Consider the following 53580-nt stretch of genomic DNA (forward strand, 5'->3'; position numbering starts at 1 on the left):
CCAGAGCAAGCTCCGTGCTGCCGTTCGACTTGCATGTGTAAGGCATGCCGCCAGCGTTCAATCTGAGCCAGGATCAAACTCTTCAGTTTAATCTCTGTTACTTTGCCATTTTATTGGCACCGTCATTGCTGACGGGTCGCTCACTCAAAAAACTGACAGGCTACTTCCGAAGAAGTATCCTATTTCATTATTTCTTGTGAACATTTGATATTTTAAGTTTTACGTCGATCCGAAGATCAACGCTGCACTTCATCAAATGCCCACACTTATCGACTGTTAATTGTTAAAGAACGGTATTCGGTACTGCGATTCGCGCTATCGACAAAGCGTTGTGTTTGTCAGCTGCGAAGAAGGAAGAGTATGAAGCTTTTTCAGCATTTCGTCAACCTTCTTTTCTGCCCTCGTTTCACTCTGCAACACCTTGTTTTGTGTGCGTCGTTTTGCGAGGAGGCGAACTATAGCAAAGCGGCATGCCCGGCGCAAGGCTTTGGGCGGGTATTTTTGCTCAACTGATACAATTTCGGCCCTTTCGCGCAACGCGCGCTTATCCATATAGAAAAATCACATGAATCAACAAGCGAAACGGGCGGGTTTCAGCTCCGGCTTCGGCGTGCTGGCCGCCACCCTCGGTTCCGCCGTCGGTCTCGGCAATATCTGGAAGTTCCCTTACATGACGGGCGCCAATGGCGGCGCCGGCTTCCTGCTGATCTATCTGCTGGCTACCTTGCTGGTCGGCCTGCCCGTGATGATTGCGGAAATTACCCTGGGCCGGCGCGCCAAGGTCAATCCCATCTCGACCATGGCGCAACTGGCGCCCAAGGGCCGGCCCTGGTGGCTGGTCGGCGTGATCGGCCTGGTCGCCGCCTTTCTGATCGTGGCGTTTTACTCGGAAGTGGTGGGCTGGGTGTTTGCCTATATCGTCAAGGCCATCGACGGCTCCATCCTCAGCAGTGACAAACGCGTGACGCAAGCCGCATTTGCCTCGCTGATCGGCAACCCGCTGCAGGCACTGCTGTGGCAATGGGGTGTGCTGCTGTTTATCGGCGGCATATTGATGCTGGGCGTGACCAAGGGCATCGAAGCGATCGCCAAGAAGCTGATGCCGCTGCTGTTCCTGCTGCTGTTGCTGCTGTGTGCGGTAAGCCTGTCGCTGGACAAGGCCAGCGAGGGCCTGGCCTTTTTGTTCCGCCCGGATTTCTCGAAACTGTCCGCCGCCGTGGTGCTGACGGCCATGGGCCTGGCCTTCTTCAAATTGTCGGTCGGCATGGGCACCATGATGACCTACGGCAGTTATTTTCGCGATGACCAGGATATTCCACTGACCACTTTGCGCGTGATGGCGGCGGACCTGGGCGTGTCCATGCTCGCTGGCATCGCCATCTTCCCGGCCGTATTTACCTTCGGCTTTGCACCGAGCGCAGGGCCGTCGCTGGTCTTTATCACCATCCCGGCCGTGTTCTCGCAAATTCCAATGGGCCAGGCGCTGATGGTGGTGTTCTTTATTCTGGCGGCCGTGGCCGCTACCGGGGCAATGCTGTCGCTGATGGAAGTGCCGGTGGTGATCTTTCATGAGCGGCTGGGCTGGAGCCGGCGCAAGGCGACCCTGGTCACCATGCTGTCGCTGGCCGCGCTCGGCTCCGTATGCGCGCTCAGCAACAGTACTCTGGCCGGCTTCAAGCTGTTCGACCTGAACATGTTCGAACTGTTCGACTTCGTGTCGTCGAATATTTTCCTGCCAGTAGGTGGTATTGCCATCGCCCTGTTTGCCGGCTGGGCCTGGGGCAAGGACAATTTCAGACAGGCGGTCAGCAACCAGGGCCGCTTGCAAAACGCCGCGCTGGCCAATGTGCTGCTGTTCCTGCTGCGCTATGTGACGCCGGCGCTCATTTTGCTGGTCATGCTGAAGGGCTTGAACGCCTTCTGATCACAGCACCCGGGTGTAGTGCTGGCGCACCAACACCCGGTCGCCGCAGTCGAAATGCCACCATTCGCTGTTGATGCCAAAGAAGCCCGCCTGGAACATGGCGCCGCGCAACAGGCGACGGTTCTCCACCTGCTGTTCGGTGATCTCTCCCCTTTCCAGCATGATCAATTCCAGCGCCGGGTGCGAGCGTTCGCTCAGGTCGTCAAACCCTGTGCCCATGTCAAGTTCCGCTCCCTCCGGCCCGACGATGGTGATATCGAGGGCCATGCCGAACGAGTGGATCGAGCCGCGCGACGGTTCGGCGATATAGCCCAGCAATTCCGTTCCCTGCAAGGCATCCCACAGTTGCTGCTGCACCCGCTGCGGACGCAGGGCGTCGAGCACCAGCAGATGATGATCGGGCTTGTGCCGTGCCAGCCAGGCCACGGCGCTTTCCAGGGCGGCCGCCGCATCGCGGTGCAGCCAGGCGCAATCGATGGGGCTGTAGAGATCACGTCCCACGAAATTGGCGGGCGTGGCATAGCGCAAGTCGACGGCAATGCCGGCGATGCTGCTCAAGTGGCGAAATTGCGGATCGCTGGCGACCGCTTCCAGTTGCAGGCTTGCACCAGCCATTACATTGCTCTTTCCAGGCAGTTGCGCGCCGCCACGCCGATGCTGTCGGCCAGGCGGCGCGCGCCATGCGACAACGGCGAATGGCTGGCCGTCAATAAATACAGTTGAATCGGCACCACCGGCGCCCATGGCCGGCGCTGCAGCAGCTCCGGCGAGCCGGACGCCGCCGTGAAAGGATCGACCACGGCCATGCCAGCGCCCGCTTCCACCAGCGAACGGGCGATCTGGTAGGTTTGCACAACGGTGGAAAACACGGGGTGGATATCCTGCGCTTCGCAGCCGGCGATCACCAGTTCACCCAGCGGATCATTGTCGGCATGGCCGATCAGCTCGCCCGTGAGTCCATGCGCGCTCAAGGGCGTGCCGCAATCGGCGGCGCGCCAGGTACCGGCGGGCGCGATCACCGTCATTACGCCCTGGGCGATCGGTTCGGCCACGATGCCGGGATGGCGCGGGTCCTGCAGCGACAGCGCCAGGTCCGCTTCACCGAGGCGCAGGGTGTTGACGATCTCGCTGGTATGGTGGGTTGCCAGCTGGCAGCGCGTATGGGGAAAGTCGCGGCGCCAGGCCGTCATGGCAAATGGCAGGACGCTGATGGCAATCGTCGGCGTCGACACCAGGCGGATGGTTTCCACCGCATGGCCTTTCAAGCTGGCCGCCAGGCGGCGGATACCGAGCAAATCGCGGTTGAGTTTTTCCGTTTCGACAAACAGGCGGTGCGCTTCGGGCTTGGGGTAGAGCTTGCCGCGCACGCGCTCGAACAGCGGCATGCCCAGTTGCAGCTCACAATGTTGCAGCACCTTGGTGACGGCCGGCTGCGAAATATGCAGCACTTGCGCCGCACCGCTGATGGTGCCAACCTGCATGATGGCGTGAAAGACTTCGATATGGCGCAGCCGCATGACTTGTTCCTAGGCTTTTTATATTTGACCGTTGAGGCCGCAAAGGTTCAGCTCAATGGAAAAAGTCATGGGCTGGAATGGCATGCTACCTGCTTGCAAGAGGAGCTGCGGCAGGGACGACCGGCAGCGGCGTCGTCAGCACTTGCAGCAAGGCCGCCGTTTCGGCATCCGCCGTGCCATCGAACAAGGTGTTGCGGTATTTCATCTGGAAGGCGATCAGCACGTTTCTGGTCTCTTCATCGAACACGCCGGTCTGCGGCGTGGCGTAGCCATGCTCGGCCAGTTTCTTCTGGAACCAGACGGCGTCCGGCAGCGATTGCTCGTACATCAGGCGCTGCGCGGCGACGCGCGTGGCGTCCGGCCAGACGATCAGGCCCGCATCGGCCAGCTGCTTCCATGGGAACAACGGACCCGGGTCCTGCTTGCGCTGCGGCGCGATTTCATTGTGGCCCAGGATGTTTTCCGGCGCAATATTGTAGCGGGCCTGAATGTCTTTCAAGAGCGGAATCAGCTGATCGATCTGTGCCTGCGGGAACGGATACCAGATGCGCCCTTGCGGCGATTCGGTAAAGCCCGGGTTGACGATCTCGATGCCGATCGAGCTGACGTTCAGCTGCGTATAGCTCTTCCAGTTGCTCACACCGGCATGATTGGCCTGGCGCGATTCATCGACCAGGGCATAGAACTTCGGCTGGGCCGTGTCGGTCAGCAGGTAATGGCTGCTGACGACCTGTTCCGTCAGGATCTTGATCGAGCGCGGCAGGTCGCTGACCGTGTAATGGATAACGATGAATTTCACGCGCGGACTCTGGCCGCGCGCCGTCAGGCTGCGGTCGATCTGGGGAACGGTGGTGGTACAGGCCGACAGCAGGGCAACCAGCAGGGCAAGAGCGATTTTTTTCATACGATATCCATAACAGGGTTAATCAATCTACGGCTTGGTGCCCGCCCTGGCGGCAAGCCGGGCGGCCGCCTCATGCGAACGTATCATCTTTTGTTCCATCAACAACGAGTCCGGCAAGGCGGCGCGCATGGCGGCCGCGATTGCCGGGTGCAACTGCGCCGCGCGGCCAGCCAGCACCACCGGGCGCGCACCATGGCGCGCTGTCAGCGCCAAGGCCAGGCGCGCCAGTTCCTGCCCGGCCCGCTGCAAGATGTCCAGCGCCAGCGGGTCAAGCTCGGCACTGGCGGCCACGGCCAGCGCCAGCCGGCCGATGGCGCCGCGGTCCTGGCCATACATGAACTGGCGCGAGCTGTCCCAGTCGCTGCCGCCGATCTGCTCAAACACGGCGTGCGCCATCGCTGATTGCTGCCAGCTGCCAGGCGCTTCATCTTCGCGGCGCCAGATCTGGCGCAAGGCTTCGCGCGCGATCCAGTAGCCGCCACCGCCATCATCTAACAGTACGCCACGTCCGCCGGCACGGTGAAACGCGCCGGCGGTATCGATCCAGGCGGCAATCGAGCCCGTTCCGGCATACACCAGGTAGCCCTCACCGGGCGCAAAACTGTCGAGATAGGCGATTTCAATATCATTGCACAAAGTCACGTCCGACGTGCTTAAAGTCAACGCCGTGGCCAAGGCTTGCGCCAGGTGTGCGCCATCGCCGCCAAAGCCGGTCAGCCCCGCATGCACATGCACGGGTAGGCCGACGGCCAGCACCGCCTGGCTCAGGCCGGCAAAAATCGCGTGCACGGCCGCCCGGCCCGCATCGCTGCCCATTTGCAAGGCCGACAAGCCGTCCACCACGCCGCTGGCCACGATGGCGCCATCGACAGTGGCCAGCGCCCAGCGCGTTTCGGTGCCACCGGCGTCGATGCCCAGGCCGAGCAAAGAAGTTGCTTGGAAAGAAGTCATGCCGTGAGTGTAAAGCCAGACTGGACCGGCAGGCATGAAAGCTTACGCACAATACATGCCTGCAGGTTATGGACTGCCGGGTCGACCAGGAAGGCTTACTTCGCCGCCACCACAGTCGGCTGGCGCAGGGTGATGCGCGGGCTTTCATTGCCCAGGCGGTCGACGGCGCTGACCACCACCGCATTGACCCTGCCGATGGCGTCATCGACCAGGTTCAGCTCGGCTTGGGTGCCCGATACCACCAGGAAACGCCATTCCTCGCCATAACGCGCCCACACTGCGTACTGCGCCACCGGCTTGCCGCCGCCGGCCGTCAGTTTCACGTTCACACCATCACCGGCGCGCCGCATCGCCACCAGCGGCGAACCGGGCGCTTCCGTGCCCAGCCAGGGCGTGGCCGGGATCAGCGCCGGGCTTTGATATACGCCCGCTTTGAGCTGCTCGCTGATGCCCTTGCGGTTCTGCATCAGCGGCACCATGCTGAAATGCACTTGTCCGTTGGCGCCCGTGCGCGTGCGCGTCACCTCGATCTGCTTGACGATTTCCTGCGGCGTGAACGACTTGGGCGTATTGTCGATGCGGCTGGTGTACAGGCCCGGCCAGACATGCCGGCCATACGGATTTTGCGCCAGCCAGTAGTCGAGCAGCACGCCAAACGCCTGCGGCGCCTGCGCCACCGGCCAGTACAGCTGCGGCGACAGGTAATCGAGCCAGCCCTTGGCCAGCCACAGTTCGGCATCGGCATACAATTTATCGTACTGGCTGAAGCCGACGATGCCGGGCGGACGCAGGTTGGGGCGGCCGATGCCGAACGGACTGATGCCGAAGCGCACCCAGCTTTTCTCGCGGTGGATGCCGGTATACAAACTCTCGATCAGCTGGTTGACGTTCTGGCGGCGCCAGCCGGCACGATCGAGCTGGCCGCCGCCGAGCAGGTATTTTTGCCACGATGGTTCGTCGGGAAACGGCAGTTCGCGCTTGGCGGCATTGCCCGCGTCCAGCGCGGCCGTTTCCGCACCGGCACCGGCGCCAGGCGCGTCGATCGGATACGGATAGAAATAATCGTCGATATGCACGCCGTCAATATCGTAGCGGCGCACCACGTCGAGCACCACGTCGGTCGTGTGTTTCGACGCGGCGGCGTCGCCCGGGTCCATCCACAGGTAGCGGCCATACTGTTTTACGGACGCGGGATTGGTGGCGGCGAAACTGTCGCGCGCCAGCGGTGACTTGGCGGTGGCGTGGCGGGCGCGGTAGGGATTGAACCAGGCGTGCAGTTCCAGCCCCCGTGCATGGGCCTGCGCCACCCAGAAGGCCAGCGGGTCATACATCGGCATTGGCGGCTGGCCCTGCTTGCCGGTCAAAAATTCCGACCATGGCTCCAGCTGTGAGGGGTAGATCGCATCGGCGCTGGGGCGCACCTGCAGCACGATGGCGTTCAGGTTGAGCGACTTGGCGCGGTCGAGAATGGCGATCGCTTCGGCCTGCTGCCTGGCCACCGGCAGGTTGCTGCGGCTGGGCCAGTCGATATTGGCGACCGTCGAGACCCAGGCGGCGCGGAACTCGCGCGGCGCCGGCGGCGGCACTTCGCCCTTGATATGTTGCACGGGAGGTACGGCCGGCAGGGTGGCCGGGCCGGGAGTCGCATCGACGGGCATGCGGGAACTGGTGCAGCTGCTGAGCAAGCTGGCGGCGGCCAGCGCGGCCACCATGCCGGCTGCCGTGGCCAGCCGTTTTTTGAAAGTAGACAACAAAACAATTCCTTGCAAGGGTAGGGCGAGGGTCTATCGGTGCGGGCATTCTACTGTGCGCGGCATTGCTTCGGCGCACACAGTAGAAAAGGTCAGGCGTCGGCTTTCTTGCCGAATTCGGGGTCGATCCTGACCAGCGCCGCCATCACAAAGGCAGGGATGGTGGCGATACAGACCCAGATAAAGAAGTGCTGGTAGCCCAGCATCTGCTGTATCCAGCCGCTGGCCATGCCGGGCAACATCATGCCCAGCGCCATGAAACCGGTGCAAATCGCATAGTGGGCCGTTTTGTGCGCGCCATCGGACACCATGATCATATACAGCAGATAACAAGCAAAGCCGAAGCCGTAGCCGAACTGTTCCAGCGCGATGCCGCCGGCGATCAGATAGATATTGCTGGGTAATGCCGTGGCCAGGTAGACAAAGACCAGGTCGGGCAGGTGTACCGACAGCACCATCACCCACAGGCAGCGCTTGAGGCCGAAGCGCGAAATGATGTAGCCGCCCAGCAAACCGCCGAGTGTCAGGGCGATCACGCCGATGGTGCCGTAAACCAGGCCCACCTGTTCCGTCGACAGGCCCAGGCCGCCCTTGGCGACCGGGTCGAGCAAAAAGGGCGCCGCCAGTTTCAGCAGTTGCGCTTCGCCGAGGCGAAACAGCAGCAGAAAGCCGAGGATGACAAAAATGTCTTTCTTTTTGAAAAACGCCGCGAAGGTGGCGACGAATTCCTGCAGTGGAGAAACACTGGCATCGGTGATGCCGGGCCGGTCCAGGACCGGCTTGGGCAACATAAAATAGTGATACAAAAACAGGCTGATGAACAGGCCTGCCAGGATGGCGAACACCACCGACCAGGCCAGCTGCACGCTGCCGGTCGAGTGCGTCAGGTAGCCGGCCAGGTATACCAGCAGGCCTTGGCCGGAAATCATCGCCAGGCGGTAAAACGTGCTGCGCACGCCGACAAAGGCCGCCTGCTGGTGTTCTTCCAGGCCCAGCATGTAAAAGCCGTCGGCCGCGATGTCATGCGTGGCGGAACTGAAGGCCATCAGCCAGAAGATCGCCAGGCTGATCTGGAAAAAGTGCGGCAGGGCGGTGGTCAGGGCCACCAGCGCCAGCGACGTGCCGATCACCAGCTGCAAGCCGACGATCCAGAAGCGCTTGGTGCGGTACATGTCGATGAACGGCGACCACAGCGGCTTGATCACCCACGGCAGGTACAGCCAGCTGGTATACAGGGCGATATCGGTATTGGTAAAACCGTAGTTCTTGTACATGATCACCGACAGTGTCATGACCACTACATACGGTATGCCCTGGCCGAAATACAGCGAGGGGATCCACAGCCACGGATTTTTCGCACCCACAGTGGCGGTGGCGGTTGGTTTCACAAGCTTCATACATCCTTCATCGGCAAACAAGCAGAAGAATGCAGCGCATCGGCTCAGGCGGCCAGTGCCGAGCGCACACTGCCGCCAGCGCCGGCCAACAATGCTTGTGCCTGGTCTGTGGTAATTTTTTTTAACAAGGCAACAATCGCCACCTTGACATGAAACTGGCATTGCTCCAGCACGCTTTTCGCCTGCGCTTCGTCGGCGCCGGTAGCATGCATGGTCAGTTTGACGGCCCGCAAGATCAGCTTGGCGTTGGTCGGCTTCAAGTCTACCATCAAGTTTCCATAGGTTTTGTGCAAACCGACCATCAGCGCACTGGAAATGGTGTTGAGGGCGATTTTCTGCGCCGTACCCGCTTTCAAGCGTGTGCTGCCCGAGATCACTTCCGTGCCCGTGTCGAGCACGATGCCGCATTGCGCTTGCGTAGCCACCGGCGCATCGACGTTATTGGCAATGCCGACCGTCAACGCACCGGCCCCACGCGCGGCGCGCAAGGCGCCCAGCACATACGGCGTGGCGCCGGACGCGGCCAGCAGGAACACCACGTCATGGCCCTGAGGCAGCAAGGCCAGCAGGTCGGCCGCCCCCTGCGCCACATCGTCTTCCGCGCCTTCGACGGCGGTGAACATGGCGCCGGCACCGCCGGCAAGAATGGCCAGCGCGCGTTCTGGCGGCCAGGAAAAGGTGGGGTTCAGTTCCACGCTGTCGAGCACGCCCAGCCGGCCAGAAGTACCGGCGCCCACATACAACAACCGGCCACCGGCGGCGATGCGGGGGAGGGCGGCGTTGATGGCCGCCGTGATCTGCGGCGACGCCAGCCTTACGGCATCGACGGCCCGGAACTGGTCATCGACCAGGGCGGCGACCAATTGGTCGGTCGGGTACAGATCGAGTTGCGCATGCTGCGTGCTCGGGGTTTCAGTTTTTAACATGACTCATGGACATGATTGACGATAAAACCAGTTTAATACCAACGAGCACAGCCAGCCATGAAAGGATGGCGAACAAGCATAACGGGAGCTTATGGGCTAAGGGGCGCGGCGCATCTCGGCGACGAAATCGTAATGGTCGCTGCGGCAATACGAATGCGTGAGTTCGACCGCCACACCCGATTCCAGGTAGGCCAGGCGGGTAATGAACAGCACGGCCTGGCCATCGGGCACGCCCAGCTGCCCGGCCAGCACGCCGGTGGCGTTCATGGCGCGGATATGCTGCAGCGCGCGCACGGGCGACTTCCTGATCTGGGCCAGGTAGGCGTACAGCGAATCGCCCACGGCGGCCGGATCCGGCACCACGCTGAAGGGCAACACGCTGACCTCGTAGGCCATCACCACGTCGTCGGCCAGGCGCAGGCGCTCCAGACGCGCCACCTTGGTATTTTGCGCCAGCCCCAGGCTCAGCTGTTCTTCGCTGCTGGCGATCACCACCTCGCGCTTGAGCCAGCGTGAACCGGCGCGATAGCCGCGTTGCTGCAATTGTTCCGAAAAGCTCGACAGGTTCGACAGCGGCTGCTCGATGCGCGGCGCGATATAGTTGCCCGAACCGCGGCGACGCACGACCAGGCCCTGCTCGACCAACTGGTCGATGGCCTTGCGCGCGGTGACCCGCGAAACGTCGAGCAATTCGGACAGCGTGCGTTCGGACGGCAGAGCCTGGTCTACCTGATAGCGGCCATTGCGTACGTCTTCGCTCAGCTTGCGGGCGATCTGCATATACAAAGGCGAATTGTCATTTAAATCGACCTTGAGTTCCATGCTGGTCTGGCTCATTACCGTTCTCCTAATGCGCCTAGTGTAATGGCGATGGCGCTTGTGCATGGTGCGCCGCCCATGAATAAATGGAAAACAGGAATAAATAACGGTTATACGCTTTTTAAAACAGTGTTTTGCCGAATCCATGGCGATCAGCATGCTTCAATTTGGTGCATTCCTGTAAGTTATGGCCGCACCATGATGTTTCATTGGCCCGCCCGGTACGCACCCACTAAGCTCTCACCGAATGCGCCCATGCCATGGGAGCACCTACGCAGCGAGGCAGCATGCAGCAACAACAAGTCATCATTATCGGCGGCGGCGTCGTCGGCCTGACGTCGGCCTGGTGGCTGGCCGAGGCTGGCTACAAGGTCACTTTGCTGGAACGCAATGAACAGGTCGGCATTGCCGCCAGCTACCGCAATGGCGGCCAGCTCAGCTATCGCTATGTGGCGCCGCTGGCCGACGCCGGTGTGCCCCTGAAAGCGCTGCAATGGCTGTTGCAGAAAGATGGTCCGCTGCGCTTCCGCCCGGAAGCGGACTGGCGCCAGTGGCGCTGGCTGGCCAGTTTTTTGCGCAACTGCAATGCGGCCAGCAATGCCCGCACCACCGCCAAGCTGCTGCAACTGGGCGAACTGAGCCGCGCCGGCATGGCGCAGCTGGAACCCACGGTGCCACCCGAGGCCTATGCCTGGCGCGATGCGGGCAAACTGATCGTCTACCGTTCGCCCGATGTGTTCCAGCGCGCCGTGGCCCGCCCCGTATCGGAAGAAGCTCGCCTGGTACTGACGCCAGCACAGGCGGTGCAGCGCGAACCGGCGCTGGCTGCGCTGCAAGGCTCGCTGGCCGGCGCCATCTTTACCGAAGGCGAAGCGGTGGCCGACTGCCACGCGTTCTGCCTGGCGCTGGAAACACGGCTGCGCCAGCATCCGAATTGCGCCCTGCTGCTCAAGGGCGACGCCCATCAGCTGATCGTGCGCAATGGCAAGGTGGCAGGCGTCGAGACCAGCCTGGGCCTGCTGGGGGCCGACCAGTATGTGCTGGCGGCCGGCATCCAGAGCCGCGACCTGGCCGCCACGGCCGGTATCTATCTGCCGCTGTATCCCTTGAAAGGCTACAGCCTGACGGCGCCGGTACGCGCACACGACCTGGCGCCCGAGATCAGCATTACCGACTTCGAGCGCAAGGTGCTGTACGCGCGGATCAAAAGTAGCTTGCGCGTGGCGGCCATGGTCGACATGGTGGGCGCCGATGCCAGCATCACGCCAGGCCGGATTGCGGGCCTCAAGCGGCTGGCGCGCGAGGCCATGCCGCAGGCGGCGGACTACGATCAGGCGACGGCCTGGGCCGGCTTGCGGCCCGCCACGCCGAACAGCGCGCCGCTGGTGGGCGCCAGCAAAGTTGCCAATCTATGGTTGAACGTGGGCCATGGCCCGCTGGGCTTTACCTTTGCGGCCGGCACGGCGCGCATCCTGGCCGACCTGATGGCCGGCAAGGCGCCGCCGTTTGCGCTGGACTTTCTTCAGCCGCGCCGCTAGCCGTCACGCACCTGTCCCTTATGGCGGATAATTGCGGAACTTTCCGCTCTTGCCACCCATCGCATGCCCAACTCGTCCCTTCCCACCGCCTGCCCCTGCGGCGGCGGCGCCTATGCCAGCTGCTGCGGCCCGTATATCGCCGGCAGCGCCCTGCCGCCGACGGCCGAAACCCTGATGCGCTCGCGCTACACGGCTTTCACCTTGCGCGACGAGCCGTATTTGCGCGCCACCTGGCACGCCAGCACGTGCCCGGCCGACGCCTTGTTTGCCGAAGAAGAAAAAGTCCAGTGGCTGGGACTTGAGGTAAAATCTGCTTTACGTTTACGTCAACGTAAAGCAGAATCTGCCGATCAAGCCGAAGAGAGCAACCGCGACACCGTCGAATTCGTGGCCCGCTACAAGGTCAAGGGCCGCGCCCACCGCCTGCATGAAGTGAGCCGCTTCGTGCGCGAACCTGACACTGGCGGCACCGTGCGCTGGTTGTATCTCGACGGCAGTTTTCCCGAATAGCGCGACCCGAGAGACCGGGCGATAATAAAAAGGAACAGCAATGCCGCACATCGAAAGCAAACTCAATCCGCGCAGCGACGATTTCAAGGCCAACGTGGCCGCCATGCAGGCCATCGTCGACGATTTGCGCGACAAGGTCGAAAAAATCGCGGCCGGTGGCGGCGAGGCGGCCGCCGCCAAGCACCTGGCGCGCGGCAAGCTGCTGCCGCGCGACCGGGTGCAGATGCTGCTCGATCCCGGCACGCCGTTTCTCGAGTTGTCGCAGATGGCGGCCTACGCCATGTACCAGGACGCCAATGGCTTTGACGCGGCGCCGGCCGCCGGCATCATCACCGGCATCGGCCGCGTCTCGGGCCAGGAATGCGTGATCGTCTGTAACGACGCCACCGTCAAGGGCGGCACGTATTACCCGATGACGGTGAAAAAACACTTGCGCGCCCAGGAAATCGCCGACCAGAACAACCTGCCCTGCATCTACCTGGTCGACTCGGGCGGCGCCAACCTGCCCAACCAGGACGATGTGTTCCCGGACCGCGACCATTTCGGCCGCATCTTTTATAACCAGGCCAATCTGTCGGCCAAGGGCATCCCGCAGATCGCCGTGGTGATGGGTTCTTGCACGGCCGGCGGCGCCTATGTGCCGGCCATGAGCGACGAATCGATCATCGTCAAGGAGCAGGGCACGATTTTCCTCGGCGGCCCGCCGCTGGTCAAAGCGGCGACCGGCGAAGTGGTGACGGCCGAAGACCTGGGCGGCGGCGATGTGCATACGCGCTTGTCGGGCGTGGTCGACCATCTGGCGCAGAATGACCTGCACGCGCTGTCGCTGGCGCGCACCATCGTCTCGAATCTGAACCGCACGAAGCCGCAGCAGATGGCGCTGCGCGAGTCGATCGAACCGCACTATCCGCCGCAGGAACTGTATGGCGTGATCCCCGTCGACACGCGCAAACCGTTCGACGTGCGCGAAGTGATCGCCCGCATCGTCGACGCCAGCGATTTTGACGAGTTCAAGGCCCGCTACGGCACCACCCTGATCTGCGGCTTTGCGCATATCCACGGCATGAAGGTCGGCATTATCGCCAACAACGGGATTCTGTTTTCCGAGTCGGCGCTGAAAGGCACGCACTTCATCGAACTGTGCTGCCAGCGCAAGATCCCGCTGGTGTTTTTGCAAAATATCACCGGCTTCATGGTCGGGCGCAAATACGAAAACGAGGGCATCGCCCGCAACGGCGCCAAGATGGTCACCGCCGTGGCGACGGCCGCCGTGCCGAAGTTCACCGTGATTATCGGCGGCAGTTTCGGCGCCGGCAATTACGGCATGTGCGGCCGCGCGTTTTCGCCGCGCTTCATGTGGATGTGGCCCAACGCGCGCATTTCCGTGATGGGCGGCGACCAGGCCGCGTCGGTGCTGGCAACCGTCAAGCGCGACGGCATCGAAGGCAAGGGCGGCGCCTGGAGCGCGGACGAGGAAGCGGCCTTCAAGCAGCCGATCAAGGATCAGTACGAACACCAGGGCCACCCGTATTACGCCACCGCGCGCCTGTGGGACGATGGCGTGATCGATCCGGCCGACACGCGCATGGTGCTGGGCCTGGGCCTGTCGGCGGCGCTCAACGCGGAAATCCCCGAGACGAAGTTCGGTGTATTCCGCATGTAAGGGAAGGAAAAGACCATGGAATTTGAAACCCTGAAACTGGTCATCGAAGGCAATGTCGCCACCGTGACCCTGAACCGTCCCGAGGTGCGCAACGCCTTCAACGAGACGACGATCGCCGAACTGGCGCGCGCCTTCGAGGGCCTGGGCCGCAGCGACATGGTGCGCGCCATCGTGCTGGCCGCCAATGGCGCGGCCTTTTGCGCCGGCGCGGACCTGCACTGGATGAAGAAGATGGCCGGCTACACGCACGCCGAAAACCAGGCCGACGCGCTGCAGCTGGCGCAGATGCTGCGTACGATTTATATGTGTCCCAAGCCCGTGGTGGCCAAGGTCCAGGGCGACTGTTATGCCGGCGGCATGGGCCTGGTGGCCGCATGCGATATCATCCTGGCTGCGGAAGACGTGCAATTCTGCCTGAGCGAAGTGCGGCTGGGCCTGATCCCGGCCACCATTTCACCGTATGTCATCAAGGCCATGGGCGAACAGGCGGCGCGCCGCTACTTTATCTCCGCCGAGCGATTCTCCGCCCGCGAAGCGCTGCGCATCGGCTTTGCCCACGAGGTAGTCGAGGCGAGCGCACTGGACGCGAAAACCGCGGAAGTGCTGAAAGCACTGACGGGCAACAGCCCGCACGCGGTGGCGCAGGCGAAAATACTGGTGCGCGAAATCGCCGGCCAACCGGTCGACGACGCACTGCTGGAACACACCGCCGAACGCATCGCGCAGATCCGCGCCTCGGAACAGGGGCGCGAAGGCGTGCAGGCGTTCCTGGACAAGCGCAAGCCGGGTTGGCTCATGGGTTAGCGCATGGACTAAGAATATCAATGGAGCAGTTTTGAAATCAGAAAAACAATCGGCATGGGTGGAACGCAGCCTGCGCAGCGTGTGGCATCCGTGCACGCAGATGCAGCATCATGAAAGTGTGCCTCTCATCCCGGTCAGCCATGGCCGCGGCGCCTGGCTGTACGACCACGACGGCCGGCGCTACCTGGACGCCATCAGTTCCTGGTGGGTGAACCTGTTCGGCCATGCCAACCCGCGCATCAATGCGGCACTGAAGGATCAGCTGGACCGGCTGGAGCACGCCATGCTGGCCGGCTTTACGCACGAACCGGTGATCGAGCTGTCGGAGCAACTGTCGGCCCTGACCGGCGGCGTGCTCGGTCACAGCTTCTATGCGTCCGATGGCGCCTCGGCGGTGGAAATCGCCCTGAAAATGAGTTTTCATGCCTGGCGCAACAGCGGCAAAAGTGAAAAACAGGAATTCGTCTGTTTGAAGGGCAGCTACCACGGCGAGACCATCGGCGCGCTGGCCGTGACCGACGTGGCACTGTTCAAGGACGCCTACGGCCCTCTGCTGCGCGCCACGCAGACGGTGATGTCGCCGGACTTCCGCCAGGCTGGCGAGGGCGAAACGGCGCAGGACATTGCGCGCCGCGCGGCGGCCGAAGTCGAGCTGCTGTTCCAGCAAAAAGCCGACAAGATCGCCGCCATCATCATCGAGCCTCTGGTGCAGTGCGCGACCGGCATGGCCATGCACGATCCGCTATATCTATCCTTGGTGCGCGCCCTGTGCGACCGCTATCAAGTCCATTTGATACTCGATGAAATCGCGGTCGGCTGCGGGCGTACCGGCACCTTTTTCGCCTGCGAGCAGGCCGGCGTGTGGCCCGACTTCGTGTGCCTGTCGAAAGGCATCAGCGGCGGCTACCTGCCGCTCTCCCTGGTGATGACGCGCGAAGAGATCTACCAGGCCTTCTACAGCACCGACGTGCGCCGCGGCTTTCTGCATTCGCATTCGTACACAGGCAACCCGCTGGCCTGCCGCGCCGCGCTGGCAACGCTGGCCATTTTTGAAGAAGACGAGGTGCTGGCCGCCAACCGCGTGCGTGCCGCGAAGATCACGCAGGCACTCATGCCGCTGGCGCAGCATGCAAAAGTAAAGCACTTCAGGCAGCAGGGCATGATCTGGGCGTTTGACGCGGTCGACGCGGCGCCCGATTTTTCGCGCCGCTTTTTCAGCACGGCGCTCGAGCATGAACTCCTGATGCGCCCCATCGGCTCCACCGTCTACCTGATGCCGCCATATATCCTCGACGACGAGCAGATCGACGGCCTGGGCAAGCAGATGCTGGCCGTGTTCAACCAGGTAATGGGGACTTGAGATGGAACTGATCACACGCTTGCAACAGCAGTTGCAGACACTGGAAGAGCGCAGCCTGATACGCCGGCGCCGCACGGTCGATACACCGTGCGCGCCGCGCATCACGGTCGATGGCCGCACAATGCTGGCCTTTTGCAGCAATGACTACCTGGGCCTGGCCTCGCATCCGCACATCGTCGCGGCGCTCAAGGAAGGCGCCGGCCTGTATGGCGCCGGCAGCGGCGCTTCGCACCTGATCAGTGGCCACAGCCGCGCCCATGCGCTGCTGGAAGAACGGCTGGCCGCCTTCGTCGGCGTGAATCTGGAGTCGGCGCGCGCGCTGTATTTTTGCACCGGCTATATGGCCAACCTGGCCGTGCTGACCGGCCTGGCGGTGGGCGACAGGGACACCGAGATTTTTTCGGAGGCGCTCAATCACGCCTCGCTGATCGACGGCACCCGCCTGGCGCGCGTCACCACGCGCGTCTATCCGCACGCCGATCTTGATGCGCTGGCGGCACTGCTGGCGGCCAGCCGTGCGGCGACAAAAATCGTCGTCACCGACAGCGTCTTCAGCATGGATGGCGATATGGCGCCGCTGCCCGAATTGCTGGCCCTGTGCGAACAACACGGCGCCTGGCTGGTGGTCGACGATGCGCACGGCTTTGGCGCCCTGGGTGACAACGGCCGCGGCGCGCTCGAACATTTCGGCCTGCATTCACCCAACCTGGTATATGTGGGTACCCTGGGCAAGTCGGCCGGCGTCGGCGGCGCCTTTGTTTGCGCGCACGACGCCGTGATCGAAACACTGATCCAGAAGGCGCGGCCATATATCTTTACCACCGCCGCGCCGCCGGCGATGGCCCATGCGCTGCTGGCCAGCCTGGACATCATCGCCGGCGACGAAGGCCGGCAGCGCCGCGCGCATTTGCAGGCGCTGGTGGCACAATGGAACGCCGGCCTGCAGCTGCGGCACTGGCAGCCGCTGGCGTCGACCACCGCGATCCAGCCGGTGATCATCGGCGAGAACGCCGCCATGATGGACATCGCGGCCTGCCTGTACCAGCAGGGCCTGTGGGTCGGCGCGATCCGCCCACCGACCGTGCCGGTGGGCACCGCGCGCCTGCGCGTGACGCTGTCGGCCGGCCACACCGTGCAAGAGGTCGAACAATTGATCAACGCAGTCAATCACCTGGAAAGGACGCGCCATGAGCTTGAATGATCCTGTGGTCGTGGGCACGGCCGACGTCAACGAAGTGGAGCCGGCCGTGGAGCCTGTGCCGGTGGTAGCCGCACTGCCGTCGCGCTTTGCCTGCTTTGTCACCGGCACCGACACGGAAATCGGCAAGACCCTGACCTCGTCGGCGCTGCTGCACGCGCTGGTACAGCGCGGCGTGCGCGCCTGCGGCATGAAACCGGTGGCCGCCGGCGCCGAGTTGCGCGATGGCGAACTGCATAACGAGGACGCCGACAGCCTGAAAGCCGCAGGCAACGTCACACTGCTGCCCAATCTCACCACGCCCTATATGTTCAGGGAGCCTGCCGCGCCGCATATCGCCGCCGCGCTCGAAGGCGTGACCATCGACCCGGTGCCGATTTTGGCGGCCTACCTGGAAGTGGCGGCCGCCTCGGATGCGGTGGTGGTGGAAGGCGTAGGCGGCTTTCGCGTGCCGCTGTCCGCCACGTTTGACACGGCCGACCTGGCGCAACAGCTGGACCTGCCGGTGATTTTGGTGGTCGGCATGCGCCTGGGCTGCATCAACCAGGCCTTGCTGACGCTTGAAGCGATAGCAGCACGCGGACTCACCGTGATCGGCTGGGTCGCCAATACCCTCGAAGTGGAAATGCGCTTTATCGACGAAAATATCGATGCGCTGATCGAACGCATCCCCGCGCCGCTGCTGGGCAAGGTGCCGCGCATGGCGCAGCCGAGCGCCGCGGAGGCGGCGTCGTATCTCGATTTTGGCGGCCTGCCGAACTGGCCGCTGCAGCAACCCAACAATTGAAGTCACTGAAAACCAAGGAATCACGATGTCATTCATCCAAGAAGCAGCAAAGACCGTCGAACTGCACCGCCCGGCAGCACGCATCACCGTGCCCGAAGCGGCCACCTGGCCCGTCGCCGACGTGCTGGCCCTGTTCGACCTGCCGTTCAACGACCTGATGTTCAAGGCCCAGCAAACCCACCGCGCCAACTTCCCGGACGGCGACGTGGAACTGGCGACCCTGTTGTCGATCAAGACCGGCGGCTGCGAGGAAGACTGCGGCTACTGCCCGCAGGCGGCCCGCTACGACACGGGTGTGGAAGCGAAAAAAATCCTCGATATCGACACTGTGCTCGACGCCGCGCGCCAGGCCAAGGCCAACGGCGCCACGCGTTTCTGCATGGGCGCCGCCTGGCGCGGCCCGAAAGAGCGCGACATGGAAAAAGTCGAAGAGATGGTCAGCAAAGTGAAGGCGCTGGGCCTGGAAACCTGCGCCACCCTGGGCATGCTGGAAGAGGGACAAGCCGACCGCCTGAAAAACGCCGGCCTCGATTTCTACAACCATAACCTGGACACGGCGCCCGAGTTCTACGACAACGTGATCTCGACCCGCGAATACCAGGACCGCCTCGACACCCTGGGCCGCGTGCGCGAAGCGGGCCTGAAAGTGTGCTGCGGCGGCATCGTCGGCATGGGCGAGACGCGTTTGCAGCGCGCCGGCCTGATCGCCCAGCTGGCCAACCTGAATCCGTATCCGGAATCGGTGCCCGTCAACCACCTGGTGCAGGTGGAAGGCACGCCCTTGTATGGCATCGAAGCGCTGGACCCGTTCGAATTCGTGCGCACCATTGCCGTGGCCCGCATCACCATGCCGAAAGCGCGCGTGCGCCTGTCGGCCGGCCGCCGCCAGATGGGCGAAGCGGTGCAAGCGATGTGCTTCCTGGCCGGCGCCAATTCGATCTTCTACGGCGACAAGCTGCTTACCACCGACAATCCGGAAGCGGAAGACGACCGTGTCTTGCTGGGCAAGCTCGGCTTGCAGACGCGCGGCGCGATGCTCGACTCGGTGCAGAAAGAGAAGTGCGGCTGCTGATAGCGGCCATGTCGGGTTACGCCGTGCCGGCTAACCCGACCTACGAATCTCGCCTTCGTGCGTAGGTCGGCTTGGCGCGCAGCGCGTAAGCCGACAAGCCAGCAGACCAGGTCCATCAAGAGACAGCTGCCCCTTTGAGAGAATAGAGAGAGACCATGTTCACTAAAATCCTGATCGCCAACCGTGGCGAAATCGCTTGCCGTGTGGCCGCTACCGCGCGCCGCATGGGCATTCGCACGGTCGCCGTGTATTCCGAGGCGGACGCCAACGCCAAGCATGTCGCCGTCTGCGACGAAGCTGTATTGATTGGACCGGCGCCGGCCAAGGAAAGCTATCTGTGCGGCGACAAGATCATCGCCGTGGCCTTGGCCACCGGCGCGCAGGCGATCCATCCGGGCTACGGCTTTTTGTCGGAAAACGCCGACTTTGCCGACGCTTGCGCCAATGCTGGCCTGGTCTTTATCGGCCCGCCGGCGTCGGCCATGCGCGCCATGGGCTCGAAATCGGCGGCCAAGTCGCTGATGGAAAAGGCCAACGTGCCGCTGGTGCCGGGCTACCACGGCGAGGATCAGGATGCGGACTTTTTGCACGCGCAGGCCGACCAGATCGGCTACCCGGTGCTGCTGAAGGCCTCGGCCGGCGGCGGCGGCAAGGGCATGCGCGTGATCGAGAACTCCACTGATTTCAAGGCCGCGCTGGCCTCGTGCAAGCGCGAAGCGATCAGCTCTTTCGGCGACGACAAGGTGCTGGCCGAAAAATACCTGTCGCGCCCGCGCCATATCGAGATCCAGGTGTTTGCGGACACCCTGGGTAACTGCATCTACCTGTTCGAGCGCGACTGCTCGGTGCAGCGCCGCCATCAGAAGGTGCTGGAAGAAGCGCCAGCGCCGGGCATGCCGCCTGAGCGCCGCGCGGCCATGGGCGAAGCGGCCGTCGCCGCCGCCAAGGCGGTTGGCTATGTGGGCGCCGGCACGGTGGAATTCATCGCCAACCAGGACGGTTCGTTCTACTTCATGGAGATGAACACGCGCCTGCAGGTCGAGCACCCGGTGACGGAAATGATCACCGGCACCGACCTGGTGGAGTGGCAGCTGCGCGTCGCCTTTGGCGAGCCGCTGCCGAAAACGCAAGGCCAATTGACCATCCACGGCCACGCCATCGAGGCGCGCATTTACGCGGAAAATCCGGAGAAGGGTTTCCTGCCGTCGATCGGCACCCTGCGCCATCTGCGCTCGCCAACAGCGGTCGCGTTCGAGCTCGGTGGCGCGCCGCTGCCGGCCGGCGTGCGCATCGACTCGGGCGTGCGCGAGGGCGACGCGATTTCGCCGTTCTACGACCCGATGATCGCCAAGCTGATTGTCTGGGGCGCGGACCGCCGCGAGGCGCTGGCACGCATGGCGCAGGCGCTGGCCGACTACCAGATCGTCGGCCTGGCCAGCAATATCGCCTTTTTGAAACGCCTGGTCGAAGGCGCGGCGTTCAGCAACGCCGACCTCGATACGGGCCTGATCGAACGCCATCACGCCACGCTGTTCCCGGCCCGGCAGGCGGCGCCCGACACGGCACTGGCCCTGGCGGCGGTGGCGCTGCTGACGCAGGAAGCTGCCGCCAGCCAGGGCAGCGGCCCGTGGGGCGATGCGCTGGGCTGGCGTTTGAACAGCACGCTGGGGCGCAGCCTGTCGTTTGCCGACGAATTTGTGCTGGGCCTTGACGCCAGGGCGTATGCGGTACGCATCGCCTATCAGCCGGACGGCTGGCGGTTCAACGGCCAGCGCCTGCGCCTGTCGGCACGCGATGGCCAGGAACTGCATGTGAAACTGGGCGAGCGGACCGTGCATGGCACCGTGCACCGCGACGGCGAGCAATTTCACGTCTTTACGGGCGGCGCGCATTACACACTGCAGTACAACGACCCGATGGCCCATGCCGGCGAAGCGGAAGCCGAGGGCGGGCGCCTGACGGCGCCGATGCCGGGCAAGGTGGTGGCCGTGCTGGTGGGCAAAGGCCAGGATGTGAAGAAGGGCGAGCCTTTGGTAATCATGGAGGCGATGAAGATGGAGCACACCATCGCCGCGCCGCACGACGGCCTGGTCGAAGACGTGCTGTATGCGGTCGGCGACCAGGTGGCCGATGGCGCGCCGCTGCTGGCCTTCAAGGCGGCGGCCTAGGAGCCATCATGCGCATATTGCTGCAACGCTCGGACGGCAGGGAGGCGGACTGGATCAGCGACTTCGCCGCGCTGCTGCCCGAGGCCGAGATCACTGCCTGGCGCGAAGGCGTCGCCACGCCCGACTGCGACTACGCGGTCGTGTGGCAGCCGCCGGCCGCCATGCTGGACCAGCTGGGCAAGGTGAAAGCCATTTTCAACACCGGCGCCGGCGTCGACGCCCTGCTCAAATTCGGCGACGCGCTGCCGGCCCATGTGCCGCTGGTGCGCCTGGACGACGCCGGCATGGGCGTGCAGATGGCCGAATACGTGAGCCACGCCGTGCTGCGCCACTTCCGCCGCTTCGACGATTACGCAGCGCAGGCGCGCGCCGGCATCTGGCAGCCGCTGCCGGCGTTCGACAAGCGCGACTTTCCGGTCGGCGTACTGGGCCTGGGGGTGCTGGGCAAGCGCGTGCTGGAGGCGCTGGCGCAGTTCGAGTTTCCGCTGCGCGGCTGGAGCCGCAGCGACAAGCAGCTCGATGGCGTCGACTGCTTTGCGGGCGAAGACGCACTGGAAGCATTCTTGCGCGGCACGCGCGTGCTGGTCTGCCTGCTGCCGCTGACGCCAGAGACGCACAACCTGCTCGACCGCGCGCGGCTGGCGATGCTGCTGCCGGGCGCCTATGTGATCAACGTGGCGCGCGGTGCGCACCTGGCCGAACCGGACCTGCTGGCCCTGATACGCGCGGGCCATATCGCCGGCGCCACCCTGGACGTGTTTCGCAACGAACCGCTGCCGCAGCAGCATCCGTTCTGGCAGGAGCCGCGCATCACCATCACGCCCCATGTCTCCGCCACCACCTTGCGCCGCGAAAGCGTGGCGCAGATCGCCGCCAAGATGCGCCGCCTGCAGGCAGGCGAGCTTGTCGCCGGCACCGTCAACCGTTTGCAAGGATATTGAAATGAGCATCCAGCCGCATTTGCCGAAACAGGTCAAGATCGTCGAAGTGGGGCCGCGCGACGGCCTGCAAAATGAAAAGGAAACCATCAGCGCCGCCATCAAGACCGAACTGGTCGACCGGCTGACGCAGGCGGGCTTTGCGAATATCGAGGCGGCGTCGTTCGTGTCGCCCAAATGGGTGCCGCAAATGGCCACCAGCACGGAAGTGATGGCCGCCATCGCGCGCCGCCCTGGCACGATTTACTCCGCGCTCACGCCCAATATGCAGGGCTTCGAGGCGGCCTTGGCCGCCAAAGCCGATGAGGTGGTGATCTTCGGCTCGGCCTCGGAGGCGTTCTCGCAAAAGAACATCAACTGTTCGATCGCCGAATCGATCGCCCGTTTCGAAGGCGTGGCCAAGGCCGCGAAAGACAACGGCCTGCGCCTGCGCGGCAGCATCAGCTGCGCCTTCGGCTGCCCCTACCAGGGCGAGGTGCCGCTCGATGCCGTCGCCGACGTGGTGGGGCGCATGCGCGACCTGGGCTGCGACGAGATCGATATCGCCGACACCATCGGCGTGGCCACGCCGAGAAAAACCCAGGCGGTGATGGCGCGCGCCATCGAGGCGTTCCATGTGGACGGCCTGTCCGGCCACTTCCACGATACCTACGGCCAGGCGCTGGCCAATATCTACGCCAGCCTGGAGCTGGGCATCGCGATTTACCACTCGTCGGTGTCGGGCCTGGGCGGCTGCCCGTACGCCAAGGGCGCCACCGGCAATGTCGCCACCGAAGACGTGCTGTACATGATGAACGGCCTGGGCATTGCCACCGGCATCGACCTGGACCTGGTGGTGGACGCGGGCCAGTTCATCTCGCAGCAGCTGGGCCGCAAGGGGTCGAGCCGGGCGGGCAATGCGCTGGCGGCGAAGCGGGCGGCGGCGTAACGTCACGTCACGTCACGTCACGTCACGTCACGTCACGTCACGTCACGTCACGTCATGGCCAACAATATTGTCGGGTTACGCGCTGCGCGCTAACCCGACCTACCCGACCTACCCGACCTACCGGCAAGCACGAATCGTACAGACGAAAAAAAACCCAAGAGTATGAACTCTTGGGTTTTTTTCTACAAATTTGGTCGGAGTACAAGGATTCGAACCTTGGACCCCCTGGTCCCAAACCAGGTGCGCTACCGGGCTGCGCCACACTCCGAAGACCAAGATAATACAGACCATATTCAATTCGGTCAAGGGTCAGCCCAAACTTCCCGTAAATTATTTACGCCCCTGCCAGCCCCAGCCGTTTTGATGCCAAAAAAGTATGCGACACTGGGGGCCAGTTTTCTCCCACAGGATGCGAAAACATGACGGCATTACCTTTTGCTTATTCGTCTCATGATTACCCGCGCTCGCCACGCCGGCGCCACGTTGTGCTCGGCGCTGGCGTCTTGCTGCTGCATGTGGCTTTGCTGTATGGCTGGCGTTACGCCAAACCGCCGCCGCTGCCCGAGGCCGGGCCGAAGGTGGAGTCGGTCACCGTATGGATACGCCCGCCCAGGCCCATCGTCAAGCCGCTGCCGCCACCGCCGCCGCCCATTGCCAGGGTGGCGCCGAAGCGCGAGAAAAAGCCGGTCCGTGCGGCGTCGCCCAGGGCGACCGCCGCCGCGCCAGCGACCGCCCCCGTGCCAAACGCCATCACGGTCGCGCCATCGCCCACGCCAGCCGATCCGCTGACTACTGATGCGCCGAAGTTCGATATGGCAGCGGCCTTGAGCACCGCGCGCAAGGTGGCCAGCGAAAAGGACCCGGCCAAGGCCGGCACGGCGGTGGGACAGATACCGGACAAGCCGCTGCGCACGGAAACCCAGCTGGCGCGCGATATTGCCAGTGGCAAGCGTGGCGATTGCCGCACCGCCTATGCGGGGGCAGGGCTGCTGGCGCCCTTGGTCATGCTGCTCGACAAAAAGGATAGCGGATGCAAATGGTGACGGGATAACAACATACCCATTTCGGGTACGATCATGCCCGGATTGGGTGGGCTTACTCCTGCCCCTTCAACTGCAACGCCCGCTCATACAAGGCATTCTTCTTGCGCCCGGTAATTTGCGCCGTCAGGTTGGCCGCCTGCTTGACGCTGCATTCGGCCAGCAGGATGCCCAGGATGCGCTCGGCTTCCACGTCTTCGGCGTCCCGGGCTTCGGTGGCGCCTTCGAGCAGGATGACGAATTCGCCTTTTTCGCGGTGGGCGTCAAGACGGATCCAGGCTTCGGCCTCGGACAGCGGGCAGCGGTGGATTTCTTCGAATAATTTCGTCAGTTCGCGCGCGAACACCACCTGGCGCGTCGGCTCGAACGCTTCGGCCAGGGCGGTGGCGCAGTCGAGAATACGGTGCGGCGCTTCATAGAAGACCATGGTGGCGGTCACGCCGCGCAGGCTGTGCAGCATGTTTTCGCGCTGCTTGGCCTTGGCGGGCAGGAAGCCGACAAAGTAGAACTGGTCGTTGAGCAGGCCGCTGGCGGAAATGGCGGTGATCGCCGCCGATGCGCCTGGCAGGGGCAGCACGCGCAGGCCGGCCGCGCGCACGGCATCGACGATGCGCGCGCCGGGGTCGGACACGGCCGGCGTGCCGGCGTCGGAGACCAGCGCGATGCGCTCGCCGGCATGCAGGCGGGCGATCAGGGTTTGCGCCACTTCGCGCTCGTTATGTTGATGAGCGGCAATTAATGGCTTGTTCAGGCCAAAACGCGTCAGCAGGTGCGCCGTGTTGCGCGTATCTTCACAGGCAACGGCGTCAGCCAGGCTCAGCAAGTGCAGGGCGCGCAGGCTGATATCGGTGACATTGCCGATGGGCGTGGCCACTACATACAATGTTGCGATAGGATAGACCTGGTGCGCCGCCTCTGTCATGATGGGCAGGCTGGCGATGGAACTGATTTCTTGTACGGTCATTTTGGAGGTTGAATGCTTGCTAATAGTGTGAAGTTACTGCTTGTTTGTGCCGCGACCGGCATGCTGAGCGCTTGCAGCACGCCTTGCGACGCGCCCGGGCAATTGTGCGCGCCTATTGAATCTAACACAAGGGCGCTGCCGCCACCGCCAAGGCCGGCACCGATCCCGGCGCCACTGCCCAAGCCGCCCGCGCCGGAGCCGGTGACGTTTGCCGTCGCCGTGCCCGACATCACCTCGTATGACGAAGGCGGCAAGCCGAACGTGGCGCCCGTCACTGGCAAGCCGGCCACCGGCACGCCGCAGGACATGCCGGCCGCCACGGCGCCGGCGCCGTCCGACGGCAAGGTTCACCATATCGGCCTGCTGCTGCCGCTGCGCTCGGCTTCCCTGGGTCCGGCCGCCAGCCTGCTGCGGGCCGGCTTCATGGCCGCCTACGAACGCGACCGCAGCGGCTTTGAAGTGGCCGTGATCGATACGGGCGACGGCAGCGACGATGTACTGAACAAGTTTGCACAAGCGCAGCAGGAACAGGATATCGTGGTCGGCCCCCTGTCGCGCTCGGCCGTCACGGCGGTCGCCAATAGCGACCTGGTGAAAAAACCGACCATCGCCCTGAACCACCCGGACAACCGCGGCGAAGCGCGCCTGCCGGCAAAACTGCTGGTGATGGGTCTGTCGATCGAAGCCGAAGCACGCCAGGTGGCCGCCTGGGCCGCCAGCGAACAGCCGCGCGCCAACGCCCTGATTTTGTCGGCCAATTCGGCCTCGCAGCGCCGCACCAGCACCGCCTTCAAGCAGGAGTGGTTGCGCCAGGGCGGCAGCGCCGACCAGGTCGACCTGACGCCCACCAATGGCTATCTCAGTGACGCCGAGCTGGTGCAATTGCGCGCTCGCCTGTCGAGCAATCCGCCGGCGCTGATCTTCGCCGCGCTGGACGCCGACCAGGCGCGCCAGCTGCGCGTGGCGATCGGCCCCGAGGTGCCGCTGTATGGCACCTCGTCGCTGAACCCCGGCCTCGGCCGCGGCGCCAGCGGCCCGGAGCTGGACGGCGCGCGCCTGCTCGACCTGCCATGGCAGGTGCAGCGCGATCATCCGCAGGTGATGGTCTATCCGCAGCCGCCGCAACCGATCGATGGCCGGCTGACGGCCGACATGGAACGCCTGTATGCGCTCGGCATCGACGCCTTCCGCGTGGCGCGCGAAGTGGCGCTGCGCCCTGAGGCGCCATTCACGCTCGACGGCGTGACGGGCCGCCTGGCCGTGGGCTACGACAACGGGCAGACGCGCTTCGAGCGCACCGAGCAGGCCGCCACCTACCAGCAGGGCGTGGTCGGCACCTGGCCGCCCAAGCCGCTCGCCGAGCAAGCTCCCGCCTTGCCGGCGGCGCAGTAAAGAAAGCAGCGCGCCATGCCGCCGCCAGACAAGCGCGAACAGGGGCGGCTGGCGGAAGACGATGCGCTGGCTTACCTGCTGCTGCAGGGACTCAAACTGGTGGAACGCAATTTCCTGTGCAAGGGCGGCGAGCTCGATTTGATCATGCGCGACGGCAAGAGCATCGTCTTCATCGAGGTGCGCCAGCGCGCCAGCAAAGATTTCGGCGGCGCCCTGGCCAGCATCACGCCCACCAAGCAGCGGCGCATGACGCGCGCCGCGCAAACCTGGCTGTTGAGTCAAAAACACACGCCGCCATGCCGCTTCGACGCCGTCGCCATCGATGGCGGCCGCATGGAATGGCTGAAGAACGTTCTCGATATGTAAGCATTTTTAACAGCGCTTGTCCGCTCGGCCGCGCGCCTGCACTATAATCGGCAGACTATGAATAATCAACGCATCCTCTCGCACTTCCACGAAAGTGCCGAACTCAAGATCCAGGCCGCTACGGTGCTGGCGCCCGCGATTGCCCAGGCGATCGAGCTGATGTTTGCCGCGCTGTCGAACGGCAACAAGATCCTGGCCTGCGGCAATGGCGGTTCCGCCGCCGACTGCCAGCATTTTGCCGCCGAACTGGTCGGCCGCTTCGAGCGCGAACGCTTTCCGCTGCCGGCGCTGGCATTGACCACCGACACGTCGATCATGACGGCGGTGGCCAACGACTACAGCTACCGCGAAATTTTCTCGAAGCAGGTGCAGGCCTTCGGCCAGGCCGGCGACATCCTGCTGGCCATTTCCACGTCGGGCAATTCCGGCAACGTGATGGCGGCGGTGGAAGCGGCGCTGGAACGCGAAATGCGCGTGGTGGCGCTGACCGGCAAGGACGGCGGCGCGATCGGCAAGCTGCTGACGGACGCCGACGTGCATATCTGCGTGCCGGCCGAACGCACGGCGCGCATCCAGGAAGTGCATCTGACAACCATACACTGCATTTGCGACGGCATTGACGTCGCCCTATTCGGAGGAGACGTGAATGACTGAATTCGGTACTGGCCCAGGCTGGAAACGCGTACAACGCCCATTGGCGACCGCCCTGCTGTGCGGCGCCATGCTCACCTCGCTGACCGGCTGCATCGAACTGATGGTCGGTGGCGCGGTGATGAGCGGCGTGGCCGCGGCGGATCGCCGTACCCTGGGCGCCCAGACCGAAGACAAGGCGATCGCCGTCAAGGGCGAGGCGCGCATGCCGTCCATCACGGGCGACGTCGGCCATGTCAATGTCACCAGTTTCAACCGCCGCGTGCTGCTGACGGGCGAAGTGCGCGATGAAGCGATGAAAAACGCCGTCGAGCGCGAAGTGCGCAATATCGAGGGCGTCGAATCGGTGGCCAATGAGCTGATTATCGCCGGCCCGGCCAGCTACACCTCGCGCTCGAACGACGCGCTGATCACCACCAAGGTCAAAGCCAGCCTGGTCGACATGAAAACCATCTCGGCCGCCTCGTTCAAGGTGGTGACCGAAAACGCCACCGTCTTCCTGATGGGCCGCGTGACCCAGCGCGAAGGCACGGTGGCGGCCGACGTGGCGCGCGGCGTCGGCGGCGTGCAGAAAGTGGTCAAACTGTTCGACTACATCTCGGAAGCGGAACTGAAGCAATTGCAGCCCGATCCGGCACCGGCGCGCGTCAACAACCCCGTGGGACAGTAAAACCCCCATAGCCCTTCCGGCCTGGGGCGTGAACACAACGATGGGGCTATAATGGCCCCATCGTTACGTTATCTGGTGTGAAAACTATGTCAACATCGACTTCCAAATCCTGGCGCAAACCGGTCCTGATCGCCGTGCTGGTCGCTGGCCTCGGCGCTGCCGCCTACCTGTCGTTGAACAACAAGCAAAGCGCACCGGATGTGACCTTCCACGCCATCGACGGCGAAAAAATCTCGTCCGCCAGCCTGCGCGGCAAGGTGGTGATGGTCAATTTCTGGGCCACCTCGTGCACCACCTGCGTGGCCGAAATGCCGGAAATGGTCGACACTTACAACAAATACAAGGCGCAGGGCCTGGAGTTTGTGGCGGTGGCGATGCAGTATGATCCGGCCAACTACGTGCTGAACTTCGCCCAGACGCGCCAGCTGCCATTCAAGGTGGCGCTCGACGTGACGGGGGAGGCGGCCAAGGCCTATGGCGACGTGGCGATGACGCCAACCACCTTCGTGCTCGACAAGCAGGGCAAGATTCTCAAGCGCTATGTGGGCAAGCCCGAATTTGCCGAGCTGCACAAGCTGCTGGAATCGGCGATTGCAGGATAGTCGTCGCGCACGACACATAACGTTGTTGCAAATCATTGCCTGGTTGATATAACCTTCTCATTCGTGAATCCCGTTCACTTTGTGAAGGCCAGCCGTGTCCCTCGACGCCCAGACGCTCGACCCGCAGCAACTGAAAACCTGGCTGCTCGCAGCCGGCAGCAAGGACGCCAAGGCGTTCCGTCTCCTCTATCACGCCACATCATCGAAACTGTTTGGCTTCGCGCTGCGTATATTGCACAAGCAGGAGCTGGCAGAAGAGGCCCTGCAAGAGGGTTTCGTCGCCATCTGGAACAACGCCGCCACGTATCAAAGCCATCTGGCGGCGCCGATGACCTGGATGGCCACCATCGTGCGCAACAAGGCGTTCGATGTGCTCAGGCGTAGCGACGACACAGTTGAAATCGATGCCGAACAGTTTGATAGTGTAGTCATGAACGCACTACGCGACCCCCAGGCCACGCCGATAGAGTCGCTGCAGATGAGCGGCGACGCCAAGGCGCTGGCATTTTGCATGTCGGCCCTGGAAGGGCTGCACCGCCAGGTGGTCGCGCTGGCGTATTACCATGACCTGTCGCACAGCGAAGTGGCGCAGCAGATGTCGCTGCCGATCGGCACCGTCAAGACCTGGATACGGCGCAGTCTGGAACGGCTGCGTACCTGCCTGGCAAAACGGGAGGCACCATGAATATCCGCGGCAACGATGCGCTGCGCCAGAAACTGGCGTCCGAATATGTGCTGGGCACCCTGAAAGGGGGCGCGCGGCGCCGTTTCGAAGGCTGGCTCTACAATGACGCCGACCTGCGCAATATCACGGCCGAATGGCGCCAGCGCCTGGAACCGATGGCAGAATTCGCCACCCCGGTGGCGCCGCCCAAACGCATCTGGCAGCAGATCGAGCAGCGCCTGTACCTGACGCAGGCGCAGCATGGCGGCAGGAGCTTGTGGCGCGATTCGCTGTCGTTCTGGCGTTCGCTGGGCCTGGCCTCGAGCGCAATTGCCGCGCTGCTGGTGATCGTGATGTCCACGCAATTGATGAGCACGCCGCAGATCAGCCATGTGGCGACCTTGATGGACGAGAAATCGCAGACCGCCTTGCTGCTGACGGCCGACAGCCGCCACGACACCCTGGAAGTGCGCATGGTGGGCAATGCGCCAGTGCCGACCGACAAGGAACTGGAACTGTGGGCCGTGCCGAAAAGCGGCAAGCCGCGTTCGCTGGGCTTGCTGGCCGACAAGGGCAGCGTGACGCTGGCCTTGTCCAGCCGCGCCATCGGCAACGATGTGGCCCTCTTGGCCGTGACCCTGGAGCCGCGCGGCGGCTCGCCCGATCCGAACGGACCGACGGGCCCCATTTTATATAAAGGCAATTGGGTGAGGCTGTAAGCTTACTTTGGATACAGAATCATCTGCGTGCAGCGAAACAGCGCCAGCGTCTTGCCGGTTTCCTTGCTCTTGACCACGGCATCCCACACTTGCGTGTTGCGGCCCTTGTGCTCGACCCTGGCGGTGCAGACGATGGTGCCGTCGCGCGCCGTGCCCAGGTGGTTCGATTTCAGTTCGATGGTGGTGAAGTTGTTCGCCCCTTCGGGCAGGTTGGCAATGCAGCCATAGCCAGAGGCCGTGTCCGCCAGGGTCACCACGCTGCCGGCATGCAAATAGCCGTTCGGCGCCAGCAAATGCGGCTGCACCGGCAGTTCGGCCGTCACCTGGCCGTCGCCGACGGAGGTGATGACAATGCCCAGGTGGCCGGGCAGGCGGCCGACGCCGCGCTGGTTCAATAGGTCCAGGGTAATTTCAGGATGGCTCATGGTCTCTTTCTGTCGTTCTTGTAGGGTCTGAAAACACGTCGATCATAGCAAACTCGCCACGCGGCGTTTGCCGAACCCTGATTGTTGGCGCTGCGCGAGCGTTTCGGCATCATGGCCGAGCGCCATGGCATCACCGTTAGATGTTGCTCAACATACACTTTCCCCTATACTTCATCAAAAGGAAAATCATGTTGACCATCCGCCTCCTGACCGCCGTCCTGGGCCTCGCTTTACATGGGGGCCTGCATGCCGCACCCGCTTTCACGCTGGCCAGCACCGATATGGCCGAAGGCAAGATGATGACGGCATCGCAAGTGTTCCACGGCTTTGGGTGCACCGGCGCCAACCTTGCGCCACAGCTGTCATGGAGCGGCGCGCCTGCCGGCACCCGAAGCTACGCCATCACCGTCTACGATCCTGATGCGCCCACCGGCAGCGGCTGGTGGCACTGGAGCGTCTTCAACCTGCCAGCCACTATCCACAGCGTGGCTGGCGGCGCCACCGCTGCCAGCCTGCCGGCCGGCGCAGTACAGGCGCGCAACGATTTTGGCGACAGCGCCTTTGGCGGCGCCTGCCCGCCAGCGGGCGACCAGCCGCACCGCTACCAGGTCACCGTGTGGGCCCTGAAGGTGGACAAATTGCCGCTCGACCAGCACGCCAGCGGCGCCCTGGTCGGCTATCTGCTCAATGCCAATGTGCTGGGCAAGGCGCAGCTGACAGGACTGTATGGCCGTTGATGAGGCCTGCGCGGCAGATCAGGTCGCCTTGAGCGAACTGCGCATCGCGCGCGGTACGGTCGAGGCGCGCCGCGCACAGACCCTGCGCCGGGTGCCCGTGTTCATGCCGGCGCTGTGCCGCGTGCGGCAGGGTGAAAAGCTGCTGAGCTGGGGTGAACGCGAAGCGCGCGCCGGCGCGAATGACGTGGTGCTGATGCCCGCAGGGCAGGAACTGGGCGTGGCCAACCTGCCGGGAGTACACGGTTACCTGGCCGAAGTGCTCAGTTTTTCACCAGCCCTGATCGCCCGTTTCCGTACCCGTCATGGCAGCCTGGTCGACAGCCAGCTGCGCGCGGCGCCGGGCGCCAGCCTGTGCGTGCCGCTCGATGTCCATGCGGCCCTGGCCTGGGATCAGGTGATGGCCAGCCTGGCGGACGGCGCGCCGGCCGCCTTGCAGGCCCATCAGGTAGAAGGCTTGCTGCTGGCGCTGGCGTTGGCCGGTCACTGCGGCCCGTTGCTGATGGACCGCCGCGATCCGCTGGCCGCGCGCGTGCAGCAGGTGATGCTGCTCGATCCGGCTGCCGACTGGAGCGTTGCCAGGGTAGCGGGCCAGCTGCACCTGGGCGCGTCCACCCTGCGCCGCCAGCTGGCCCTGGAACAACGCCACTTCCGCGATATTCTGGAAGCCGTGCGCCTGGGACGGGCGCTGCAAGAGCTGCAAACGGGCATCTTGCCGATCAGCGAAATCGCCGCCCTGTGCGGCTATGCCTCGCCGTCACGCTTCGCGGCGCGCTTCCGCCAGTATCACGGCCTGTCGCCGCGCGCGCTGCGCGCCACGTTGTAAAGTGCGCTACTGAAGCAAATCAATTGCAACAAGCGCTGACAGCGATAGCGTTTTCTTGCTACCATGCGCCACATGTCGATCCGCCAGCCATCCCGTCAGCCACGCCACAAGGTGTCCGCCCCCGCGCGCACGCCGTGGCAGCTGTGCGTTGCGCTGTTCAGTGCGCTGGCCCTGGTGCTGCTGCTGTCGACGGCGGCGTCGCACCTGCACAAGACCAGCCTCGACGCGGAAGAGTGCACGCTGTGTGCCACCGTCATCGACAAGGTAGCCGACATTGCCGTGCCGCCAGGAATCGCCGAGCCACCGGCGCAATTGCTGCCATATCGCCTGCTGGCCGTGCTGCCCGCCATGCCGGCGCCCGTCATTGCCCTGCTGTTGCCGCCCGTGCGCGGCCCGCCGTCGACCTCGCTGTAGTTCCCACGCTGTTTTTCTTTTTTCAGGCTGCATCGCCGCGCCCACGAGGCTCGCGCCATGCTGCCTGGCGTACACTATTTTGAGGTTCACCATGCAACACACTCCACGCCTGAGCGCGCTGTCGCTCGCCATCGCCAGCCTGTTTGCCGTTTCCGCCCATGCCGATGAGGCGGCGCCGCAAGAAATGCAGACGGTCGAAGTCACCTCGGCCCATCTGCGCAGCGCGCGCATCGAACTGTCGCCAAAAGTGGGCACCACCATCTACAGCATCGACAGCCATATGGTCGACATGCTGGGCCAGGGCGACAACACGCCGTTCAATGAAGTGCTGCTGCGCCTGCCGGGCGTGTCGCAGGACTCGAAAGGCTCGGGCGCCCTGCACGTGCGCGATGACCATGCGAACGTGCAATACCGCATCAACGGCGTGCAACTGCCGGAAAGCATCAGCGGCTTTGGCCAGTCGATCGACACGCGCCTGATCGACAAGACCGATTTCATCACCGGCGCCTTGCCGGCCCAGTTCGGCCTGCGCACGGCCGGCATCGTCGATATCGAAACCAAGGAGGGCGGCATGACCCCGGGCGGGCGCATCGGCATCCTGGTGGGCAGCCACAACCATATCGAGCCGAGCGCCGAATTGTTCGGCAGCGTCGGCAAGTTCAATTACTATTTGTCCGGCAGCTACCTGGGCAATTCGCTGGGCGTGGAAAACCCGCAGGACACGCGCAATGCGCTGCACGACAAGACGCGCCAGAACAAATCGTTCGGCAACCTGTCGTATTTCCTCGATGACAATACTCGCCTCGGCGCCATGTTCGGCACCTACAACGGCCGCTTCCAGATCCCGAACAACCCGGACCAGGCGCCCGGCTTTACCCTGGCCGGCCGCAGCGATGCGCAAGCCGGCACGTCCACCTTGCCATCGTCGCAGCTCGATGAAAACCAGCGCGAAGTAAACCGCTTCCTGGTGCTGTCACTGCAAAAAAGCCTGGGCGACCTCAACTACCAGGTCTCCGCCTTCCACCAGTATTCGCAGCTGCATTTCACGCCCGATTCGATCGGCGACCTGATCTACAACGGCGTGGCCTCCGACTCGCGCCGCTCGAACAGCGCCTCGGGCGCGCAGTTCGACGCCAGCTACAAAGTGCACCAGGATCACACCGTACGCGCAGGCCTGGCCTACACGCGCCAGAAAACCAGCAGCGACAATACCGTCGGCGTGTTCCCGGCGGACGCCAACGGCCAGAGCGACACCACGCCGATTACCATCGTCGACAACAGCGGCAAGACCGGCACCCTGGCCAGCTTCTACCTGCAAGACGAATGGCATATCAGCAAGCCCTTGACCCTGAACTATGGCGTGCGTTTCGACAAGGTCTCGGCCTTTACGGAAGAACAGCAATGGAGTCCGCGCCTGAACCTGGCCTACCAGGTCGCGCCCGGCACGGCCGTGCACGCCGGCTACTCGCGCTACTTCACGCCGCCACCGCAGGAACTGGCGGCGCAGGGCAGCATCGACCTGTATGCGAACACCACCAACGCACCGGCAATCGCCACCTCGGACAACGTCAAGGCCGAGCGCACCCACTATTACGATGTCGGCATCAGTCACCAGGTCAATTCCAAGCTGACGCTGACGGCCGACGTGTACTACAAGAAAATCACCAACCTGCTCGACGAAGGCCAGTTCGGCCAGGCGCTGATCCTCACGCCATTCAACTACGCCGAAGGCTATGCCAAGGGTCTGGAACTGTCGGCCATCTACGCCGAGAAGGACTGGGGCATGTTCCTCAACGCCAGCACGCAAAAGGCGCAGGGCCGCAACATCAATTCCGGCCAGTCGCTGTTCGGTGCCGATGAGGTGGCGTATATCAAGAACAACTACGTGTTCCTCGACCACGACCAGACCTACACCATGTCGGGTGGCGGCCACTATCATTTTGGCGATTCGCAAGTAAGCGCTGACTTCCTGTACGGCAGCGGCCTGCGCATGACCCCGGACGGCGGCGCACCGAATTCCGGCCACCTGCCGCATTACTTCACGGTCAATACGGCGCTGACGCACACCTGGAAAAACACGCCGTTGGGCAAGGTGGAAGGCCGTTTGGCGCTGATCAACCTGTTCGACAAATCGTATCTGCTGCGCGATGGTTCCGGCGTCGGCGTCGGTGCGCCGCAATATGGCGCACGCCGCAGTCTGTACGCTGGCCTGTCGACCAGCTTCTAAGGAGTTACGTGCGAAGACAGCGGCAGGGAGCAACGCCTGCCGCTGTCGGTTGCCGTAAATTCAACCCCAATTGATCGGCTGTTTGCCGTTTTCCTGCAAATAGGCATTGGCCTGGCTGAATGGCTTGCTGCCGAAAAAACCCCGGTGCGCCGACAGTGGTGACGGATGCGGCGCCGTCAGCACCAGGTGCTTGCCCTCGTCGATCAGCGCGCGCTTGGCGATCGCATAGGCGCCCCACAAAATGAAGACCACGCCCTCGCGCTCCTGCGACAGATGGCGGATCGCGCTGTCGGTCAGCTTTTCCCAGCCCTTGCCCGCATGCGAGCCAGCCGCGCCGGAGCGCACGGTTAAAACGCTGTTGAGCAGGAAAACGCCTTGTTCGGCCCAGTCGCTCAGATCGGTGCTGGTGCGCGCGACGCCCACATCGCTTTTCAGTTCCTTGAAGATATTTTGCAAGCTGGGCTGGGCGCGCGTGCCATCCGGTATCGAAAAGCACAGGCCCATGGCCGCGCCCGGCGTGTGATACGGGTCCTGTCCCAAAATCACCACCTTGACCTGCTCGAACGGCGCCAGGTCAAACGCGCGAAAAATCGCCTTACCGGGCGGAAAGCACGGCCCGGCCGCATATTCTTCTTTCACGAACGCCACCAGGCTGGTCCACCAGGGCTGTTCGAATTCGGCGTGCAGCCGCTGTTTCCAGGACGCTTCGATACGTACTTCCATGATAACTCCATAGTCTTTGAGCAAGCCGAGTATAGTGCGTCAGACAATACGGCTGCTTTACATTTCCATAAAGAAAAAGCCGCCCGGCTTGCGCGGGACGGCTCGATCTGATCACTGCTGGTGCTTACACGTTCAGCGCCGACTCCACCCCAGCCATATGCGCCTGCTCATCCGCGTGATACGAGCTGCGCACCATGGCGCCGATGGCGGCGTGGGTGAAGCCCATCTTGTAGGCTTCTTCTTCGAACATCTTGAACACGTCCGGGTGCACGTAGCGGCGCACCGGCAGATGGCTGTTCGATGGCGCCAGGTATTGGCCGATGGTCAGCATGTCGATGTCGTGCTCGCGCATGTCGCGCATCACTTGCAGGATTTCCTCGTCCGTTTCGCCCAGGCCGACCATGATGCCGGACTTGGTCTTGACATCCGGGTACATGGCCTTGAAGTCCTTCAGCAGTTTCAGCGAGTGCATGTAGTCGGAGCCGGGGCGCGCTTCCTTGTACAGGCGCGGCGCGGTTTCCAGATTGTGGTTCATGACGTCAGGCAAGCCATCCTTGAACAGGTTCAGGGCTTTTTCCAGGCGGCCGCGGAAGTCGGGCACCAGCACTTCGATGCGGGTGTTCGGCGACAGGGCGCGCGTTTGCTGGATGCACTCGACGAAATGGCCGGCGCCGCCGTCGCGCAGGTCGTCGCGGTCGACCGAGGTGATCACGACGTAATTCAGGCGCAGCTTGGCGATGGTTTTCGACAGGTTGGCCGGCTCTTCCTTGTCCAGCGGATCCGGGCGGCCGTGGCCGACGTCGCAGAACGGGCAGCGGCGCGTGCACTTGTCGCCCATGATCATGAAGGTGGCGGTACCCTTGCCGAAGCATTCGCCGATATTCGGGCAGCTCGCTTCCTCGCACACAGTCACCAGCTTGTTTTCGCGCAGGATGTCCTTGATTTCGTAGAAGCGGGTCGAGGCAGACGCCGCCTTGACGCGGATCCAGTCCGGCTTTTTCAGGCGCTCGATCTGCTCGATCGGCACGATCTTGATCGGGATGCGCGCTGTCTTGCTGGCGCCTTTTTGCTTTTCGCTCGGATTGTAGGCCGGTGCGGCGGTGGCGACGGGGGCGGTGCTGGAAATGGTCTCAGAAGTCATGGCTGCGAGCCCTTGACGGGCATGTTGGTTTGTTAGCTCAGGCATCCGCTGCCTGAGGCGCGCCTGCGGCGCTCTGCTGTACATCGAGTAATTCGGTCAGTTCACGGGCCAGCGCGTGCTGCACGTCAGCCAGCGGGGCATCCACGCCCATGCTGCGCATGTCGACCGTTTTCAGGCCGGAATAGCCGCACGGGTTAATCCAGGAAAACGGCGCCAGGTCCATCGCCACATTGAGCGACACGCCATGGTAAGTGCAGCCGTTGCCACGCACTTTCAAGCCCAGCGCGGCGATCTTGGCGCCTTTGTCGGGCCCGCCGGCGATATAAATGCCGGGCGCGCCATCGATGCGCTCGCCGGCAAGATTATACGCCGCCAGCACATTGATGATGGCCTGCTCGATTTTATGCACGAACTGGCGCGCATAGAGCTTGCCGCCGGGCTTGTTGCGGCGCAGGTCCATCAGCAGGTAAATCACCACCTGGCCGGGGCCATGAAAGGTCACTTCGCCGCCGCGGTCGGTTTGTACGACCGGAATCGCCTCGGCGCCGGCCAGCAGATGGCCACGGTCGGCCGCCAGGCCCAGCGTGAATACGGGCGGATGTTCGACGATCCACAGTTCGTCGCGCGTGTCGGTCGTGCGCGCATCGGTAAAGGCGCGCATGGCGGCAAAGGTCGGCTCGTAATCGACGCGGCCCAGCTCGCGGATCAGGGCCGCTTCGGTTCGGGTGGTGGTCATGACAGATTCTGTAATCGGCTGCCGGCGCGCGCTGGACGCTGCGGCGAAGCCGTGATTATACCGCCACCGCCGGGCCAGGGCAGGCCATGGCTCAGATCTGCAACAACAACTGCGCCAGTTGCGGCGCCGCCAGGCGGATCTGCGCGCCGCTCAGGGCCGTGTAGCCGACCAGCACGGCCGGCGGCAATTGCGCCTGCTGGCAAAATTCGCCCAGGCCCTGCAGCGCCAGGCCGGCCTGCGCGGCGCGCGCGCAAAAGGCCGCTTCGTCGCTGCCCGGCGGCAGCCACAGCACACAGTGAAAACCAGCATGCTGGCCGGAAATGCTGTAGCGGCCGGGCGCGATCCGCTCCAGGCAGGCCAGCAGCAGGTCGCGCCGCTCCTTGTAGGCCAGGCGCGCCTGGCGCAGATGGCGCACGAAGGCGCTGTCTTCCATCCAGGCGGCCAGCGCCAGCTGGTCCGTGATGCCGACCGAACGGCCCGTCACCTGCAAGGTGCGCAGCAGCAAAGGCCGCAAGCCGGGCGGCAGCACCATGAAACCGAGGCGCAGGCCGGCGAACAGGGTCTTGTTGAAGCTGCCGCAGTAAATCACGCGCTGGTACTGGTCCAGCGATTTCAGGGCCGCCAGCGGTGCGCTTTGATAGTTGAATTCGCTGTCGTAATCGTCTTCCACCACCCAGGCGCCGCTCTCGCTGGCCCAGTCGAGCAGAGCCAGGCGGCGCGTGACGGACATGGTCACGCCCAGCGGCGACTGGTGCGCCGGCGTGACATATACCAGGCTGGCGTCGGCATGCGCCTGCAGCGCGGCGCAATCGATGCCTTCGGCGTCGACCGCGATATCGACCGGCACGGCGCCAGCCAGCGTGAACAGGGTGCGCGCGGCCGGATAGCCGGGGTCTTCCAGGCAGACCTTGTCGCCCGCGCGCACGGTGGCACGCGCGACCAGGTCGAGCGCATGGCGAATGCCGGTGGTAATGACAATATCCTGCGGGTCGCAGCGGATGCCGCGGTACTTGGCCAGGTAGTCGGCGATCTGCCGGCGCAATTCGGGCGCGCCGGCCGGGTCGGCGCTGCACAGCTGGGCCGGCGTGGCGGCGGCCAGCGCCCTGGCCGCGCAGCGCGACCACGAGGCGCTCGGGAACAGGGCCGCGTCGGCGCGCCGCGCCACGAAGGGCAGGCCGTCGCGCACGCCCGTGTCTGGCGCCGGCTGGGGCAGGGCGCTGCCCACATCGGGGGCCGACTGTGCCGGCAAGTCAAAACCGGCCATCAGAAAACGTTCCGGCACCACCGCGCACACACGCGTGCCGGACCCGGGCACGCGCGTCACATAGGCTTCCGCATGCAGGCGGTCGAACACGGTTTCAATGGTGCCACGCGACAATTCCCAGCGCGCCGCCAGGGCGCGGCTCGACGGCAGGCGACTGCCGGCAGGCAAGACCTTGCCCAGAATGGCCGCGCGCAGCGCTTCATAGGCGCCGTCCTGCTTGCTGACGCCGGGCTGGTCCAGCCAGCTGGTGGGGCGCGGCAAGTCCAGGGCTAATGGTAATTTTCCTCGCGGCATAGGTAACTGTCCAAGTGGTCCAATGATTTTTTGTGTAAACGGCAACCGCATTACACCACAACAATTCTACTCTCACCGTTCTGGTGCGCCAGCCCTGGTGAACCATTTTATTTTTGAAACAACATGAAAACACCGCCATCGCCCTGGGCCTGGAGCATCATCCTGCTGTTGCTGGTCTGTTTGCCGCGCCTGAGCATCGATATGTACCTGCCGTCGCTGCCGGCGATGGCCGATGCGCTGCACGCCAGCGATGGTCAATTGCAACTGACCCTGAGCGTTTTCATGGCCGGGTCGGCCGCCTCGATGCTGGTGTGCGGCCCGCTGGCCGACCGCTACGGGCGCCGCCCGGTGCTGCTGGCCGGCAGCGTGGTTGATGCGGCCTTCGGCTGGCGCGCCGTGTTTGGCGTGCTGTGCGCGCTGGGCTTGCTGTCGCTGTGTTTGAGCTTGCTGTATGTGCCGGAAACCCGGCCAGCCAGGGTGGCGCCGCAGCAAAACGTGCTGGCGCTGTACCGGCGCCTGCTGGACGAGGCCTACTTTCTGCGCTATGCGCTGGCAATCGGCTGGTGGCCTGCAGCCTGGCGCCGCAGCACCTGGCGTCACTGGTGGCGCCGATGCTGCTGGTGATGGTCTCGGTCGGCATGGCGATTCCCGCCTGCCAGCTGGCGGTGCTGCAGCCGTATGGCGCGCAGGCGGGCAGCGCCACAGGCCTGTTCTTTTTCGTGCAGATACTGATCACGGCCGTCTGCGGCGCGCTGCTGGCGGCGATTTCCGACGGCAGCGCGCGGCCCATGGTATGGGTCACGGCCGGCGCCAGCGCCGCGTTTGCCGTGGTGGTGTCAGCTACCCGACGCCACGCGGCATGCGCCGCGCCTACATCACGATCTTGACCATCGGGTGCGCCGACAGCGCGTTGTACAGCGCGTCGAGCTGTTCGCGGCTGACGGCGCGCACGGTGACGGTCAGGCCGGTGTAATTGCCCTTGCCCGATGGGCGCACTTCCAGGCGGCCTTCATGGAAGGTCGGGTCGTGGCTGATCACCAGCGCGGTGATGGTGGGTGCGAAATCGACATGCGTCGGACCCATGATCTTGATGGGAAAGTCGCTCGGATATTCGATCAGCGATTCGCTGGGAGGGATGGTTTGCATGGTGGTTCCAGTCAGTAGCGGTCAGGGCGGGGCAAGCCCGCTGAAGGCCATATTGTAGCGAAATTCAACGGCGAACGAAGCGGGCGGCGCCAGCCCGGCGGCCGGGCAAAAAAAAGCCAGCTGGGTAAGCTGGCAAAAACTATTTCGTTTGCACAAAATAGCCGGAAAAATCGGTGCTGTCTCGCCGTACGGCGTTGCGCCGTGCTGCAATGACGCTACTGTAGACAAGAACCCGATGTTTTACTTCCGGCATGTGACGAACTGTCGGTTTGACGGCATGAAGCCGCTGAAATCGGCGCCAGACGGTAAAGCTCAGCGCTCCGCCTCCTGGAGCCGGCCATTGCCGCGTCCCTGGCTGGGGCGTTCGCGCGCCTGACCGCCACGGTCACCGCCGCGCTCGGGACGCGGTTCGGCGGAGGGACGGGGCGCCGGCATCGCCGGTGGCGGCGCCGGCCGGTTGCCGCGATCGAAACCGTCGCCGCGTTCACTGCGGTCCGGCCGCTCGAAACGATCGCCGCGCCAGGATGGACGGCCCGGCTGGACGAGCGCATCCTGCACCGGCGGCAGGACCGGTGCGGCGGGCATGGCTGGCGCCGCCGGTGTTGCAGGCATGGCTGGCGACGGCGGGCGCCGCGGTTCGCGCGCCGGCATGGCGTTGTCTTCGGTCTGCAAACGGCCGCCACGCTGGCTCCAGTCGCGGCGCGGAAAGTCAGGACGGCTCACCTCGCGCGGCGGACGCTGCCAGCCGGCGCCAGGGGCAGGCGAGGGCGAAGGCGCGGTGCCCAGGGGAGCGTTACGCACCTGCGGCGGCGGCATGCTGGTTCCGCCATCGCGCCGGGGCCGGTCACGGTTCCGGTCGCCGGGCACATGGCGCTCGCGCGGCGACAGCGGGAACCAGCCCATGCCAGGGCCGGTGCCTGGCCGGTATTGCAGACCCGGCCGTGGACCGTGATCGCTGCCGGCCCAGCCCACCAGCGCCGGCGCCCAGGCGCTGCGGACACGCTCGCGGCCCGGCGCCCAGCCCCAGCGCTGGCCGACCTGCACCCAGCGGCCATAGTGCGACGGCGCGTAGCCCCAGGGCGCATTGTCGATCCAGGTCCAGCCCCACGGCGCGATCCAGCGCCAAAGGCCATCGCTGTACGGCGCCCAGCCGGCCGGCACCGCGCGCGGCAGCCACAGCGGACCATATTCGGCATCGTCCTGCCACGCGCCATGGCGGTCCAGCTCTTCATAGCCGGTCACGTCTTCGGTCACATAGCGCAAGGACGGCGAGGCCGCCACCACCGTTTCGGGCCAGCTGTCAAAGGCGATGCGCTGCAGCGGGCCGGTGCGCAATGCTTCGTCCGTCAGTTCGGCGCGCTTGCCGGCGCGCAGCATCACGCTGGCCGTGCCGCCATCGACATCGGCCGCGCCTTCGAGCACGCTGACGACGCTGGTGCCGGGCAGGCGTTCGGCGTCGACGCGCACCCAGCCCGGCTGCGTCAGCACCACGCGCGCCTGGGCGGTGGCCAGTTCCAGGCCGCGCAGGGCGTCCGCATTGCGTACCCGCAGGCTGACGCTGCCATAAGCCAGGTGCAGTTTGAAATGGTCGTCGTCAAGCTGCGTCACGTCCAGTTCGGAATCGCCATCAAGGCGCACGGCGGCGCCGCCGACGCGAAACTCGGCCAGCGCATTGCGCCGGGTGGTGATGCGGCTGTCGGTGCTGACGGGCCAGTTCGACAACGCGTCCTGCGGCTCGCCATCGCCGGCGCGCACCAGCACTTGCCCTTCCACCGTGGAGATGCGGCCCACCCGCTCGGGCGGCTCGGCCAGCGCCGGTGCGCCGGCTGCGGACAGCACGAAGGCAAATACGGCATGGAGGAAAGTCGGACGCATGATGGCGCTCCAGTTGGACGATAAAGTACGGCAAGGATCTTGATTACAGCCCGCGGCGCGCGGCGCCACAAGCGGGCTTACAAATGATTGCAGGTGGCGCCATCAGGACGTGGCGTGCGCGCCACGCTTGACGAAAAACAGCGCCGCGCCCACCGCCATCAGCAGGCCGCCAAAGAAGCGGTTCTGCTTCCTGACGGCTTTGGCGTCGCGGAAAAAGCGCTGCATCGACGACGCCAGATAGGCATAGCTGTGCATGACGACCAGGTCGATGGTGCACATGGTCACGGCCAGGATCAGCAGTTGCGGCAGCACCGGCGCGGCGGGGCTGATAAATTGCGGCAATACCGCCACCATGAAGATGATGCCCTTGGGATTGGTCACATTGGTCAGGAAACCGGTCAGCACGCGCCGGCCCATGCTTGGCAGCACGGCCGCGGCATGCAGGTCGCCGGCCACCGCGATCTTCGCGCGCCACTGCGACAGGCCCAGGTAAATCAGATACAGGGCACCGACGGTTTTCACGATATTGAAAGCCACTTCCGAGGCCAGCAGCAGGGAGCCGACGCCGGCGCCGGCGATGAACAGCACCACCAGCAAGCCCATCTGCAGGCCGAGGATGGTGGCGCTGGTCTTTTTCACGCCATACGACAGGCCGTGCGACATCGACAGCACGGCGCCGGAACCGGGCGAGACGGCGATGATGGAAGCGGCGAGAACGAAGGCGATCCAGGTGGCAAAGCTCATGCGAAATCCAGAAAGGGGAGGAAGACGACGATTTTACCGCGCCGCGTGCGTCGCTGCCGGCCGGGCTGGGTTAAGATCATGCCAACTCCTTTCTTGCATCCCATCCAATAAGAACATGATGAACACCATACCGCTTTCCCTTGCTTGCTTCCCCTTCACCGCCACGGAGGGCTGCTGAGATGGCCGGCTCCAGTCTGTTTGCCCTGCTTGACGATATCGCCAGCATCCTCGATGACGTTTCCCTGATGACCAAGGTCGCGGCCAAGAAAACCGCCGGCGTGCTGGGCGACGACCTGGCCCTCAATGCCCAGCAGGTGTCGGGCGTGCGCGCCGAGCGCGAATTGCCGGTGGTGTGGGCAGTGGCCGTCGGTTCATTGAAAAACAAGGCCATCCTGGTGCCGTCCGCGCTGGCCATCAGCGCCTTTGCGCCATGGGCCATCACGCCGCTGCTGATGGTGGGCGGCGCCTACCTGTGCTTCGAGGGCTTTGAAAAGATCGCCCATCCGTTCCTGCACCCGGACGACAGCCACAAGGCCGAGCTGGCCGAAGCGCTGCGCGATCCGAACGTCGACCTGGTGGCGCTGGAAAAAGACAAGATCAAGGGCGCGGTGCGCACCGATTTCATTCTGTCGGCCGAAATCATCGTGATTGCCCTCGGCACGGTGGCCACCGCCACCTTTACCGAGCAGGTCGCGGTGGTGGTCGGTATCGCCCTGATCATGACAGTCGGCGTATATGGCCTGGTGGCGGGCATCGTCAAGCTTGACGACGCCGGGTTTTACCTGGCCGCGCGCAAAGGCGCCGGCGCGCTGATGGATGGCGTGCGCGCGTTTGGCCGCCTGCTCGTCACCGCCGCACCCAAGCTGATGAAGTTCCTGTCGGTCGTCGGCACCCTGGCCATGTTCATGGTCGGCGGCGGCATCCTGACGCATGGCTGGCCGTGGGCCAGCGCGCTGCTGCACCAGATGGAGCATGCGGTGGCCGGCGTGGCGGTGGTCGGCGGCGTGCTGGCGGCCGTGCTGCCCAGCGTGGTCAACGCCGTGGCCGGCGTGATCGCCGGCGGCGTGGTGCTGGCGGTCGTCAGCGGCGCCCAGGCTTTGTTGCGCATGGTCAAGCCGGCCAAATAAACTTTCTGGTCTGATGGGACGGCAGCCGCAACCGTGGCCGCCGCCCCGGGCGCATGTCCGTGGCGCCCCTTTTCCAGGAGCCATGCATGCACACTGTCCCCCTCCAACGCCCCAGCAGCGCTTTTATTGGCGCCTCGTGGGCCGCGCTACTGATCGGCGCCATCACCTATCTGAGCGGCTTGTGGAACGCCGGCATGGCGCTCAACGAAAAAGGCTATTATTTTACCCTGCTCATGTACGGCCTGTTCGCCGCCATTTCACTGCAAAAATCCGTGCGCGACCGCAGCGAAGGGATCGCCGTCACCGGCATCTATTTCGGCCTGTGCTGGATCTCGGTGCTGCTGGCCTTGCTGCTGCTGACGGTGGGCCTGTTCAACGCCACCATGCAGAACAGCGAAAAAGGTTTTTATGCCATGTCATTCCTGCTGAGTCTGTTTGCGGCGGTGGCGGTGCAAAAAAACGTGCGCGATGTCGCGCAAACGGCCGGTCCCAAGCTTGACGAGCCTGCCGGCGCACCGCCGGCCTGATCTGCCGGGGAACCAAACCGCCGCCAGCGCATCTACCTGTTACCAGCACAGGAGAGCGCGATGAGCGACCAGCAAAAACGTTTGCAAATGGCACTCGATGCGGCCCATATGTCGATCTGGGATTCGCGCATCGTCGACGGCCAGGTGATCGACGGCACGGTCAGCTGGTCGGCCAGGGGCGCGGCCTTGCTGGGACTGGAAGAGAAGGCGCTGACGCAGGCCTTCCGCGACTTTCTCGCCTGCGTGCATGCCGACGACCGCGCGCGCGTGCTCGACGTGCTGCAGGACGGCGTGCAGCGCCACGGCGGCTATGACATCCAGTACCGCGTAATCTGGCCCGATGGCAGCGAACACTGGCTGGCCGCCAGGGCGCAGGTCTTTACGGGCGCCAGCGGCCAGCCCGAGCGCACCCTGGGCATCATCTGGGACATCACCGAGCGCACGCGGCAGGAAATCATGATCGCCGAACGCAAGGAACTGGCCGAAGTGACGCTCAGCTCCATCGGCGACGCGGTGATCACCACCGATCCGCATGGCAAGACGCGCTACCTGAACCGCATGGCCGAGCAACTGACGGGCTGGACCAGCCAACTGGCGCAGGGCCTCGATATCTGGGACACCATGCCGCTGGCCGACGAACAGACGGGCGCCACGCTCGAGCACGTGGCCGTCAAATGCCTGCACCAGCGCCAGACCATCGGCACTTCGGCGCACACCAACCTGGTCACACGCGACGGTCGCCAGGTCGCCATCGAGGACAGCGCCGCGCCGATCTGGTCGCGCGATGGCGAGATCCTCGGCGCGGTGGTGGTGTTTCGCGACGTCAGCCATGAGCGCAAGCTGAGCCAGCAATTGTCGTGGCAGGCCACCCACGACCACCTCACCGGACTGATCAACCGGCGCCATTTCGAACAGCTGGTGGCCGGCGCCCTGCACACGGCCAAGGAGCAGGGCCATGTGCACGCGCTGCTGTACCTGGACCTGGACCAGTTCAAGATCATCAACGATACCTGCGGCCACAGCGCCGGCGACCTGCTGCTGCAACTGCTGGCCAAGCTGCTGCAATCGCAGATGCGCGACAGCGACATCCTGGCGCGTCTGGGCGGCGACGAGCTGGGCGTGCTGCTGCCGCACTGCCCGATGGAACATGCGCGCCAGGTCGGCGAACAGCTGCGCCAGTCGATCCGCGACTTTCATTTCGCCTGGGATAGCCGCAGCTACGAGCTGGGCGTGAGCATCGGCATGGTGGAAATCAACCAGGACAGCAAGTCGCTGAGCGAACTGCTGATCGCCGCCGACCAGGCCTGCTACCTGGCCAAGGAACAGGGCCGCAACCGCATCCACGTGTACCAGGAAGCCGATGTGATGCTGGCCCAGCGGCGCGGCGAAATGCTGTGGATCGCGCGCCTGAAAGAGGCGTTCGAGCAGCAATATTTCCGCCTGTACGCGATGCCCATCGTGCACCTGCGCGAAGGCCTGGAAAGCCACGACGAGGTACTGCTGCGCATCCGCAACAGCAAGGGCGACCTGATCCTGCCTGGCGCCTTTATTCCGGCCGCCGAGCGCTACGACATGATGATCTCGATCGACCGCTGGGTCATCCGCGCCGTATGCGCCCATATCCAGAGCGTGCGCGACAGCCTGGCGCCGGTCGAGGCGCTGGTGGAACAGCGCCGCCGCGCGCCGGCCCTGTATTCGATCAACCTGTCGGGCATGTCGCTGGCCGACTCGGGCTTGCAGGATTACATCACCGAGCAATTCGTGCAGTACGCCATCGCGCCGGAACAGGTCTGCTTTGAAATCACCGAAACGGCGGTGATCGCCAACCTGCCCAAGGCGCAGGTCTTCATGCACCACCTCAAGGCCCTTGGTTGCCGCTTTTCACTCGACGACTTCGGCGCCGGCTTTTCCTCGTTCGGCTACCTGAAGGCCTTGCCAGTCGACTACCTGAAGATCGACGGCGTGTTCGTGCGCGATATCGCCACCAATGCGATCAACCGCGCCATGGTCAAGGCCATCAATGAGGTAGGCCACGTGATGGGCCTGAAAACCGTGGCCGAATACGTCGAAGACGAGGCGACCCTGGCCATCATCCGCGAACTGGGCGTCGATTATGCGCAAGGCCATGCCGTGGGCAATCTGCGGCCGCTGGTGGCCGGCCTGGACTGAAGCGCCAGCCAGACCGGCATGTCAACCTTGCCGCGCCATAGTCACTATGGCCACAGGCAACAAACCATCTCCTCTGCAGAAATGACTAGCCGTGTTTGCGCGCCATCAAATTAGCCACTTCAATTTTATGGATTTTGATCTATATCAATAAATTTGCGCTGGCGACTCCTTACACTGATCCACGTTCTTGCAATCCTGCAAGCTTTATTCAATAAACGCGTCCGATGCCGTTCGGCGCACCTGTCCGGGAAGCCGCCATGCGCCAGAATTTGCCAGTTACCAACCGTGAAACCCTGGTTCTCGAAGATCAGGCCATCGTCTCGAAAACGGACATGAACGGCAACATCGTCTACGTGAATCCGTATTTCAGCCAGGTCAGCGGCTTTACCGAGGCCGAACTGATCGGCTCGCCACAGAACATCGTGCGCCATCCCGACATGCCGGCCGAAGCGTTTGCCGACATGTGGGCCTCGCTCAAAGCCGGCACGCCCTGGACCGGCCTGGTGAAAAACCGCTGCAAGAACGGCGACTTCTACTGGGTGCGCGCCAACGTCACGCCGATCCGAGAAGCGGGCCAGACCATCGGCTACATGTCGGTGCGCGTAAAAGCCGACAAGGACCAGGTGAAAGTGGCCGAAGAGGCCTATCACGCCATCCGCAACCAGGAGGGCGGGCGCATCGTCATCAAGCACGGCCAGATCGTGCGCCCCGGCCTGGCCCATGTGCTGCACAAGCTGACCCATATGTCGCTCAACCTGCGCATCTGGATGGCGACCAGCGCCGTCAACTGCCTGCAGCTGCTGGTATGCGCCATCACCCTGTTTGCCGCCGGCGGCGCCACCACCAACTACAGCATCTTCGGCGCCACCCTGGTCGGCTTCCTGATCAACGTTTTTCTGTGGTACACCTTGCGCACCTCGGTGCTGCAGCCCTTGAACAAGGCCCTGAACGGCGCGCGGGCGATCGCCGCCGGCGACTTGTCGGGCAGCTTTGAAACCGACAGCACCGACGAAGTGGGCCAGCTGCTGCGCGCGCTGCAGCAGATGAACAGCAACCTGATCGCCACCATCCGCGACGTGCGCATCAATGTCGAAACCATGGCCGTGGCCACCAAGCAGATCGCGGTGGGCAATATGGATCTGTCGGGCCGCACCGAATCGCAGGCGGCCAGCCTGGAAGAGACGGCGTCGAGCATCGAGGAATTCTCGTCGACCGTCAAGCAGAACGCCGACAACTCGGTGCAGGCCAACGACCTGGCGGTGGCCGCCTCCAAAGTGGCGGTGCAGGGCGGCGCCATCGTTGCCGACGTGATCACCACCATGGATGAAATCAATACCTCGTCGAAGAAGATCGTCGACATCATCGGCCTGATCGAAGGCATCGCCTTCCAGACCAATATCCTGGCCCTGAACGCGGCAGTGGAAGCGGCGCGCGCCGGCGAGCAGGGCCGCGGCTTTGCGGTGGTGGCCGGCGAAGTGCGCAACCTGGCGCAGCGCTCCTCGCTGGCGGCCAAGGACATCAAGCAGCTGATCGACATTTCCGTCAGCAAGGTCGGCGCCGGCATGGTGCAGGTCAACCGCGCCGGCACCACCATGGAACAAGTGGTCAGCTCGGTGCAGCAGGTCACCGCCATCATGCAGGAAATCTCGATCGCTTCGCGCGAACAGAGCATCGGCGTCGACCAGGTCAACAACGCCATCGCCCACATGGACCAGGTAACACAGCAGAACGCGGCGCTGGTCGAGGAAGCGGCGGCCGCGGCCACGCGCCTGTCGGAAGAAGCGGCCAGCCTGTCGCAAGCGGTCAGCCTGTTCAACTTCGGCAAGATGCCGCCCACGCGCCAGGTCACACTGAAAAGTGGACGCGGCGCAGCCAATGCCGGCAACGCCAGCCTGAAACGCCTGGCAGCCTGATCATTTCAAGAATCGAACCACCATGTCCACATTACTGAACAACACCTCCGGCGAACTCGACGCCGTCGTCGAATTCGACCCTGTCATCATCGGCAAGATGAGCCAGTCCGGGCCACGCTACACCTCGTATCCGACCGCCGACCGCTTCCATGCCAACTTTGGCTATGGCAATTTTCTCGAAGCCGTGGCGGCGCTGCGCATGCGCGGCGGGCGCCGGCCGCTGTCGCTGTACGTGCACGTGCCGTTCTGCGACACCCTGTGCTACTACTGCGCCTGCAACAAGATCATCACCAAGGACCGCAGCAAGGCCGCCACCTACCTCAGCTACCTGAAGCAGGAAATCGCCATGCAGGCCAAGCTGTTTGCCGGCATGAACCAGATCGAGCAGCTGCATTTCGGCGGCGGCACGCCGACCTACCTGAGCGAAAAACAGATGGACGAGCTGATGGCGCACCTGCGCCAGCATTTTGAGTTCGCGCCCGACGCCGATGGCGAATATTCGATCGAGATCGACCCGCGCACGGTTTCGCGCGAACGCGTGTTTTCGCTGCGCGCGCAAGGCTTCAACCGCATCAGCCTCGGCGTGCAGGACTTCGATGCCGAGGTGCAAAAAGCCGTCAACCGCATCCAGCCCGAAGCCGAAACGGTGGCCGTGATGCAGGCGGCGCGCGACGCCGGTTTCCGCTCGGTCAGCATCGACCTGATCTATGGCTTGCCCAAGCAAAACATGGAAACCATGACGGAAACCCTGCGCAAGGTGATCAACGCCAGCCCCGACCGCATCGCCCTGTACCACTACGCGCACATGCCGCACCTGTTCAAGCCGCAGCGCCGCATCCTCGACGCCGACATGCCCGACAGCGGCACCAAGCTGGCCATGCTGGGCCTGTGCATCGCGCGCCTGACGGCGGCCGGCTATGTGTATATCGGCATGGACCATTTCGCCAAGCCCACCGACGACCTGGCCGTGGCACAGCGCCAGGGCCGCTTGCACCGCAACTTCCAGGGCTACTCGACGCGCGCCGAAGCGGACCTGATCGCCTGTGGCGTGTCGGCCATCAGCTCGGTGGGCGCCGCCTACAGCCAGAATGAAAAGACGCTCGACGCCTACTACGAAAAACTCGACGAAGGCGTGCTGCCGATCGCGCGCGGCATCAAGCTGGAAACGGACGACATGCTGCGCCGTATCATTATCCAGATGCTGATGTGCAATTTCGAACTGTCGATCGCCACCATCGAACAGGCGCACCCGGTGGTGTTCCGCAGCTACTTTGCGCCTGAACTGGAAAAACTGCGCGAACTGGCGCGCGACGGCCTGCTCGTGATCGAAGAGGACTGGCTGACCGTCACGCCGAAAGGGCGTTTGCTGATCCGCAATATCTGCATGGTGTTCGACCGCCACCTGGCCGAGGCGCGCGCCAGGGCCGCGCTGGCGCCCGCCGACGCGCCGCAACCGCTGCGCTATTCGAAAACGGTGTAGCGCCAGCCCATGAATGCGTTCAGCCTCTTGCCGCTGTTCCTGGTCGGCCTGGCCGGCAGCGTGCACTGCATCGGCATGTGCGGCGGCATCGTCGGCGCGCTGTCGGTGGGCGTGTCCGCGCCCCGGCCACGCGCGGTGATCGCCATCCACGCGGTGCAGGACAGTGGCGCGCTGCGCGTGCTGGCCTATAACGGCGGACGCATCGCCAGCTATATGCTGGCCGGCGCGGCGGCCGGCAGCCTGGCCGGCGCCGGCATGGTGCGCATGGCCTCGCTGCAGATCGCTGGCTACTGGCTGGCCAACCTGATGCTGGTCGCGCTGGGCCTGTACCTGATGGACGCCTGGCGCGGCCTGGCGCAGCTGGAAGCGGCCGGCAATGTGCTGTGGCGCCGCGTGCGCCCCCTGTTGCAACCGCTGCTGCCGATGGACACGCCGCTCAAAGCGCTGGCCGTCGGCGCGCTGTGGGGCTGGGTGCCGTGCGGCATGGTCTACAGCGCCTTGCTGACAGCCATGATGGCCGGCTCCGCCCTCCACGGCGCGGCCGCCATGGCCGCGTTTGGCCTGGGCACCTTGCCGACCCTGCTCGGCATGGGGCTGCTGGGCGCGCGACTGCGCCAGCACCTGCAGCGCCGCCGCGTGCGCATCGCCAGCGGCCTGCTGGTGCTGGGCTTTGGCCTGCTCGGTTTGCTGCGCGCGGCCAACGGCGTCTCGCTGGGCTGGCTCGACGCCCTGTGCGTGACGCCCCATCCATGAAGAGACGCATGAAAACGAAGCCATGAATGCCGTATTGAAATTGACCGACTGTTTCCATTGCGGCCTGCCCGTGCCGGCCGGCGCGCACTGGAACGTCACCATTGACGAACTTCCTCGCGCCATGTGCTGCCCCGGCTGCGCGGCGGTGGCGCAAACCATCGTCGACATCGGCCAGAGCAAGTACTACAGCGAGCGCGACGACTACGCCGCCAACGCCGCAGGCGCCACCATGGTGCCGCCCGAACTGCGCCTGTACAGCAACGACGATGCGCAGTTCGCGCGCGACGCCAGCAGCTGCGAAGCGACCTTGTCGGTCGAAGGCATCCGCTGCGCCGCCTGCGTGTGGCTGATCGAGCGCCAGCTGACCCGCCTGCCCGGCGTGCAGGCGGCCAGCCTGAACGTCGCCACCGAACGCCTGTACGTACGCTGGAACCGCGCGCAGTGCGAGCCGGGCGACATCCTGCAGGCGATACGGCAAGTTGGCTACACGGCCTACCCGTACGACGCCGTGCGCCACGGCGAGCAGCTGCAAAAAGCCAGCAAAACGTTGGGCCGGCAACTGTTCGTGGCCGGCCTGTCGATGATGCAGGTGATGATGTACGTGGCGCCGTCCTACCTGGCGGCCGAAGACGGCACCCTGGACCCGGACATGGCCTCGCTGATGCGCTGGGCCAGCCTGATCCTGACACTGCCGGCCATCTGCTATTCGGCGCTGCCGTTTTTCCAGGGTGCCTGGTCCAGCCTGCGTGCGCGCACCCTGGGCATGGACGTGCCCGTCACGCTGGGCATCCTGGCGGCGTTTTTCGGCAGCCTGGCAGCGACTTTTACCGGCCAGGGCGAGGTGTATTTCGACTCGGCCACCATGTTCATCTTCCTGTTGCTGTGCAGCCGCTATTTCGAGCTGCAGGCGCGCCGCAAGGCCGCCTCGGCGCTCGAACGCCTGCAGCACGCCTTGCCCGCTTCGGCCACCTTGCTGGCCGGCTTCCCGGACAGCCGCACCACCGCCCTGGTGCCGGCCGGCAGCTTGCGCACAGGCGACGTGATCCTGGTCAAACCCGGCGAGGCGATCGCCGCCGACAGTGTCATTATCGAAGGCAGCAGCGCGCTCGATTTGTCACTGCTGACGGGCGAGAGCGCGGCGCAGCGCAGGAACACCGGCGAGCAGGTGCCGGGCGGGGCGATCAACGCCAGCGCCGCGCTGCTGCTGCGCGTCTTGAAACCGGCGCGTGACAGCACCTTGTCCGATCTTTTGAAACTGATCGAGCGTGCCGGCAGCGGCAAGCCGCAGATCGCGCAGTGGGCCGACAAGGTCGCCGCCTGGTTCGTGCTGGGCCTGCTGCTGTTTGCCGTTGCCGTGTTCGCCTTCTGGCACTGGCACGATCCGGCGCAAGCGTGGCCGGTGGCCATCGCCGTGCTGGTGGTGTCGTGTCCGTGCGCACTGTCGCTGGCCACGCCGACGGCGCTGGCCGCCGCCACCGACAGCCTGCTGCGGCGCGGCGTGCTGATCGTCCAGCCGCATGTGCTCGAAACCCTGCACCGCGCCACCCATATCGTGTTCGACAAGACGGGCACCTTGACCCTGGGCCGGCCGGTGCTGCGGCAGACCGACAGCCTGGGGCCGCTGGACCAGCACGCCTGCCTGCGGATCGCCGCCGCGCTGGAAACGGGCAGCGCCCATCCGCTGGCGCAAGCCATCCTGGACGCGGCCGGCGCCATCGACCTCGATCATGCGACGCAGTTGCGCGAGGTACAGGGCCAGGGCCTCGAAGGCATGCTCAAAGGCGTGCGCTACCGCCTAGGCAATGCCGCTTTCGTGGCCGCCATGGCCGGCCCGCCCTCGGGTGACACGGCCGTCGGCGTGGCCGGCATGACGCCGCTGTACCTGGGCATCGACGGCCAGTGGCTGGCGCGCTTCCTGCTGAGCGACACGCTGCGCCCGGAAGCGCACGAAGTGGTCGATTATTTCCACCGCCGTGGCAAGCAGGTGGTGCTCTTGAGCGGCGACCAGGAAGCGCTGACGCAAAGCGTGGCGCGAGAACTCGGCATCGCCACCGCCTGCGGCGAATGCCTGCCCGATGAAAAACTCGATTTCGTGCAGCAGTTGCAGGCCACCGGCGCGGTAGTGGCCATGGTCGGCGACGGCATCAACGACGCCGCCGTGCTCAGTGCCGCCGACGTCTCGTTCGCCATGGGCTCGGGCGCCGCGCTGGCGCAGGCGCACGCCGACACGGTGCTGCTGTCAAACCAGCTGCGCCCGGTGCTCGACACGGCCCGCACCGCCGCGCGCAGCATGCGCATCATCCGCGAAAACCTCGGCTGGGCCACCTTGTACAACCTCACCGCCATCCCGGCCGCCGCGCTGGGCTTTCTGAACCCGTGGCTGTCCGGCGTCGGCATGGCCGCCAGCTCGGCGGTCGTGATCGCCAACGCCTTGCGCCTGAGGAAAAGCTGATGGAGTCCTTGTACCTGCTCATACCGCTGAGCATCGTGGTGGTCTTCATCGCGCTGTGGGTGTTCTTCACGGCCTCGGACGGCGGCCAGTTCGACGACCTGGTCGGACCTGGCCTGCGCGTGCTGCAGGACGACGATACGACGCCGGAAGCTGCATCAAAACCATCGGCCGGCGAGCGCGACTGAAAGGCTATGTCACCATCAAATGTGGGAACGTCCCCAAAGTGGCCCTGAGCAAGCTTTCGGGGGACAATATTCTCCTGGCGTCGAGTATCCAGCGCCAGCCCAGGTAGTTGGGCAGGTAGCGCGTGGCCACGCCATGAAACGCGCGCAGCCAGCCACGCAGCCGGCTGTGATAGGCGTTGACGTTCTGCACATGCACCGTGCC

At 64.3% G+C, this 53580-nt stretch carries 51 protein-coding genes, 1 tRNA gene, 1 rRNA gene and 1 pseudogene; 34 read left to right on the top strand and 20 right to left on the bottom strand.

Translation table 11 applies throughout. The annotated features are described in order from the left end of the window. A 16S ribosomal RNA gene (locus tag ASR47_RS02405) occupies positions 1-89 on the bottom strand; the annotation flags it as partial. Between the two features lie 476 nt (positions 90-565). On the opposite strand from ASR47_RS02405, the gene ASR47_RS02410 reads away from it, so the two are divergent. Further along, positions 566-1924, top strand: a complete 1359-nt coding sequence (locus ASR47_RS02410) for a sodium-dependent transporter (protein WP_065306178.1) — start codon at positions 566-568, stop codon at positions 1922-1924. Here ASR47_RS02410 and ASR47_RS02415 read toward each other — a convergent pair whose 3' ends face one another. The 8 genes from ASR47_RS02415 to ASR47_RS02450 form a co-directional block, all read right to left on the bottom strand. Then, positions 1925-2539 carry a M15 family metallopeptidase gene (locus ASR47_RS02415; RefSeq protein WP_065306179.1) on the bottom strand — a complete coding sequence of 205 codons (615 nt, stop codon included), beginning with the start codon at positions 2537-2539 and terminating at the stop codon, positions 1925-1927. Beyond that, entirely contained in the window at positions 2539-3441 is a 903-nt protein-coding gene (locus tag ASR47_RS02420; protein ID WP_065306180.1) for a LysR family transcriptional regulator, read from the bottom strand. Before ASR47_RS02420 ends, ASR47_RS02415 begins: the two co-directional genes overlap by 1 nt. A gap of 85 nt (positions 3442-3526) precedes the next feature. Then, positions 3527-4345, bottom strand: a complete 819-nt coding sequence (locus tag ASR47_RS02425; RefSeq protein ID WP_065306181.1) for an N-acetylmuramoyl-L-alanine amidase — start codon at positions 4343-4345, stop codon at positions 3527-3529. 27 nt (positions 4346-4372) lie between these two features. Next, positions 4373-5296, bottom strand: a complete 924-nt coding sequence (locus ASR47_RS02430) for a BadF/BadG/BcrA/BcrD ATPase family protein (protein WP_065306182.1) — start codon at positions 5294-5296, stop codon at positions 4373-4375. A 95-nt stretch (positions 5297-5391) separates the two neighbouring features. After that, positions 5392-7050: a glycoside hydrolase family 10-like protein gene (locus tag ASR47_RS02435; protein ID WP_425402717.1), complete on the bottom strand. Its 1659-nt coding sequence runs from the start codon at positions 7048-7050 to the stop codon at positions 5392-5394. Positions 7051-7139: 89 nt separating this feature from the next. After that, positions 7140-8444, bottom strand: coding sequence for an MFS transporter (locus tag ASR47_RS02440; RefSeq protein ID WP_065306183.1), 1305 nt, complete (start codon positions 8442-8444; stop codon positions 7140-7142). Positions 8445-8488: 44 nt separating this feature from the next. Further along, positions 8489-9370: an N-acetylmuramic acid 6-phosphate etherase gene (locus ASR47_RS02445; RefSeq protein WP_065306184.1), complete on the bottom strand. Its 882-nt coding sequence runs from the start codon at positions 9368-9370 to the stop codon at positions 8489-8491. Between the two features lie 96 nt (positions 9371-9466). After that, the gene (locus ASR47_RS02450; protein ID WP_065306185.1) at positions 9467-10207 is read right to left on the bottom strand and encodes a GntR family transcriptional regulator; all 741 of its coding nucleotides are present in this window, start codon (positions 10205-10207) and stop codon (positions 9467-9469) included. A gap of 269 nt (positions 10208-10476) precedes the next feature. Here ASR47_RS02450 and ASR47_RS02455 point away from each other — a divergent pair, with 269 nt between their 5' ends. The 11 genes from ASR47_RS02455 (at position 10477) to ASR47_RS02505 (ending at position 23155) form a co-directional block, all read left to right on the top strand. Beyond that, positions 10477-11727 carry a D-amino acid dehydrogenase gene (locus tag ASR47_RS02455; RefSeq protein ID WP_065306186.1) on the top strand — a complete coding sequence of 417 codons (1251 nt, stop codon included), beginning with the start codon at positions 10477-10479 and terminating at the stop codon, positions 11725-11727. Positions 11728-11790: 63 nt separating this feature from the next. Beyond that, entirely contained in the window at positions 11791-12237 is a 447-nt protein-coding gene (locus tag ASR47_RS02460; protein WP_065306187.1) for a YchJ family protein, read from the top strand. A gap of 40 nt (positions 12238-12277) precedes the next feature. Then, positions 12278-13900 carry a carboxyl transferase domain-containing protein gene (locus ASR47_RS02465; protein WP_065306188.1) on the top strand — a complete coding sequence of 541 codons (1623 nt, stop codon included), beginning with the start codon at positions 12278-12280 and terminating at the stop codon, positions 13898-13900. 15 nt (positions 13901-13915) lie between these two features. Continuing rightward, entirely contained in the window at positions 13916-14704 is a 789-nt protein-coding gene (locus ASR47_RS02470; protein ID WP_065306189.1) for an enoyl-CoA hydratase/isomerase family protein, read from the top strand. 31 nt (positions 14705-14735) lie between these two features. Then, positions 14736-16064, top strand: a complete 1329-nt coding sequence (gene bioA, locus ASR47_RS02475; RefSeq protein ID WP_065306190.1) for an adenosylmethionine--8-amino-7-oxononanoate transaminase — start codon at positions 14736-14738, stop codon at positions 16062-16064. A gap of 1 nt (position 16065) precedes the next feature. Continuing rightward, a complete protein-coding gene (gene bioF / locus ASR47_RS02480) occupies positions 16066-17265 on the top strand; it encodes an 8-amino-7-oxononanoate synthase (protein ID WP_065306191.1) in 1200 nt (399 codons plus the stop codon). Further along, complete coding sequence (bioD, locus tag ASR47_RS02485) at positions 17252-18049, top strand: dethiobiotin synthase (protein WP_065306192.1); 798 nt, start codon at positions 17252-17254, stop codon at positions 18047-18049. Before bioF ends, bioD begins: the two co-directional genes overlap by 14 nt. A 25-nt stretch (positions 18050-18074) precedes the next feature. After that, positions 18075-19121, top strand: a complete 1047-nt coding sequence (bioB, locus tag ASR47_RS02490) for a biotin synthase BioB (RefSeq protein WP_065306193.1) — start codon at positions 18075-18077, stop codon at positions 19119-19121. A gap of 155 nt (positions 19122-19276) precedes the next feature. Further along, the gene (locus ASR47_RS02495) at positions 19277-21289 is read left to right on the top strand and encodes an acetyl/propionyl/methylcrotonyl-CoA carboxylase subunit alpha (RefSeq protein WP_065306194.1); all 2013 of its coding nucleotides are present in this window, start codon (positions 19277-19279) and stop codon (positions 21287-21289) included. Between the two features lie 8 nt (positions 21290-21297). Beyond that, the gene (locus ASR47_RS02500) at positions 21298-22230 is read left to right on the top strand and encodes a 2-hydroxyacid dehydrogenase (RefSeq protein WP_065306195.1); all 933 of its coding nucleotides are present in this window, start codon (positions 21298-21300) and stop codon (positions 22228-22230) included. Position 22231: 1 nt separating this feature from the next. Beyond that, positions 22232-23155, top strand: coding sequence for a hydroxymethylglutaryl-CoA lyase (locus ASR47_RS02505; RefSeq protein WP_065306196.1), 924 nt, complete (start codon positions 22232-22234; stop codon positions 23153-23155). A gap of 191 nt (positions 23156-23346) precedes the next feature. Here ASR47_RS02505 and ASR47_RS02510 read toward each other — a convergent pair. Then, positions 23347-23423 (bottom strand) — tRNA-Pro (locus ASR47_RS02510). A gap of 151 nt (positions 23424-23574) precedes the next feature. Between ASR47_RS02510 and ASR47_RS26820 the strand changes: the two genes are divergently transcribed. Continuing rightward, positions 23575-24198: a hypothetical protein gene (locus ASR47_RS26820; protein ID WP_150127650.1), complete on the top strand. Its 624-nt coding sequence runs from the start codon at positions 23575-23577 to the stop codon at positions 24196-24198. A 52-nt stretch (positions 24199-24250) separates the two neighbouring features. On the opposite strand, the gene rsmI is transcribed toward ASR47_RS26820, so the two are convergent. Then, complete coding sequence (gene rsmI / locus ASR47_RS02525) at positions 24251-25159, bottom strand: 16S rRNA (cytidine(1402)-2'-O)-methyltransferase (RefSeq protein ID WP_065306199.1); 909 nt, start codon at positions 25157-25159, stop codon at positions 24251-24253. A gap of 201 nt (positions 25160-25360) precedes the next feature. On the opposite strand from rsmI, the gene ASR47_RS02530 reads away from it, so the two are divergent. The 7 genes from ASR47_RS02530 to ASR47_RS02560 all read left to right on the top strand — a co-directional run bounded on the left by ASR47_RS02530 (position 25361) and on the right by ASR47_RS02560 (position 30223). Further along, positions 25361-26551: a penicillin-binding protein activator gene (locus ASR47_RS02530; RefSeq protein WP_245714241.1), complete on the top strand. Its 1191-nt coding sequence runs from the start codon at positions 25361-25363 to the stop codon at positions 26549-26551. Positions 26552-26566: 15 nt separating this feature from the next. Continuing rightward, positions 26567-26917 carry a YraN family protein gene (locus ASR47_RS02535; protein WP_065306201.1) on the top strand — a complete coding sequence of 117 codons (351 nt, stop codon included), beginning with the start codon at positions 26567-26569 and terminating at the stop codon, positions 26915-26917. Positions 26918-26974: 57 nt separating this feature from the next. After that, a complete protein-coding gene (locus ASR47_RS02540; RefSeq protein ID WP_065306202.1) occupies positions 26975-27571 on the top strand; it encodes a phosphoheptose isomerase in 597 nt (198 codons plus the stop codon). Then, complete coding sequence (locus tag ASR47_RS02545; RefSeq protein ID WP_065306203.1) at positions 27564-28238, top strand: BON domain-containing protein; 675 nt, start codon at positions 27564-27566, stop codon at positions 28236-28238. The genes ASR47_RS02540 and ASR47_RS02545 overlap by 8 nt, the downstream gene beginning before the upstream one ends. A gap of 86 nt (positions 28239-28324) precedes the next feature. After that, on the top strand, positions 28325-28840 hold the full coding sequence (locus ASR47_RS02550) for a peroxiredoxin family protein (RefSeq protein ID WP_065306204.1): 516 nt from the start codon (positions 28325-28327) through the stop codon (positions 28838-28840). A gap of 94 nt (positions 28841-28934) precedes the next feature. Next, positions 28935-29525, top strand: a complete 591-nt coding sequence (locus ASR47_RS02555) for a sigma-70 family RNA polymerase sigma factor (protein WP_065306205.1) — start codon at positions 28935-28937, stop codon at positions 29523-29525. Then, positions 29522-30223 carry an anti-sigma factor gene (locus ASR47_RS02560; protein WP_065306206.1) on the top strand — a complete coding sequence of 234 codons (702 nt, stop codon included), beginning with the start codon at positions 29522-29524 and terminating at the stop codon, positions 30221-30223. Before ASR47_RS02555 ends, ASR47_RS02560 begins: the two co-directional genes overlap by 4 nt. A 2-nt stretch (positions 30224-30225) precedes the next feature. Here the strand turns inward: ASR47_RS02560 and ASR47_RS02565 are convergent, their stop codons facing one another. Beyond that, positions 30226-30648 carry a PaaI family thioesterase gene (locus tag ASR47_RS02565; RefSeq protein ID WP_065306207.1) on the bottom strand — a complete coding sequence of 141 codons (423 nt, stop codon included), beginning with the start codon at positions 30646-30648 and terminating at the stop codon, positions 30226-30228. Between the two features lie 188 nt (positions 30649-30836). Here ASR47_RS02565 and ASR47_RS02570 point away from each other — a divergent pair, with 188 nt between their 5' ends. The 4 genes from ASR47_RS02570 to ASR47_RS02585 all read left to right on the top strand — a co-directional run bounded on the left by ASR47_RS02570 (position 30837) and on the right by ASR47_RS02585 (position 34849). Continuing rightward, entirely contained in the window at positions 30837-31385 is a 549-nt protein-coding gene (locus ASR47_RS02570) for a YbhB/YbcL family Raf kinase inhibitor-like protein (protein WP_065306208.1), read from the top strand. Continuing rightward, positions 31375-32208 carry a helix-turn-helix transcriptional regulator gene (locus tag ASR47_RS02575; protein WP_217270520.1) on the top strand — a complete coding sequence of 278 codons (834 nt, stop codon included), beginning with the start codon at positions 31375-31377 and terminating at the stop codon, positions 32206-32208. Before ASR47_RS02570 ends, ASR47_RS02575 begins: the two co-directional genes overlap by 11 nt. A 72-nt stretch (positions 32209-32280) precedes the next feature. After that, on the top strand, positions 32281-32622 hold the full coding sequence (locus ASR47_RS02580; RefSeq protein WP_065306209.1) for a hypothetical protein: 342 nt from the start codon (positions 32281-32283) through the stop codon (positions 32620-32622). 91 nt (positions 32623-32713) lie between these two features. After that, positions 32714-34849: a TonB-dependent receptor gene (locus tag ASR47_RS02585; RefSeq protein WP_065306210.1), complete on the top strand. Its 2136-nt coding sequence runs from the start codon at positions 32714-32716 to the stop codon at positions 34847-34849. Between the two features lie 60 nt (positions 34850-34909). On the opposite strand, the gene ung is transcribed toward ASR47_RS02585, so the two are convergent. The 4 genes from ung to pdxR all read right to left on the bottom strand — a co-directional run bounded on the left by ung (position 34910) and on the right by pdxR (position 39007). Then, the gene (gene ung / locus ASR47_RS02590; RefSeq protein WP_065306211.1) at positions 34910-35572 is read right to left on the bottom strand and encodes a uracil-DNA glycosylase; all 663 of its coding nucleotides are present in this window, start codon (positions 35570-35572) and stop codon (positions 34910-34912) included. Between the two features lie 124 nt (positions 35573-35696). Continuing rightward, entirely contained in the window at positions 35697-36713 is a 1017-nt protein-coding gene (lipA, locus tag ASR47_RS02595; RefSeq protein ID WP_065306212.1) for a lipoyl synthase, read from the bottom strand. 37 nt (positions 36714-36750) lie between these two features. Next, the gene (gene lipB, locus ASR47_RS02600) at positions 36751-37449 is read right to left on the bottom strand and encodes a lipoyl(octanoyl) transferase LipB (RefSeq protein WP_065306213.1); all 699 of its coding nucleotides are present in this window, start codon (positions 37447-37449) and stop codon (positions 36751-36753) included. Between the two features lie 91 nt (positions 37450-37540). Continuing rightward, positions 37541-39007: a MocR-like pyridoxine biosynthesis transcription factor PdxR gene (pdxR, locus tag ASR47_RS02605; protein WP_065306214.1), complete on the bottom strand. Its 1467-nt coding sequence runs from the start codon at positions 39005-39007 to the stop codon at positions 37541-37543. Between the two features lie 123 nt (positions 39008-39130). Between pdxR and ASR47_RS02610 the strand changes: the two genes are divergently transcribed. Further along, positions 39131-39631: an MFS transporter gene (locus ASR47_RS02610; RefSeq protein ID WP_065306215.1), complete on the top strand. Its 501-nt coding sequence runs from the start codon at positions 39131-39133 to the stop codon at positions 39629-39631. Continuing rightward, the gene (locus ASR47_RS28415; protein WP_483790117.1) at positions 39610-39894 is read left to right on the top strand and encodes a hypothetical protein; all 285 of its coding nucleotides are present in this window, start codon (positions 39610-39612) and stop codon (positions 39892-39894) included. The genes ASR47_RS02610 and ASR47_RS28415 overlap by 22 nt, the downstream gene beginning before the upstream one ends. Here ASR47_RS28415 and ASR47_RS02620 read toward each other — a convergent pair. The 3 genes from ASR47_RS02620 to ASR47_RS02630 form a co-directional block, all read right to left on the bottom strand. After that, positions 39878-40153 carry a DUF493 family protein gene (locus ASR47_RS02620; protein WP_065306217.1) on the bottom strand — a complete coding sequence of 92 codons (276 nt, stop codon included), beginning with the start codon at positions 40151-40153 and terminating at the stop codon, positions 39878-39880. The genes ASR47_RS28415 and ASR47_RS02620 overlap by 17 nt on opposite strands. A 312-nt stretch (positions 40154-40465) precedes the next feature. Continuing rightward, positions 40466-42028 carry a DUF6600 domain-containing protein gene (locus tag ASR47_RS02625; protein WP_065306218.1) on the bottom strand — a complete coding sequence of 521 codons (1563 nt, stop codon included), beginning with the start codon at positions 42026-42028 and terminating at the stop codon, positions 40466-40468. A gap of 102 nt (positions 42029-42130) precedes the next feature. Beyond that, positions 42131-42772, bottom strand: a complete 642-nt coding sequence (locus ASR47_RS02630) for a LysE family transporter (RefSeq protein ID WP_065306219.1) — start codon at positions 42770-42772, stop codon at positions 42131-42133. Positions 42773-42951: 179 nt separating this feature from the next. Between ASR47_RS02630 and ASR47_RS02635 the strand changes: the two genes are divergently transcribed. The 8 genes from ASR47_RS02635 to ccoS all read left to right on the top strand — a co-directional run bounded on the left by ASR47_RS02635 (position 42952) and on the right by ccoS (position 53378). Next, positions 42952-43899 (top strand): DUF808 domain-containing protein, encoded by a 948-nt coding sequence (locus ASR47_RS02635; RefSeq protein WP_065306220.1) that lies wholly within the window; start codon positions 42952-42954, stop codon positions 43897-43899. Between the two features lie 86 nt (positions 43900-43985). Then, positions 43986-44426 carry an inner membrane protein YiaA gene (yiaA, locus tag ASR47_RS02640; protein WP_065306221.1) on the top strand — a complete coding sequence of 147 codons (441 nt, stop codon included), beginning with the start codon at positions 43986-43988 and terminating at the stop codon, positions 44424-44426. A 60-nt stretch (positions 44427-44486) separates the two neighbouring features. Then, positions 44487-46595, top strand: a complete 2109-nt coding sequence (locus ASR47_RS02645; RefSeq protein WP_065306222.1) for an EAL domain-containing protein — start codon at positions 44487-44489, stop codon at positions 46593-46595. A gap of 257 nt (positions 46596-46852) precedes the next feature. Further along, on the top strand, positions 46853-48508 hold the full coding sequence (locus tag ASR47_RS02650) for a methyl-accepting chemotaxis protein (protein ID WP_065306229.1): 1656 nt from the start codon (positions 46853-46855) through the stop codon (positions 48506-48508). A gap of 22 nt (positions 48509-48530) precedes the next feature. Beyond that, positions 48531-49988, top strand: coding sequence for an oxygen-independent coproporphyrinogen III oxidase (gene hemN, locus ASR47_RS02655; protein ID WP_065306223.1), 1458 nt, complete (start codon positions 48531-48533; stop codon positions 49986-49988). Between the two features lie 9 nt (positions 49989-49997). After that, positions 49998-50741, top strand: a complete 744-nt coding sequence (locus ASR47_RS02660) for a sulfite exporter TauE/SafE family protein (RefSeq protein WP_065306224.1) — start codon at positions 49998-50000, stop codon at positions 50739-50741. A 22-nt stretch (positions 50742-50763) separates the two neighbouring features. Then, complete coding sequence (locus ASR47_RS02665) at positions 50764-53193, top strand: heavy metal translocating P-type ATPase (RefSeq protein WP_065306225.1); 2430 nt, start codon at positions 50764-50766, stop codon at positions 53191-53193. Then, complete coding sequence (ccoS, locus tag ASR47_RS02670) at positions 53193-53378, top strand: cbb3-type cytochrome oxidase assembly protein CcoS (protein WP_065306226.1); 186 nt, start codon at positions 53193-53195, stop codon at positions 53376-53378. Before ASR47_RS02665 ends, ccoS begins: the two co-directional genes overlap by 1 nt. Before the next feature lie 4 nt (positions 53379-53382). Here ccoS and ASR47_RS26825 read toward each other — a convergent pair. Next, positions 53383-53580 (bottom strand): annotated as a pseudogene (locus ASR47_RS26825) (IS1595-like element ISJsp4 family transposase); the annotation flags it as partial.

Source organism: Janthinobacterium psychrotolerans, from assembly GCF_001677885.1.
GTDB classification, from domain to species: Bacteria; Pseudomonadota; Gammaproteobacteria; order Burkholderiales; family Burkholderiaceae_D; genus Janthinobacterium; species Janthinobacterium psychrotolerans.

What these genes read in the sequence shown, in the direction of transcription:
- ASR47_RS02425 (WP_065306181.1), bottom strand. Translation starts at nt 4,345, where the DNA reads ATGAAAAAAATCGCTCTTGCCCTGCTGGTTGCCCTGCTGTCGGCCTGT.
- bioB (WP_065306193.1), top strand. Translation starts at nt 18,075, where the DNA reads ATGTCATTCATCCAAGAAGCAGCAAAGACCGTCGAACTGCACCGCCCG.
- ASR47_RS02470 (WP_065306189.1), top strand. Translation starts at nt 13,916, where the DNA reads ATGGAATTTGAAACCCTGAAACTGGTCATCGAAGGCAATGTCGCCACC.
- ccoS (WP_065306226.1), top strand. Translation starts at nt 53,193, where the DNA reads ATGGAGTCCTTGTACCTGCTCATACCGCTGAGCATCGTGGTGGTCTTC.
- ASR47_RS02660 (WP_065306224.1), top strand. Translation starts at nt 49,998, where the DNA reads ATGAATGCGTTCAGCCTCTTGCCGCTGTTCCTGGTCGGCCTGGCCGGC.
- rsmI (WP_065306199.1), bottom strand. Translation starts at nt 25,159, where the DNA reads ATGACCGTACAAGAAATCAGTTCCATCGCCAGCCTGCCCATCATGACA.
- ASR47_RS02580 (WP_065306209.1), top strand. Translation starts at nt 32,281, where the DNA reads ATGTCGATCCGCCAGCCATCCCGTCAGCCACGCCACAAGGTGTCCGCC.
- ASR47_RS02635 (WP_065306220.1), top strand. Translation starts at nt 42,952, where the DNA reads ATGGCCGGCTCCAGTCTGTTTGCCCTGCTTGACGATATCGCCAGCATC.
- ASR47_RS02575 (WP_217270520.1), top strand. Translation starts at nt 31,375, where the DNA reads ATGGCCGTTGATGAGGCCTGCGCGGCAGATCAGGTCGCCTTGAGCGAA.
- ASR47_RS02460 (WP_065306187.1), top strand. Translation starts at nt 11,791, where the DNA reads ATGCCCAACTCGTCCCTTCCCACCGCCTGCCCCTGCGGCGGCGGCGCC.
- ASR47_RS02495 (WP_065306194.1), top strand. Translation starts at nt 19,277, where the DNA reads ATGTTCACTAAAATCCTGATCGCCAACCGTGGCGAAATCGCTTGCCGT.
- ASR47_RS02465 (WP_065306188.1), top strand. Translation starts at nt 12,278, where the DNA reads ATGCCGCACATCGAAAGCAAACTCAATCCGCGCAGCGACGATTTCAAG.
- ASR47_RS02625 (WP_065306218.1), bottom strand. Translation starts at nt 42,028, where the DNA reads ATGCGTCCGACTTTCCTCCATGCCGTATTTGCCTTCGTGCTGTCCGCA.
- ASR47_RS02540 (WP_065306202.1), top strand. Translation starts at nt 26,975, where the DNA reads ATGAATAATCAACGCATCCTCTCGCACTTCCACGAAAGTGCCGAACTC.
- hemN (WP_065306223.1), top strand. Translation starts at nt 48,531, where the DNA reads ATGTCCACATTACTGAACAACACCTCCGGCGAACTCGACGCCGTCGTC.
- ASR47_RS02665 (WP_065306225.1), top strand. Translation starts at nt 50,764, where the DNA reads ATGAATGCCGTATTGAAATTGACCGACTGTTTCCATTGCGGCCTGCCC.
- ASR47_RS02445 (WP_065306184.1), bottom strand. Translation starts at nt 9,370, where the DNA reads ATGTTAAAAACTGAAACCCCGAGCACGCAGCATGCGCAACTCGATCTG.
- ASR47_RS02440 (WP_065306183.1), bottom strand. Translation starts at nt 8,444, where the DNA reads ATGAAGCTTGTGAAACCAACCGCCACCGCCACTGTGGGTGCGAAAAAT.
- bioD (WP_065306192.1), top strand. Translation starts at nt 17,252, where the DNA reads ATGAGCTTGAATGATCCTGTGGTCGTGGGCACGGCCGACGTCAACGAA.
- ASR47_RS02585 (WP_065306210.1), top strand. Translation starts at nt 32,714, where the DNA reads ATGCAACACACTCCACGCCTGAGCGCGCTGTCGCTCGCCATCGCCAGC.
- ASR47_RS26820 (WP_150127650.1), top strand. Translation starts at nt 23,575, where the DNA reads ATGACGGCATTACCTTTTGCTTATTCGTCTCATGATTACCCGCGCTCG.
- ASR47_RS02620 (WP_065306217.1), bottom strand. Translation starts at nt 40,153, where the DNA reads ATGCAAACCATCCCTCCCAGCGAATCGCTGATCGAATATCCGAGCGAC.
- ASR47_RS02500 (WP_065306195.1), top strand. Translation starts at nt 21,298, where the DNA reads ATGCGCATATTGCTGCAACGCTCGGACGGCAGGGAGGCGGACTGGATC.
- ASR47_RS02430 (WP_065306182.1), bottom strand. Translation starts at nt 5,296, where the DNA reads ATGACTTCTTTCCAAGCAACTTCTTTGCTCGGCCTGGGCATCGACGCC.
- ASR47_RS02410 (WP_065306178.1), top strand. Translation starts at nt 566, where the DNA reads ATGAATCAACAAGCGAAACGGGCGGGTTTCAGCTCCGGCTTCGGCGTG.
- ASR47_RS02420 (WP_065306180.1), bottom strand. Translation starts at nt 3,441, where the DNA reads ATGCGGCTGCGCCATATCGAAGTCTTTCACGCCATCATGCAGGTTGGC.
- ASR47_RS02455 (WP_065306186.1), top strand. Translation starts at nt 10,477, where the DNA reads ATGCAGCAACAACAAGTCATCATTATCGGCGGCGGCGTCGTCGGCCTG.
- ASR47_RS02650 (WP_065306229.1), top strand. Translation starts at nt 46,853, where the DNA reads ATGCGCCAGAATTTGCCAGTTACCAACCGTGAAACCCTGGTTCTCGAA.
- yiaA (WP_065306221.1), top strand. Translation starts at nt 43,986, where the DNA reads ATGCACACTGTCCCCCTCCAACGCCCCAGCAGCGCTTTTATTGGCGCC.
- ASR47_RS02630 (WP_065306219.1), bottom strand. Translation starts at nt 42,772, where the DNA reads ATGAGCTTTGCCACCTGGATCGCCTTCGTTCTCGCCGCTTCCATCATC.
- ASR47_RS02645 (WP_065306222.1), top strand. Translation starts at nt 44,487, where the DNA reads ATGAGCGACCAGCAAAAACGTTTGCAAATGGCACTCGATGCGGCCCAT.
- ASR47_RS02565 (WP_065306207.1), bottom strand. Translation starts at nt 30,648, where the DNA reads ATGAGCCATCCTGAAATTACCCTGGACCTATTGAACCAGCGCGGCGTC.
- ASR47_RS02610 (WP_065306215.1), top strand. Translation starts at nt 39,131, where the DNA reads ATGAAAACACCGCCATCGCCCTGGGCCTGGAGCATCATCCTGCTGTTG.
- pdxR (WP_065306214.1), bottom strand. Translation starts at nt 39,007, where the DNA reads ATGCCGCGAGGAAAATTACCATTAGCCCTGGACTTGCCGCGCCCCACC.
- ung (WP_065306211.1), bottom strand. Translation starts at nt 35,572, where the DNA reads ATGGAAGTACGTATCGAAGCGTCCTGGAAACAGCGGCTGCACGCCGAA.
- ASR47_RS02535 (WP_065306201.1), top strand. Translation starts at nt 26,567, where the DNA reads ATGCCGCCGCCAGACAAGCGCGAACAGGGGCGGCTGGCGGAAGACGAT.
- ASR47_RS02560 (WP_065306206.1), top strand. Translation starts at nt 29,522, where the DNA reads ATGAATATCCGCGGCAACGATGCGCTGCGCCAGAAACTGGCGTCCGAA.
- ASR47_RS02450 (WP_065306185.1), bottom strand. Translation starts at nt 10,207, where the DNA reads ATGAGCCAGACCAGCATGGAACTCAAGGTCGATTTAAATGACAATTCG.
- ASR47_RS02415 (WP_065306179.1), bottom strand. Translation starts at nt 2,539, where the DNA reads ATGGCTGGTGCAAGCCTGCAACTGGAAGCGGTCGCCAGCGATCCGCAA.
- lipB (WP_065306213.1), bottom strand. Translation starts at nt 37,449, where the DNA reads ATGACCACCACCCGAACCGAAGCGGCCCTGATCCGCGAGCTGGGCCGC.
- ASR47_RS02570 (WP_065306208.1), top strand. Translation starts at nt 30,837, where the DNA reads ATGTTGACCATCCGCCTCCTGACCGCCGTCCTGGGCCTCGCTTTACAT.
- bioF (WP_065306191.1), top strand. Translation starts at nt 16,066, where the DNA reads ATGGAACTGATCACACGCTTGCAACAGCAGTTGCAGACACTGGAAGAG.
- ASR47_RS02545 (WP_065306203.1), top strand. Translation starts at nt 27,564, where the DNA reads ATGACTGAATTCGGTACTGGCCCAGGCTGGAAACGCGTACAACGCCCA.
- ASR47_RS02550 (WP_065306204.1), top strand. Translation starts at nt 28,325, where the DNA reads ATGTCAACATCGACTTCCAAATCCTGGCGCAAACCGGTCCTGATCGCC.
- lipA (WP_065306212.1), bottom strand. Translation starts at nt 36,713, where the DNA reads ATGACTTCTGAGACCATTTCCAGCACCGCCCCCGTCGCCACCGCCGCA.
- ASR47_RS02505 (WP_065306196.1), top strand. Translation starts at nt 22,232, where the DNA reads ATGAGCATCCAGCCGCATTTGCCGAAACAGGTCAAGATCGTCGAAGTG.